Source organism: Nocardia thailandica NBRC 100428, assembly GCF_000308795.1.
In the GTDB taxonomy this organism is placed as follows: domain Bacteria; phylum Actinomycetota; class Actinomycetes; order Mycobacteriales; family Mycobacteriaceae; genus Nocardia; species Nocardia thailandica.
The window spans coordinates 1-49,590 of record NZ_BAGK01000167.1 but is presented as its reverse complement, the minus strand read 5'-3'; the positions used below and the strand labels follow the sequence as shown (position 1 = coordinate 49,590).

General features: G+C 67.1%; 75 protein-coding genes and 12 tRNA genes (1 of these 87 only partly in view). 85 read left to right on the top strand and 2 right to left on the bottom strand.

The window, feature by feature from the left end:
- From ON36_RS17660 to ON36_RS34810, 40 genes are all read left to right on the top strand, one after another.
- Window positions 1-151: the end of a RusA family crossover junction endodeoxyribonuclease gene (locus ON36_RS17660; RefSeq protein WP_245558119.1), read on the top strand. It extends 272 nt beyond the left edge of the window; the window shows 151 of its 423 coding nt (coding positions 273-423); its start codon lies off the left edge, out of view; the stop codon is at window positions 149-151.
- Complete coding sequence (locus ON36_RS17655) at window positions 148-426, top strand: hypothetical protein (RefSeq protein ID WP_043654438.1); 279 nt, start codon at window positions 148-150, stop codon at window positions 424-426. Before ON36_RS17660 ends, ON36_RS17655 begins: the two co-directional genes overlap by 4 nt.
- Window positions 423-611, top strand: a complete 189-nt coding sequence (locus tag ON36_RS17650) for a hypothetical protein (protein ID WP_043654435.1) — start codon at window positions 423-425, stop codon at window positions 609-611. Before ON36_RS17655 ends, ON36_RS17650 begins: the two co-directional genes overlap by 4 nt.
- Window positions 608-1,078, top strand: coding sequence for a hypothetical protein (locus tag ON36_RS17645; RefSeq protein WP_043654432.1), 471 nt, complete (start codon window positions 608-610; stop codon window positions 1,076-1,078). Before ON36_RS17650 ends, ON36_RS17645 begins: the two co-directional genes overlap by 4 nt.
- Window positions 1,075-1,761: a hypothetical protein gene (locus ON36_RS17640; RefSeq protein ID WP_043654429.1), complete on the top strand. Its 687-nt coding sequence runs from the start codon at window positions 1,075-1,077 to the stop codon at window positions 1,759-1,761. Before ON36_RS17645 ends, ON36_RS17640 begins: the two co-directional genes overlap by 4 nt.
- Window positions 1,758-2,609, top strand: a complete 852-nt coding sequence (locus ON36_RS17635; RefSeq protein WP_245558118.1) for a DNA polymerase beta superfamily protein — start codon at window positions 1,758-1,760, stop codon at window positions 2,607-2,609. Before ON36_RS17640 ends, ON36_RS17635 begins: the two co-directional genes overlap by 4 nt.
- Window positions 2,602-3,054, top strand: coding sequence for a hypothetical protein (locus tag ON36_RS17630; protein ID WP_043654427.1), 453 nt, complete (start codon window positions 2,602-2,604; stop codon window positions 3,052-3,054). Before ON36_RS17635 ends, ON36_RS17630 begins: the two co-directional genes overlap by 8 nt.
- Window positions 3,055-3,154: 100 nt before the next feature.
- Complete coding sequence (locus ON36_RS36645; RefSeq protein WP_281004866.1) at window positions 3,155-3,289, top strand: hypothetical protein; 135 nt, start codon at window positions 3,155-3,157, stop codon at window positions 3,287-3,289.
- A gap of 268 nt (window positions 3,290-3,557) precedes the next feature.
- Window positions 3,558-3,785 carry a hypothetical protein gene (locus ON36_RS17625; protein WP_043654424.1) on the top strand — a complete coding sequence of 76 codons (228 nt, stop codon included), beginning with the start codon at window positions 3,558-3,560 and terminating at the stop codon, window positions 3,783-3,785.
- A gap of 53 nt (window positions 3,786-3,838) precedes the next feature.
- Entirely contained in the window at window positions 3,839-3,985 is a 147-nt protein-coding gene (locus ON36_RS34835; protein ID WP_157224913.1) for a hypothetical protein, read from the top strand.
- On the top strand, window positions 3,978-4,622 hold the full coding sequence (locus ON36_RS17620; protein ID WP_043654420.1) for a DUF7341 domain-containing protein: 645 nt from the start codon (window positions 3,978-3,980) through the stop codon (window positions 4,620-4,622). The genes ON36_RS34835 and ON36_RS17620 overlap by 8 nt, the downstream gene beginning before the upstream one ends.
- A 4-nt stretch (window positions 4,623-4,626) precedes the next feature.
- A complete protein-coding gene (locus ON36_RS17615; RefSeq protein WP_043654418.1) occupies window positions 4,627-4,971 on the top strand; it encodes a DUF7574 domain-containing protein in 345 nt (114 codons plus the stop codon).
- A complete protein-coding gene (locus ON36_RS17610; protein WP_043654416.1) occupies window positions 4,968-5,207 on the top strand; it encodes a hypothetical protein in 240 nt (79 codons plus the stop codon). Before ON36_RS17615 ends, ON36_RS17610 begins: the two co-directional genes overlap by 4 nt.
- Entirely contained in the window at window positions 5,207-5,509 is a 303-nt protein-coding gene (locus ON36_RS17605) for a cyclic-phosphate processing receiver domain-containing protein (RefSeq protein WP_043654413.1), read from the top strand. The genes ON36_RS17610 and ON36_RS17605 overlap by 1 nt, the downstream gene beginning before the upstream one ends.
- Window positions 5,506-6,255: a metallophosphoesterase family protein gene (locus ON36_RS17600; protein WP_052314090.1), complete on the top strand. Its 750-nt coding sequence runs from the start codon at window positions 5,506-5,508 to the stop codon at window positions 6,253-6,255. The genes ON36_RS17605 and ON36_RS17600 overlap by 4 nt, the downstream gene beginning before the upstream one ends.
- Window positions 6,256-6,310: 55 nt before the next feature.
- Entirely contained in the window at window positions 6,311-7,093 is a 783-nt protein-coding gene (locus ON36_RS17595) for a hypothetical protein (RefSeq protein ID WP_174377581.1), read from the top strand.
- A complete protein-coding gene (locus tag ON36_RS34830; RefSeq protein ID WP_157224912.1) occupies window positions 7,090-7,572 on the top strand; it encodes a hypothetical protein in 483 nt (160 codons plus the stop codon). The genes ON36_RS17595 and ON36_RS34830 overlap by 4 nt, the downstream gene beginning before the upstream one ends.
- Entirely contained in the window at window positions 7,532-8,107 is a 576-nt protein-coding gene (locus ON36_RS17590) for an RNA ligase family protein (protein WP_245558117.1), read from the top strand. Before ON36_RS34830 ends, ON36_RS17590 begins: the two co-directional genes overlap by 41 nt.
- Window positions 8,104-9,060, top strand: coding sequence for a phosphatase domain-containing protein (locus tag ON36_RS17585; RefSeq protein ID WP_052314089.1), 957 nt, complete (start codon window positions 8,104-8,106; stop codon window positions 9,058-9,060). Before ON36_RS17590 ends, ON36_RS17585 begins: the two co-directional genes overlap by 4 nt.
- Window positions 9,047-9,631 carry an NUMOD4 motif-containing HNH endonuclease gene (locus ON36_RS33610; RefSeq protein WP_083885199.1) on the top strand — a complete coding sequence of 195 codons (585 nt, stop codon included), beginning with the start codon at window positions 9,047-9,049 and terminating at the stop codon, window positions 9,629-9,631. Before ON36_RS17585 ends, ON36_RS33610 begins: the two co-directional genes overlap by 14 nt.
- Complete coding sequence (locus ON36_RS17575; protein WP_043654410.1) at window positions 9,631-10,032, top strand: hypothetical protein; 402 nt, start codon at window positions 9,631-9,633, stop codon at window positions 10,030-10,032. The genes ON36_RS33610 and ON36_RS17575 overlap by 1 nt, the downstream gene beginning before the upstream one ends.
- A 73-nt stretch (window positions 10,033-10,105) precedes the next feature.
- Window positions 10,106-10,597, top strand: coding sequence for a hypothetical protein (locus tag ON36_RS17570; RefSeq protein WP_043654407.1), 492 nt, complete (start codon window positions 10,106-10,108; stop codon window positions 10,595-10,597).
- Window positions 10,590-10,808 carry a hypothetical protein gene (locus ON36_RS17565; protein ID WP_043654404.1) on the top strand — a complete coding sequence of 73 codons (219 nt, stop codon included), beginning with the start codon at window positions 10,590-10,592 and terminating at the stop codon, window positions 10,806-10,808. Before ON36_RS17570 ends, ON36_RS17565 begins: the two co-directional genes overlap by 8 nt.
- Window positions 10,801-11,253, top strand: a complete 453-nt coding sequence (locus ON36_RS17560) for a DUF4326 domain-containing protein (RefSeq protein ID WP_043654402.1) — start codon at window positions 10,801-10,803, stop codon at window positions 11,251-11,253. Before ON36_RS17565 ends, ON36_RS17560 begins: the two co-directional genes overlap by 8 nt.
- Window positions 11,246-11,584 carry a nucleoside triphosphate pyrophosphohydrolase family protein gene (locus ON36_RS17555; RefSeq protein WP_043654399.1) on the top strand — a complete coding sequence of 113 codons (339 nt, stop codon included), beginning with the start codon at window positions 11,246-11,248 and terminating at the stop codon, window positions 11,582-11,584. The genes ON36_RS17560 and ON36_RS17555 overlap by 8 nt, the downstream gene beginning before the upstream one ends.
- The gene (locus ON36_RS17550; RefSeq protein WP_043654396.1) at window positions 11,584-12,159 is read left to right on the top strand and encodes a hypothetical protein; all 576 of its coding nucleotides are present in this window, start codon (window positions 11,584-11,586) and stop codon (window positions 12,157-12,159) included. The genes ON36_RS17555 and ON36_RS17550 overlap by 1 nt, the downstream gene beginning before the upstream one ends.
- Window positions 12,150-12,425 carry a hypothetical protein gene (locus ON36_RS17545; protein WP_157224911.1) on the top strand — a complete coding sequence of 92 codons (276 nt, stop codon included), beginning with the start codon at window positions 12,150-12,152 and terminating at the stop codon, window positions 12,423-12,425. Before ON36_RS17550 ends, ON36_RS17545 begins: the two co-directional genes overlap by 10 nt.
- Window positions 12,426-12,624: 199 nt before the next feature.
- Window positions 12,625-12,702: transfer RNA gene (locus tag ON36_RS34825), tRNA-Phe, on the top strand.
- 3 nt (window positions 12,703-12,705) lie between these two features.
- Window positions 12,706-12,778, top strand: a tRNA-Leu gene (locus ON36_RS17540).
- 364 nt (window positions 12,779-13,142) lie between these two features.
- Window positions 13,143-13,214: transfer RNA gene (locus ON36_RS17535), tRNA-Trp, on the top strand.
- A gap of 87 nt (window positions 13,215-13,301) precedes the next feature.
- Window positions 13,302-13,375: transfer RNA gene (locus ON36_RS17530), tRNA-Leu, on the top strand.
- A 1-nt stretch (window position 13,376) separates the two neighbouring features.
- Entirely contained in the window at window positions 13,377-13,601 is a 225-nt protein-coding gene (locus ON36_RS17525) for a hypothetical protein (RefSeq protein ID WP_043654390.1), read from the top strand.
- Window positions 13,602-13,650: 49 nt separating this feature from the next.
- Window positions 13,651-13,896: a hypothetical protein gene (locus tag ON36_RS17520; protein ID WP_052314086.1), complete on the top strand. Its 246-nt coding sequence runs from the start codon at window positions 13,651-13,653 to the stop codon at window positions 13,894-13,896.
- Window positions 13,897-14,084: 188 nt separating this feature from the next.
- Window positions 14,085-14,158 (top strand) — tRNA-Met (locus ON36_RS17515).
- A 6-nt stretch (window positions 14,159-14,164) separates the two neighbouring features.
- Window positions 14,165-14,239, top strand: a tRNA-Pro gene (locus ON36_RS17510).
- A gap of 5 nt (window positions 14,240-14,244) precedes the next feature.
- Window positions 14,245-14,317 (top strand) — tRNA-Thr (locus tag ON36_RS17505).
- A gap of 43 nt (window positions 14,318-14,360) precedes the next feature.
- A tRNA-Ile gene (locus ON36_RS17500) sits at window positions 14,361-14,433 on the top strand.
- A 44-nt stretch (window positions 14,434-14,477) separates the two neighbouring features.
- Window positions 14,478-14,557: transfer RNA gene (locus ON36_RS34820), tRNA-Tyr, on the top strand.
- Between the two features lie 127 nt (window positions 14,558-14,684).
- Window positions 14,685-14,999, top strand: a complete 315-nt coding sequence (locus ON36_RS34815; protein WP_157224910.1) for a hypothetical protein — start codon at window positions 14,685-14,687, stop codon at window positions 14,997-14,999.
- Window positions 15,000-15,345: 346 nt separating this feature from the next.
- Window positions 15,346-15,489, top strand: coding sequence for a hypothetical protein (locus ON36_RS34810; RefSeq protein WP_157224909.1), 144 nt, complete (start codon window positions 15,346-15,348; stop codon window positions 15,487-15,489).
- 242 nt (window positions 15,490-15,731) lie between these two features.
- Here ON36_RS34810 and ON36_RS17495 read toward each other — a convergent pair whose 3' ends face one another.
- Window positions 15,732-16,127, bottom strand: coding sequence for a helix-turn-helix domain-containing protein (locus ON36_RS17495; RefSeq protein ID WP_043654388.1), 396 nt, complete (start codon window positions 16,125-16,127; stop codon window positions 15,732-15,734).
- A 29-nt stretch (window positions 16,128-16,156) separates the two neighbouring features.
- Here ON36_RS17495 and ON36_RS17490 point away from each other — a divergent pair, with 29 nt between their 5' ends.
- The 43 genes from ON36_RS17490 (at window position 16,157) to ON36_RS34800 (ending at window position 47,215) form a co-directional block, all read left to right on the top strand.
- The gene (locus ON36_RS17490; protein WP_043654386.1) at window positions 16,157-16,414 is read left to right on the top strand and encodes a hypothetical protein; all 258 of its coding nucleotides are present in this window, start codon (window positions 16,157-16,159) and stop codon (window positions 16,412-16,414) included.
- Window positions 16,407-16,754: a hypothetical protein gene (locus tag ON36_RS17485; protein WP_043654383.1), complete on the top strand. Its 348-nt coding sequence runs from the start codon at window positions 16,407-16,409 to the stop codon at window positions 16,752-16,754. Before ON36_RS17490 ends, ON36_RS17485 begins: the two co-directional genes overlap by 8 nt.
- Before the next feature lie 313 nt (window positions 16,755-17,067).
- On the top strand, window positions 17,068-17,745 hold the full coding sequence (locus ON36_RS17480; protein WP_043654380.1) for a cutinase family protein: 678 nt from the start codon (window positions 17,068-17,070) through the stop codon (window positions 17,743-17,745).
- Between the two features lie 12 nt (window positions 17,746-17,757).
- Complete coding sequence (locus tag ON36_RS17475; protein ID WP_043654377.1) at window positions 17,758-17,940, top strand: hypothetical protein; 183 nt, start codon at window positions 17,758-17,760, stop codon at window positions 17,938-17,940.
- Window positions 17,934-18,170 (top strand): glutaredoxin family protein, encoded by a 237-nt coding sequence (locus ON36_RS17470; protein ID WP_043654375.1) that lies wholly within the window; start codon window positions 17,934-17,936, stop codon window positions 18,168-18,170. Before ON36_RS17475 ends, ON36_RS17470 begins: the two co-directional genes overlap by 7 nt.
- The gene (locus ON36_RS17465; RefSeq protein ID WP_043654372.1) at window positions 18,154-18,438 is read left to right on the top strand and encodes a hypothetical protein; all 285 of its coding nucleotides are present in this window, start codon (window positions 18,154-18,156) and stop codon (window positions 18,436-18,438) included. Before ON36_RS17470 ends, ON36_RS17465 begins: the two co-directional genes overlap by 17 nt.
- 3 nt (window positions 18,439-18,441) lie before the next feature.
- Window positions 18,442-18,675 (top strand): DUF7427 family protein, encoded by a 234-nt coding sequence (locus tag ON36_RS17460; protein ID WP_218001213.1) that lies wholly within the window; start codon window positions 18,442-18,444, stop codon window positions 18,673-18,675.
- Window positions 18,672-18,842: a hypothetical protein gene (locus ON36_RS34805; RefSeq protein ID WP_157224908.1), complete on the top strand. Its 171-nt coding sequence runs from the start codon at window positions 18,672-18,674 to the stop codon at window positions 18,840-18,842. The genes ON36_RS17460 and ON36_RS34805 overlap by 4 nt, the downstream gene beginning before the upstream one ends.
- Window positions 18,843-18,891: 49 nt before the next feature.
- Entirely contained in the window at window positions 18,892-19,389 is a 498-nt protein-coding gene (locus tag ON36_RS17455) for a sigma factor-like helix-turn-helix DNA-binding protein (protein ID WP_043654369.1), read from the top strand.
- On the top strand, window positions 19,386-20,732 hold the full coding sequence (locus ON36_RS17450) for a PBSX family phage terminase large subunit (protein WP_245558116.1): 1,347 nt from the start codon (window positions 19,386-19,388) through the stop codon (window positions 20,730-20,732). The genes ON36_RS17455 and ON36_RS17450 overlap by 4 nt, the downstream gene beginning before the upstream one ends.
- Window positions 20,733-20,789: 57 nt before the next feature.
- A complete protein-coding gene (locus tag ON36_RS17445) occupies window positions 20,790-21,035 on the top strand; it encodes a hypothetical protein (RefSeq protein ID WP_043654366.1) in 246 nt (81 codons plus the stop codon).
- On the top strand, window positions 21,032-22,231 hold the full coding sequence (locus tag ON36_RS17440) for a hypothetical protein (protein WP_043654364.1): 1,200 nt from the start codon (window positions 21,032-21,034) through the stop codon (window positions 22,229-22,231). Before ON36_RS17445 ends, ON36_RS17440 begins: the two co-directional genes overlap by 4 nt.
- Before the next feature lie 71 nt (window positions 22,232-22,302).
- Window positions 22,303-23,931 carry a phage portal protein gene (locus ON36_RS17435; RefSeq protein WP_052314085.1) on the top strand — a complete coding sequence of 543 codons (1,629 nt, stop codon included), beginning with the start codon at window positions 22,303-22,305 and terminating at the stop codon, window positions 23,929-23,931.
- Window positions 23,931-25,682, top strand: a complete 1,752-nt coding sequence (locus ON36_RS32810; RefSeq protein WP_052314084.1) for a phage minor capsid protein — start codon at window positions 23,931-23,933, stop codon at window positions 25,680-25,682. The genes ON36_RS17435 and ON36_RS32810 overlap by 1 nt, the downstream gene beginning before the upstream one ends.
- Window positions 25,679-25,951 (top strand): hypothetical protein, encoded by a 273-nt coding sequence (locus tag ON36_RS17425; protein ID WP_157224907.1) that lies wholly within the window; start codon window positions 25,679-25,681, stop codon window positions 25,949-25,951. The genes ON36_RS32810 and ON36_RS17425 overlap by 4 nt, the downstream gene beginning before the upstream one ends.
- Before the next feature lie 8 nt (window positions 25,952-25,959).
- Window positions 25,960-26,030, top strand: a tRNA-Gln gene (locus tag ON36_RS17420).
- Between the two features lie 4 nt (window positions 26,031-26,034).
- Window positions 26,035-26,109 (top strand) — tRNA-Gln (locus ON36_RS17415).
- A 3-nt stretch (window positions 26,110-26,112) separates the two neighbouring features.
- Window positions 26,113-26,194, top strand: a tRNA-Ser gene (locus tag ON36_RS17410).
- 142 nt (window positions 26,195-26,336) lie between these two features.
- Window positions 26,337-27,077, top strand: a complete 741-nt coding sequence (locus tag ON36_RS32805; RefSeq protein ID WP_052314083.1) for a hypothetical protein — start codon at window positions 26,337-26,339, stop codon at window positions 27,075-27,077.
- Window positions 27,078-27,091: 14 nt separating this feature from the next.
- Window positions 27,092-28,015, top strand: coding sequence for a P22 phage major capsid protein family protein (locus tag ON36_RS17400; RefSeq protein WP_043654358.1), 924 nt, complete (start codon window positions 27,092-27,094; stop codon window positions 28,013-28,015).
- Window positions 28,016-28,085: 70 nt separating this feature from the next.
- Window positions 28,086-28,349 (top strand): hypothetical protein, encoded by a 264-nt coding sequence (locus ON36_RS17395; protein WP_043654355.1) that lies wholly within the window; start codon window positions 28,086-28,088, stop codon window positions 28,347-28,349.
- 3 nt (window positions 28,350-28,352) lie between these two features.
- Entirely contained in the window at window positions 28,353-28,778 is a 426-nt protein-coding gene (locus ON36_RS32800) for a head-tail connector protein (protein WP_052314081.1), read from the top strand.
- Window positions 28,772-29,149 (top strand): hypothetical protein, encoded by a 378-nt coding sequence (locus ON36_RS17385; RefSeq protein WP_157224906.1) that lies wholly within the window; start codon window positions 28,772-28,774, stop codon window positions 29,147-29,149. Before ON36_RS32800 ends, ON36_RS17385 begins: the two co-directional genes overlap by 7 nt.
- Window positions 29,130-29,429 (top strand): hypothetical protein, encoded by a 300-nt coding sequence (locus tag ON36_RS17380; RefSeq protein WP_043654350.1) that lies wholly within the window; start codon window positions 29,130-29,132, stop codon window positions 29,427-29,429. Before ON36_RS17385 ends, ON36_RS17380 begins: the two co-directional genes overlap by 20 nt.
- A 5-nt stretch (window positions 29,430-29,434) precedes the next feature.
- Window positions 29,435-29,806 (top strand): phage tail termination protein, encoded by a 372-nt coding sequence (locus ON36_RS17375; RefSeq protein WP_444543630.1) that lies wholly within the window; start codon window positions 29,435-29,437, stop codon window positions 29,804-29,806.
- Between the two features lie 69 nt (window positions 29,807-29,875).
- A complete protein-coding gene (locus ON36_RS17370; RefSeq protein ID WP_043654343.1) occupies window positions 29,876-30,796 on the top strand; it encodes an IPT/TIG domain-containing protein in 921 nt (306 codons plus the stop codon).
- Between the two features lie 99 nt (window positions 30,797-30,895).
- A complete protein-coding gene (locus tag ON36_RS17365; protein ID WP_043654340.1) occupies window positions 30,896-31,087 on the top strand; it encodes a hypothetical protein in 192 nt (63 codons plus the stop codon).
- Between the two features lie 24 nt (window positions 31,088-31,111).
- Window positions 31,112-31,480, top strand: a complete 369-nt coding sequence (locus ON36_RS17360) for a hypothetical protein (protein WP_157224905.1) — start codon at window positions 31,112-31,114, stop codon at window positions 31,478-31,480.
- A gap of 167 nt (window positions 31,481-31,647) precedes the next feature.
- Window positions 31,648-31,932 (top strand): hypothetical protein, encoded by a 285-nt coding sequence (locus ON36_RS17355; RefSeq protein ID WP_043654334.1) that lies wholly within the window; start codon window positions 31,648-31,650, stop codon window positions 31,930-31,932.
- A 24-nt stretch (window positions 31,933-31,956) separates the two neighbouring features.
- Window positions 31,957-37,698, top strand: a complete 5,742-nt coding sequence (locus tag ON36_RS35890; protein WP_245558121.1) for a lytic transglycosylase domain-containing protein — start codon at window positions 31,957-31,959, stop codon at window positions 37,696-37,698.
- A gap of 7 nt (window positions 37,699-37,705) precedes the next feature.
- Window positions 37,706-38,635, top strand: coding sequence for a phage tail family protein (locus tag ON36_RS17345; RefSeq protein ID WP_157224904.1), 930 nt, complete (start codon window positions 37,706-37,708; stop codon window positions 38,633-38,635).
- A gap of 3 nt (window positions 38,636-38,638) precedes the next feature.
- Window positions 38,639-40,321 (top strand): Gp37-like protein, encoded by a 1,683-nt coding sequence (locus ON36_RS17340; RefSeq protein WP_043654327.1) that lies wholly within the window; start codon window positions 38,639-38,641, stop codon window positions 40,319-40,321.
- A 13-nt stretch (window positions 40,322-40,334) separates the two neighbouring features.
- A complete protein-coding gene (locus ON36_RS34210; protein WP_157224903.1) occupies window positions 40,335-41,003 on the top strand; it encodes a phage gene 29 protein family protein in 669 nt (222 codons plus the stop codon).
- Entirely contained in the window at window positions 41,000-42,067 is a 1,068-nt protein-coding gene (locus ON36_RS17330) for an N-acetylmuramoyl-L-alanine amidase (RefSeq protein ID WP_043654324.1), read from the top strand. The genes ON36_RS34210 and ON36_RS17330 overlap by 4 nt, the downstream gene beginning before the upstream one ends.
- A gap of 31 nt (window positions 42,068-42,098) precedes the next feature.
- Window positions 42,099-42,440 carry a phage holin gene (locus tag ON36_RS17325; protein WP_043654322.1) on the top strand — a complete coding sequence of 114 codons (342 nt, stop codon included), beginning with the start codon at window positions 42,099-42,101 and terminating at the stop codon, window positions 42,438-42,440.
- Between the two features lie 27 nt (window positions 42,441-42,467).
- Window positions 42,468-42,767, top strand: a complete 300-nt coding sequence (locus tag ON36_RS17320; protein ID WP_157224902.1) for a hypothetical protein — start codon at window positions 42,468-42,470, stop codon at window positions 42,765-42,767.
- A gap of 16 nt (window positions 42,768-42,783) precedes the next feature.
- Entirely contained in the window at window positions 42,784-43,449 is a 666-nt protein-coding gene (locus ON36_RS17315) for a hypothetical protein (protein WP_043654317.1), read from the top strand.
- 9 nt (window positions 43,450-43,458) lie between these two features.
- The gene (locus ON36_RS17310; protein WP_043654314.1) at window positions 43,459-43,782 is read left to right on the top strand and encodes a hypothetical protein; all 324 of its coding nucleotides are present in this window, start codon (window positions 43,459-43,461) and stop codon (window positions 43,780-43,782) included.
- Window positions 43,779-45,011: a hypothetical protein gene (locus tag ON36_RS17305; RefSeq protein WP_043654311.1), complete on the top strand. Its 1,233-nt coding sequence runs from the start codon at window positions 43,779-43,781 to the stop codon at window positions 45,009-45,011. The genes ON36_RS17310 and ON36_RS17305 overlap by 4 nt, the downstream gene beginning before the upstream one ends.
- 18 nt (window positions 45,012-45,029) lie before the next feature.
- The gene (locus ON36_RS17300; protein WP_043654309.1) at window positions 45,030-45,338 is read left to right on the top strand and encodes an LtfC-like domain-containing protein; all 309 of its coding nucleotides are present in this window, start codon (window positions 45,030-45,032) and stop codon (window positions 45,336-45,338) included.
- A 4-nt stretch (window positions 45,339-45,342) separates the two neighbouring features.
- Window positions 45,343-45,696: a phage tail fiber protein gene (locus tag ON36_RS17295; RefSeq protein ID WP_043654307.1), complete on the top strand. Its 354-nt coding sequence runs from the start codon at window positions 45,343-45,345 to the stop codon at window positions 45,694-45,696.
- Window position 45,697: 1 nt separating this feature from the next.
- Entirely contained in the window at window positions 45,698-46,753 is a 1,056-nt protein-coding gene (locus ON36_RS17290) for a hypothetical protein (RefSeq protein ID WP_043654304.1), read from the top strand.
- Between the two features lie 111 nt (window positions 46,754-46,864).
- The gene (locus ON36_RS34800) at window positions 46,865-47,215 is read left to right on the top strand and encodes a hypothetical protein (protein WP_157224901.1); all 351 of its coding nucleotides are present in this window, start codon (window positions 46,865-46,867) and stop codon (window positions 47,213-47,215) included.
- Here the strand turns inward: ON36_RS34800 and ON36_RS17285 are convergent.
- Complete coding sequence (locus ON36_RS17285; protein ID WP_157224900.1) at window positions 47,190-47,792, bottom strand: DUF4352 domain-containing protein; 603 nt, start codon at window positions 47,790-47,792, stop codon at window positions 47,190-47,192. The two genes, ON36_RS34800 and ON36_RS17285, sit on opposite strands and share 26 nt — an antisense overlap.
- A gap of 176 nt (window positions 47,793-47,968) precedes the next feature.
- On the opposite strand from ON36_RS17285, the gene ON36_RS17280 reads away from it, so the two are divergent.
- Together ON36_RS17280 and ON36_RS17275 are read left to right on the top strand one after the other, a co-directional pair.
- On the top strand, window positions 47,969-48,211 hold the full coding sequence (locus ON36_RS17280) for a helix-turn-helix transcriptional regulator (protein WP_043654298.1): 243 nt from the start codon (window positions 47,969-47,971) through the stop codon (window positions 48,209-48,211).
- Window positions 48,208-49,512, top strand: coding sequence for a tyrosine-type recombinase/integrase (locus tag ON36_RS17275; protein WP_052314079.1), 1,305 nt, complete (start codon window positions 48,208-48,210; stop codon window positions 49,510-49,512). Before ON36_RS17280 ends, ON36_RS17275 begins: the two co-directional genes overlap by 4 nt.
- Window positions 49,513-49,590: the final 78 nt, after the last annotated feature.

Sequence of the window (49,590 nt, the reverse complement as noted above, 5' to 3'; positions counted from 1 at the left end):
CGGGAAGAACTTCGCCGGCTACGGCCTCGTCCCCGACGACACCCCCGGCTACATGGGGAAACCCGAACCCGTCATCCACCCGCCCGTCAAAGGCGAGGGCGGGCGCATGTGGCTCGAAATCACCTACAGCACCAAGGAGAACGCAGCATGACCACGATCATCAGCCGCCTGGCCCGGCTCATCGGAGGCCCCATGGACCACGACTACGAGCCCTACGTGCCGCGGCTCACCGACACCGCGACCACCCGCTCGGAGTACCGGTTGATGTACCGCAACCCGCAGACCGGCGAGGAATTCCACCTGCTCGCCGACGGCACCAACGTCTGGGCCCACCGCAAGCAGCTGCTGGACGCGGACTATCAGGTCGTCGTCACGCGCCGCGAGATCCACACCAGCGCCTGGGAAGTCGTGGAGCGTGCCGCATGATCGCCTACTGCTGCGAGGTCAAGTCCTGCAGCAACTCGGTCATGGTCACCAGGGCGAACGACGTCACCCCGCCCGCGCCGTGGATCGTGATCACCCAGGGCCTCGGCTACGACCACCACTTTTGCTCCATGCCCTGCCTGGCGAAGTGGGCCGCGTTCGTGCTCCCGCCGGAGGTCGCCCCGTGACCATCCACTTCGCGAACCTCACCCGCGGCCTGCTGTGCCCGCACCTGCACGGCGTCGACGTCCACTACACGCGTATCCAGTCCACACAGTGCGAGGGCAAACACTGGCCGCAGGTCCTCGCCAGCGCGGGCCCGGACCTGCTGATGGCCATGGCCCTCGGCCACGAAATCGTCGTCCACGACGTCTCCGAACGCGACCGTGAAACCCGCGCCATGTGGCAAGGATTGACGTTCATCCGCCGCACCTGCGAGACCGTGTGGGGTCTGCCGCTCACGCCGATCCCCGGCCGCGGCGGGCACGCGATGGAGACCTACTTCGACACCGAGATCTCGTGGTTGCCTCGACCGACCCGCAAGGCCATCCGCTACTACCGGCCCCACCTCGCAACCCGCGTGATCCGGGTCGAATCCTGCTGGCGCAGTGCCCGCGCGACCGCCCGGGAGGCTGGAATGGTGGCGGCGGCATGACCAGCCAGAAGGACGTGAAAGACCTCCTGGCCCGTGCACAAGCCACCGGCTGGGAGTACCTCGGCTTCGACGGTCGCAGCCACCACCAGATCCGCTGGCCCGCGACCGGCCGGATCCTGCGGATCGTCGGCACGCCGTCGGGCGGACGCCGATCGCTGGAGAACACCGAGGCCAACATCGTCCGCGTCAGCGGCGTACCGCTTCGCCCGGTCCCCGGTCCCGGCCGCACGAAGGCTCAACGCCGAGCCGACCAGCGGCGCCGCGAATCCCGCACGGTCACCATCACCGGCCCGGCCGCCGTCGTCGACGACCGCCCGGACTGGCGCGAGCAACTCGCGGCCCGCCGCCTCGACGTCGTGATCGCCAGCAGCGGCTGCTCCTGGTCCGACCTCATGGCCGGCCCCGCCGCCGAAGCCCTCACCGCGTTCGGCATCCACCGCCACCTCGACTACCGAAAGCGAGACACCGTGAGCGCACGCCACTCCGGCTACGTCATCGTCCTCGACACCGACCTGCGCGAGGACGAGGCGACCGCCACCGTCACCGCCCTGTCCATGGTCCGCGGCGTCGCGTCCGTGACCCCGATCCACGCCAACCTCGACCAGCAGATCGCCGCGGAACGCCGTGACATCGCATGGCGGCAATCCCTGATCGACCTCGCCCGGAAAGGCCCAGCAGCATGACCACCACCTACCAGTGGCCCGACAACTCCACGAACACCATGTCGCACGGCAGCGACCGCAACGCCGAGATCGCCCGCAACGGAATCGTCCTGCTCGGCCAGGTCGGCTCCGGCCTGCACGGCGTCACCACCGGCAACGACGACCGCGACGAGATGGGGGTCTGCATCGAACCGCCCACGATGACCTTCCCGATCACCAAGGGCGGCGGTGCCCTCTTTGAGCAGTACATCTACCGCACCCAACCCGAAGGCCACCGATCCGGCACTGGAGACCTCGACCTGCTCGTCTATTCGCTGCGCAAGTGGAGCGCGCTGGCAGCGCAAGGCAACCCGACGGTCCTGCTGCTCGCGTTCATTCCGCCCGCCGAGATCGTCGTCCAGACCGACATCGGCCGCGACATCCAGGCGTACCCGGAACGCTGGCTGTCGCGCGAGGTAGCGAAGCGGTTCGGCGGGTACCTCATCTCCCAGCGAGACCAGCTGCTCGGCGTGAAGTCGAAGAAGCACACCAATCGACCCGAGCTGGTCGACGTGTACGGATTCGACACCAAGTTCGCCTACCACATGGTCAGGCTCGGCCTCCAGGGCGTGGAGCTGCTCACCACCAGCCGTATCACGCTCCCCATCCCTGAACCCGACCGCACCTGGCTGTCCGAGCTGCGCCGCGGCGAGCACACCAAGGAGGAAGCGCTCGACCGTGCGGCCGACCTGCTCGACCAGCTCAACCAGCTCGCGGTCTCGGCCGACCTGCCGCCCGAGCCGGACCAGGCCGCGATCGACCGCTGGCTCACCGACACCTACATCAGCTCGTGGGAGCAGCGCGGCCTGATCGGTGGCCGTCGTGGATGAGCCCGACATCTCCCCGTACCAGGCACGCCTGTACGGGGCGGTGATCTACGGTCACGACCGCGCGCGGCAGAAGGCCAGTCGGCTGCTGCGTGTGGTGTGGAGGTCGCGCCGCTTCTGGCAGGAGCGTGCACTCAAGGCGTCGGCCGAACGGCGGGTCGCGGCCGATGTCGCCGAGGCCATCGACGACAGCCACCGGGCGACGAACCGGCGCCTGGCCGAGGTGGTGGAGTCCTGCACGCACTGGCAGGCCCGCGCGCTCGAGGCCGGCAGGCTCCTCGACCTCGTCGGTGCACTGTGCGAGGCAGAGCAGCGGCGCGCGGGGATCGTCGACGCGTTCGTGCGAACCGACATCCTGCTGTACGCGCTGTACGGCGAGGGGCCGCCGCCGCCGGGATGGCCCGAAGTCCGGATGGCGGCGGAACGCATTCTCCGCGAAGCGGCCTGACCGATCCTAGGAATTGCCCGTCACCTTTTCGGTGGCGGGCATTTCTGTGTTAATCGGGTTTGACTCCGTCCATATTCTGTGAGTGAGATGGAGGAATGTGATGAGCGAACGCGAAGACGTGAACAGCCCGCGCGAATATCAGCCGCCCGGATACCTCGACCCGACCATGCCCGGCCGACCCTGGGTGCCGTTCCGCGACCCGGAGGACGAGCCAGATGAGCCGGATTGCAACTAGCCTCGCCGCCGCTGGCCTGGCCGTTCTCGTCTGGTGGATCGTGGTGCCCACGTTTCTCGGCTCGGTTATCGCGGCGTCAGCGGGTCTCGATGACACCGATTGACAAAGGCGTGATCGCACTCATCTGCGTATCCCACGGATGCGAAATCTGGCGCGGCCGACACGTCACCCCCGAAGAATTTCGGGCTCTCCAAATCGTGCACGCCCTCCAGCATTCCCACCGGCTAGTCACCCCCGCCGACCTATTCGGCGAAACGGAGAACGATTCATGACCACCGCCCTCGTCGTTGCCGCGTTTGTATTCGCGACAGTCACCCTCGCCGCCAGCCTCGCGTCGGTCTGGTTCCTGTGGCGTGCCGACCGACGGCAACGGCCGATCGCCATGCGCGGCAAGCCGATGGTCGCCTGCGTCGACATCGCTGACGCGTTCGACGCCGCGAAGAGCATCGACAAGGTCGCAGCGATGATGCGCCTGCGCTACACGGCGGGCCGTTGAAACATCCCAGGCCGCGCCCGCGCGAGCACCGCACCCGACCCACGGAGCACGACATGACCGATCTACCGGAGTACGCGAACGGCGGCCTGGTCCACACCGGCGAGTTCGTCACCAGCACGACGGACTACCCCGAAACGATCGTCTCCGCCTGCGGCTATCCGTGGGGCAAGACCGAACCAGAGGACGAGCAGCGTGAGTGAAGACGATCTGGTCGTCGGCCACCGCCGCGCGCTGGCCGACGCCGTCCACGCCCTCGTCGGCATGCAGGTAGAACGCGTCGAGCGCGACGGCCGCCAGGTATCGGTCCCGATCGACTCGCTCTACGACCAGCTCGCCGAATCCACCCACGGCCAGCAGCAGGACGGCAGCGGCGCCCGCCGGCCCGAACCCGGCTCCCGCGCGCCCGGCTGGGCTGACGCGCTATCGCTGCTCGAGGTGATCGACCGCCGGGTAGGGGAGTGGTCGATCGGACAGGCCAGCGTGCCCGGCCGGGCTGTGACACCGCGCCGGCTGTACGCGCTGGCCGACCACCCGTGGGCGCCTGAGGATCTCGCTGCTGTACGGCGGATGACACGGCAGGTGCACGAGTGGGCGCGGCGGGTGCGTGCGCTGCTGGACGAGGAACGAGAGTGGGAGCTGCGGGCAGCCTGCCCCTCCTGCGGTGCCTTAGATGTCACCACGCGAAACGGTGCAGGTGAAGAAGTCCGCACCTACGCCCTGCGCGCGAATCTCAGCTCCGCACAGTGCATCGCCTGCGGAACCAGCTGGGCGCCCGAACAGTACCGGCTCCTCGGTGCGCTCATCGGCGCGCCGCTCCCCAACGGAATCCTGGAGTAACCCAATGCGTGAGAACATGTACTACGCGCCCGAGCAGTACGGGCTCACCATCGTCGGCACCCTCGACTTCTCCGACGGCTTCTACTGCTTCGACTACACGGTCGTATGGCAGGACAGCACCACGCACCGCCTGTACATGGCGGACGATTCCGGTTGCTCCTGCCCCAGCCCGTTCGAGGACACCGCAGTGAACGATCTGACTGAGATCACGACGCCGCAGGTGCTGATCGCACACCTGAACAAGCGCCTCGCCGAAGCGTCGCACCCGTCGTGCGATATGGGAGAGATCGGCGCACTCATTCAGAAAGCCCGCGACGTCGGCAACTTCAGGATTGAGTCTGCTGCATGATCATCCACTGCCCCGGCATGTTCTGGTGGTGCCTGGCCGACAACATCGCGCACTCGGTGCTGCGGGTGCCGCTCGACCAGGACCTGTGCGACGACGCTGACGACTGGCCCGATGTGCCCGACCACTGGGGGTACCGGATCTGCCGCCGCCACGACGCCGCCCTCGAACGCGCAGCGCGCCGCGAACTCTACGGCGACCGCGCGCGGCGCATCCGCCAACTCGGGTGGGGTCAGTGATGAGACTGTTCGTCGACGACGAGCGGCCCGCACCCGAGGGCTGGGAGTTGATCACCGATTTCCGGGAAGCGGTCCGCCGCATCGACCAGTGCCGCGAGAAGGGCGAGCCGTTCGAAGGGTTGTCGCTGGATCACGACCTCGGCGGCGAGGACACCACCCGCCCGATCATCCGCTACCTCTGCGAAGAGGACTACTGGCCCGCCGTGCTCCGCGTCCACACCGCCAACCCGGTCGGGCGCGAGTACCTCGCCGGCATGGCCCGCAGGTACGGGCCCGCCACGATGAAGGTGATCGACCGATGACGGGCTGGGAGACGGTCGAACCGTCGCGGATCGCGGTAGCGGGAGATTGGCACGGCAACCAGTACCATGCCGCCCGCGCTATCCGTTACGCCGCCGAGCAAGGCGCCGAAGCGATCCTGCATGTCGGTGACTTCGGCTACGACTTCCACCCCAAGTTCCTCGGCCGGGTCGAACGCGTCCTCCGCGAGACCCGTCTGCCGCTCGGGTTCGTTGGCGGCAACCACGACTCGTACGACTACCTCGATCCGCGCGAAGCCGAGCGCGGTGTCACCGCGATCCCGCTACGCGACCGCCTCTACTACCTGCCCCGCACCTACCGCTGGACCTGGTCAGGGGTGTCGTTCCTGGCGCTCGGCGGCGCGCACTCCGTCGACCGGCCCTGGCGCACCCCCAGCCGCGAGTGGTGGGCACGCGAGACCATCACCATCGGCGAGGCGGTCACCGCGGCCAACGGCGGGCACGCCGACATCATGATCTGCCACGACGTCCCCGACGGCGTCCGCATCCCGAGCATCGAGGGCAACCCGATCGGGTTCCCGGACGCGGAGCTCGCGGCCGCGCAACGACACCGGGAACTCCTCGCCCGCGTCGTCGACGAAGTCCGGCCGCAGCACCTGTTCGCGGGCCACTACCACTGCCGCCTCGACGCGCCGCTCATCGGCCGCGACTACCGGACCGAGGTGCACATCCTGGACATGGACGACAGGTCGATAGCGGACAACGTTATGCTGCTCAACCTGCGATAATCCAATACAGTAAACGGCATTGCAATGCATTGGACCGTAACGTACTGTTTCGGGCATGGCACTCACCACACCCAAGAACGCGAACTACGCGGCCGTGGTCGTCCAGCTGCCCGCGGTGAACGAGCTGGCCGGCTGCGACAACATCGCCGGCGCGCCGCTGCTGGGCTACCAGGCGATCGTCGACAAGACCCGCGCCGCCGGTGATCTCGGCGTCGTGTTCACGGCCGAGACGCAGCTGTCGGAGGAGTACGCGCGGGCCAACAACCTGCACCGCGAGCCCAGCCTGAACGCTGACCAGGCCGAGAAGGGCTACCTGGAGCGCAACCGCCGCGTCCGAGCGATCAAGCTCCGCGGCCACCGCAGCGACGCCCTGTTCATGCCGCTCGAGTCGCTGGCCTACACCGGGTACGACGTGACGAAGCTGCGACCAGGCGACACCTTCGACGCCCTCGACGACCACGAGATCTGCCGCAAGTACGAGCGGCCCGTGAAGGGCAGCGGCCGGGTGTCGGCGCAGGCCAAGGCGACCAAGAAGTTCGTGCGGGTCGACGCGAAGTTCCTGCCCGAGCACTACGACACCACCCGCTACTGGGGCAACGAACACCTGATCGACCCGGAGGCGCGGGTGGTGATCACCCAGAAGCTGCACGGCACGAGCATCCGGATCGGCAACACCATCGCGAAGCGGAAGCCGACCTGGCGTGACAAGCTCGCCGCCCATTGGCTGAAGGTGCCGGTCGCCGAGTACATCTACGACACCGTGTACGGCAGCCGAAGGGTCATCAAGGACCCGAAGGCGGAGCAGAACCACTTCTATGGTTCGAAGGTGGACCGTTGACCCCGGAAGAAACCGCTTGGGTCGCTGGACTGCTTGAAGGGGAAGGCTGCTTCCTCATCAAGGGCAACGGTGGGCTTGCTGTCAACTGCACGATGACTGATCGAGATGTCATCCAGCGCCTCTGCGACGTTGTCGGCTACGGCTCGGTCCGCGCAGAGGCACTCCGTGAGGGGCGCAAGCAGGCATACACGTGGCGAATCGGAAACCGTCGCGAGGTGCTCAACGTCGTGACAGCGATTCTCCCGTACATGGGTACACGAAGGTCGAACCGTATCGGCGAGATGTTGGCCCACAACGAGACCCGACCTCCACGGCGACAGGAAAAGGGGCGGGTCCAGCACGGCACCCGCGCGATGTACGGCCTCTACTCCTGCCGCTGCCAACCGTGCAAGGACGCGGAAAACACCTACTCGCAGGACTATCACCGGAGGAAGAAGCATGCTGAAGAAGCTGCTGGCGCGGGCAACTGGAAAGACTGATACGGCAGCCGATTTCAACGGCGACGTCTGGACGCACTACGGGCGTCGCCTCGACGGTCTGATTCCCGAGGGGTTCGTCGTTTATGGCGAACTCATCGGCTGGACGCCCGAGGGCGAACCGATCCAGTCCGGCTACACCTACAACGTCCCCCAGGGCGAGGCTGACCTGTACGTGTACCGTGTCGCGCACGTCAACCCGCAGGGCCTGATCACCGACCTCGCGTGGGGCCAGCTCGTCGAGTGGTGCGCGAACCTCGGCCTGAAGACGGTGCCGGTGTTGACGGAGTTGGCGCACAAGGATTTCGACCCCGCCGACTGGATCGACCGCCGCTACTACGACGAGGGCTACGGCCAGGCGGTCCCGCTGTCGGGGTCGAAGAAGCTCGTCGACGAAGGCGTGTGCATCCGCACCGTCGACACCCTGCACCCGACCACACTGAAGGCCAAGTCGCCGATCTTCCTCCAGCACGAGACGAAAGCCCTCGACGACGAGAACACCGTCGACCTGGAGGCCGAAGGTGGGGTCGCAGCATGACCGCCACCGATCTGGTCGACGTGATCCCGGTCCCGGCCAGCCCGCGGGTGATCATTCCCCGCGGCTGGCCGGGGGCGGGGAAGTCGAGCCTGTTCCGGCGGATGCACGCGGACAACCCCAACCTGGCTCGGGTGTCGCGGGACGACCTGCGCGCCACCCTGTTCGCCGCGGAGGGCCGACTCACGCACGCGCAGGAAGAGATCATCTCGAAAGCCGAACGCGCCCAAGCAGCGGCCCTGCTCGACGGCGGCTACGACGTGTTCGTCGACGCCATGAACCTGCGCGCCCAGTGGACACGCGGCTGGGCCAACTTCGCCGCCCTGCACGGCGCGGACGTCGAGGTGATCGACCTCGAAACCCCCGTAGACGAATGTGTCCGCCGTGACGCCGCCCGCGGCGCGGATGGCGGCCGGACGGTGGGGGAGGACGCGATCCGCGCGCTGGCCAAACGCTTCCCGCGCAAGATGTGGGCGCCGGTCGAACCGTCCCCGGACCTGTACTTCTACCCGGTGCCCTACGAGCCCGACCCGTCGCTGCCGCCTGCGTGGATCGTGGATGTCGACGGGACGCTCGCGCAGAAGCACCCGGACCGCGACATCTACGACTACAGCCGGGTCAAGGACGACCTGCCGATCGCGCACACCATCGAGGTCGTGCAGAAGCTGGCCGCCGACTCCGCGATCATCGTGCTGTCCGGCCGCGACTCCGACTGCATGACCGAGACCGCCGACTGGCTGCTCAACCACGGCGTCATGTTCACCGAGCTGCACATGCGCGCCGCGGGCGACAAACGGCCGGACTACCTGGTGAAAAGCGGCTTGTTTGACGAGCACATCCGGAATCGCTTTCACGTGCTGGGCGCATTCGACGACAGACTTTCCGTGTGCCGCCTCTGGTACCGACTTGGCGTCCCGCTGATGCGGCTGGGGGTGCCTGACCATGACGACTTCTGAGACGTGGCTGCCGGTAGTCGGCTACGAGGGGCAGTACGAGGTTTCAGACGCTGGCCGAGTCCGGTCGTTGGATCGACTGGTCCGGTGTCGTGGAGGTGCGCTCCGCACCTCACGCGGTCAGATCCTGGCGCCTATCGGCATCAACGCGCTGGGCCATGTGAGCGTGCATCTGGCAAGTCGCGGAAAGTCCACCGCGACGTTGGTCCATCGCATCGTTGCGATCGCGTTCTTGGGCGGCCCGTTCGAGGGAATGGAGGTGTGCCACAACGACGGTGACCCGCGCAACAACGCGGTGTCCAACCTCCGGTGGGACTCACACTCTGAGAACCAGCGGGACCGCCGGCGCCACGGAACAGACCACAACGTGAACAAGCGCGAGTGCCCGCGCGGCCACCCTCTCGAGCACCCGAACCTCGTCATGGCCCTGTGGAAGAAGAAGGGCGGCCGGACCTGCTTGGCGTGCGCGCGTGCACGGTGCCGCGTCTGGCATCACCCGGAACTTGATTTCGAAGCGGTTGCCGATGACTACTACCGCGCCATTTCGGCCACCAATCCAAGGAAGGCAGCCTGATGAACTTCACTGACCTGCCCGGTTCTGAGTGGGTATCGAAGGACGGCAAACGCGCGGTTGTCGTGGTGGACATGCTGTTCGCGTCGAAGTGGGATTGCGAGCTGCTGGTGAAAGGCACTTCCGGGTCGACTCGGGAGCGGCGCACGAACTACAGCAGCCTGCGGTCGAAGTACCGCCGTGTCGACACCCCAGCGCCGACGATGGTCGAGTTGCAGGCCCGTGTCGCCGAGCTCGAGGAGTTCGTCACCGACCTCGCTGGCCACGGGCTCCGATTCGACCTGAACCCGACCATGCAGATGGGCAGCGTCGAGCAGCTGTACACGGGGTTCGCCCACTACCTGGTCCGCGCCGACGAGTCGATCCGGCAGCGCGCGGCCGAACTTCTCTCCGAGGAGGCGTGATGGACATCTGGATCTGGATTTCCCTCGCCGTTGGCTACGTCATCGGCGTCGTGACCACCCGAGGAGGACGACGATGAGCGACCGCGACACCCTGGCCGCCGTGATCCTGGGCAGCGGCCTGAACCTTGACCGAGGCCCGTACGTCGAAACCTGGCCGGAGGACGAGCGGGAGTACCACCGGCGCCCCGACTGGCCCAGCTTCGAGCACCGCGCTCACGCGATGCAGGAATACCGCCGCGGGAAGCTCGCCGCGTCCATCCTCGCCGCGGGCGTGCGTCCACCCGCCCGCGAGATCACCACGGCCGCCGAGGCCGACACGCTCCCCGTCGGCACGATCCTGTTCCACGTCGACTGCCCGAACCCCGACCCCTGCATCTGGCGGCGCGCGTGCAGCCCGTCGGAAGTCGAGGACGAGATCGACGGCGGCACACACGACCACATCCATTGGGCGGCGTGGGGCGACGAGGACGAGCGCTACGACGGCGCAGACCTAGAGGGCCACGCCGATTGCGGCGGCCCCCTGCTGGCCGTGTACATCCCCACCGAGGAGGACGGCCGTGGCTGACCGCGTTGAGCACTGGACCGAGACCGCCGACCGCGTGTGCGCCGACACCCTGCTCCTGCTCGGCGAGGGCGAGGACGGCCGATGGTACGTGCGCCAGCTCCGCGGGGACCACTACCGGCGCGTCAGCCGATGGCACCCGCTGTACTGGCTGGCCTACATGGGATCGCGGATGACGCGCCGGCTGGTCTGGCTGGAGGCCGACTATGCCTGAGCGCATTCAGCGGAAACGCACGAAGGGCTGGAAGATGCCCGACGGCGCCGTCTACGTCGGGCGCGGCACGAAGTGGGGCAATCCGTTCGTCGTCGGCCAGGCCCAGATCCGTGTCCCCGGCGTCGCCGCCGACTGGGAGTACGAGGGCCGCCTGCACAAGACCACTGGGCAGCGGACCTTCTTTTGCACCGGCACGGATGACGCCGGAATACCGGTCGGGTTCTGGCATGACGTGCGGCTCGCTACCCGCGATCAGTGCGTCGAGCTGTACCGGCTGTACGTCCTGGGCCGCGATCTGGACAACCTCGGCCGCGGTGAACTGCTCGCCCACGTGCGCGCCGAGTTGGGTGGCCGGGACCTGGCTTGCTGGTGCCCGCTCGACAAATCCTGTCACGCCGATGTCCTGATCGAGATCGCAAACCCGAAGGAGACCGACCTTGGCTGAGACGTTGGACGGGTACCAGTCCCGCGCGGCCGACACTGCGATCTATCCCGGCCAGGGCGAGCTCACGGGCTTGCTGTACTGCGCGCTGGGCCTCGGCGAAGCAGGGGAAGTGCAGGGCAAGGTGAAGAAGCTGCTGCGCGACCACGCCGGCGAGCTCACCGTCGTGCAGCGGGACGCGATGGGTAAGGAGCTGGGTGACCTGCTCTGGTACGTTGCGATGACCGCCCACGAACTCGGCCTGTCGCTGGGCGATATCGCGGTCGCGAACCTGGCGAAGCTCGCGTCCCGCCGGGAGCGCGGCGTGCTCGGAGGAAATGGGGACGACCGCTGATGTACAAGTCGCTGAGCATCCCGCGTCTCGGGTGGATGTCGATTCAGACGCACTATCCGGAGTGGTCGACGGGGTCGCGGTGGTCTCACTCGCGCGGCCGGTTGACTGAGCATGTGTGGTGCATCCCGCTGTGGCGGTGGGACATCGAACTCCACGGCCGCGGCAAGACATACCGTGAGCTGACCGGCCTGCCGCCGATGTCGCTCGACTGGATCCTTGACGAGTTCGATGCGAGCTTCAATGATCTCGCGATCGCGTCGCTGCGCTACCACATGGACCACTCCGTCGTGCAGTGCCCGCCCGAGCGCCGTGCCCACTATCAGGAGTTGGTCGACCGCCTGTCAGAAGAGCCTCCGCGCTTCACCGACGCCGAGTTGGCGATCCTGTACCCGCCGGGCCGGACCAGTGAGGACTACTGGGAAGTGCTTCCGAACGGCCTTCGTCGGATGATTCCGCAGACACCGGAGGAGGAGGCGGTGCATGAAGCGCTCCGTGAACGCACCGCGGCCTACAACGAACGCATTCGACAGGCCCGCCACGACTTCGTCGACATCATGCCCGAGTTGTGGAGCTGATTATGTACTACTGCCCGGACTGCAACACCCTGCTCGGCGACTCGACGACCGAGCGGCTGGCCGACCATCGGCTGTGGCATCACCCGACGGCCGGGCAGCGCGCCGCGGTGCTGGCCGATATCCACCGGTACGGGACGGCGGTCGAGAACGCGACGGCGCGCGGGGACCTGCTGTTGGTGCGGTCGCTGCTGGACACGCTCACCTTGCTGATCCTGCGGGCGAAGGCGTACCTCGATGCGCAGCTCACCGAGGAGGTGACGTCGTGACCAGCCTCGGCGTCGGGGGTGGCGGCAACTAAAGTTGGCGTAGCGCAACTATAGTTGGCGTGGAATTCATCGTTACCGAATCGTTATCTGGTGCGTCGGTTTCTCGGATTCTGCCCGATATCTTTATCCCTGCGTGAGCTGTCTCAAAATCCAGTCGGCGACCCGACCAGGCGACAGCCCTCATGGCAAAAACTGAATAGTCCCCGGCTAGCTCACCGGTAGAGCGGTCGCTGAAAGATGCGTCAGGGACCTGGTTCAATTCCAGGGCGCGGGGACATTTGCCCTTCTGGCCCAACGGCAGAGGCGCGGCCTTCAAACAGCCGTAGATGCGCGTTCGAATCGCGCGGGGGGCACAAAGCGTCGGTTTAGCGGCCGACGCTGGTGGTGACAGAGTGAGCGGCTAATGCGTGACCGGGCCGCGAATGTGTGCGATGTCGGCAACCCGACGGGCAAGTGCCTGAGGGAAGGCTTAGCGGCCGGAAACCGATGCCTCAGCGGGCAAGTCGCAGCACCGGGGACTACATGCCTTACGGTCCATGCCCCGGTCGGAGCCTAGGAAACTCCCCACCCACTAACTTCGCGGTCCGGCGACAGGGAGTCGCCGGGGCAACAGGGGCACGCACTCCCCGCCGCGGTGACGACGACGGGCGGCCCCTGGACGGATGGGTGCCTGTAAACGACTGGCGCAGTACTAGAAACAGCCAGCGTCCGTCACATTGGGATGTAGCTCAGTGGCAGAGCAGCGGATTCCAAACCCGCGTGTCGGGAGTTCGATTCTCCCCGTCCTGGCAAAGCGAACCTCGGAACGTGTACACGCTTCTCCGGGTAGTAGCACCCCGGCTACGCCTCTCAATGAAGCGAAACTCGGCCGGGCCCGCCCCTCTGGCCCAACTGGCAGAGGCGCCTGACTTAGGATCAGGATGTTGGGAGTTCGAATCTCTCGGGGGGCACATGAGCCAGAAACCGTCCATCAGCCGCGACGTCCACTATCAGACGTTCGGCACGCCCGGCGGCGAACACCTGCCCGAGCCGGTCGCGGCGAAGGTCACCCACGTCTACGGCGACGACACCGTGGACCTGTTCGTCATCTACCGCAACGGCACCAGCCACAAGGAACGCGTCCCGTTCGCGGAAACCCCCACGCCGGGCCACTGGAACTGGCCGCCGCGCGTCTGACCCACACCCTCGCTGGATGGATGTTCCAGCACAACACACCGGAGCATCCATGCATAACATCACCATCGGCCGCTACAAGCCCGCCGAGGCCATCGCCACCCGCATCCACTGCGACGCCGCCGGCAACGAGGTGTCCCGCGAGCAGTTCCAGGCCCACACCGGCTGGATCGAAGGCATCCGCGGCGACGGGACCAAGTGGATCCTGTTCATGGACGAGCACGGCAACCCACAGACATTCTGGCCGCTTCGGCACACGGACGGCGCAGTGCTCGGCGACCCGATCGGACTCTCCTGAAACGGTTTGACCGCGGCCGTATCGTTGAATCTGTAGCCGACCCGTTCGCGGATGTGGTCGGAAGTGGCCCCGCAGATTACTCGCCGGACGGCGAGGCTGCGGGGACCGCGCAATACGGCTCCCGAGTAGCGACCGGGAGAATTCGCGGAACCTGCGGCAGCGGTAACAGGACCTCGCGGCGAATACATTGCGGTGTGGAGCAGCTCGGTTACCTCGCTGGTCTCATAAGCCAGAGTCGCGGGTTCGAATCCCGCCACCGCATCAACATCCGCCCGTAGGGAAGTTTGGCCATCCCGCCTGCCTTGGGTGCAGGAAATCGCGCGTTCGAGTCGCGCCGGGCAGACATACGCCTCCGTAGCTCAACTGGCAGAGCAGCCGTTTCGTAATCGGCAGGTTCCGGGTTCGAAGCCTGGCGGAGGCCCGCAATGGCCCGACCTCCCCGCAAGGGCAGCCGGGCTATCCCACGGTCTGTAGCTCAGTGGTTAGAGCAGCGCCCTGATACGGCGTGTGTCGGAGGTTCGACTCCTCCTGGATCGACTGTGGCCGAAGCCGAAGTGGTCGAGGCCCACCGGTCACCCCAACCGGTCGTGCACCTGGTGGTGCAGGCTGACTGTAAATCAGCTGTCTTCGGGCATTGGTGGTTCGACTCCATCCGGCCGGACAATATGGCGGGACGACTGTAGAAGCCGGTCGGTCATGAAAGAGCCGGGACGCCTTGCCCGTAGGTAGGCCCGGTCTGTGGAAGACGGGGACCACGATACAGCTCCCCACCTAGGTATCCTGGCCGCGTGGAGCCGCACACGTACACGCTGGAGAAGCGCGGACAGCATGACTACATCGTGACCTGCTCGTGCGGCAAGTCGTGGACGGGACACACCCGTGGCAAGACCGAAGAGAAGGCCGCGAACCATGCCCGCGAGCAGAACCGCGACTTGTGCCCTCATCCTGAGAAGCGGTCCTTCCCGACGCGGGAGGCCGCGATGCAGGCCAAGGGCCGCACGTGGAAGATTCCGCCGGGCGGCGGTAACCCAGCGCGAAGGGTGTACCAGTGCCGTTGCATGGCATGGCACCTGACGACGAAGACGCGCGGGGGGCGCCTGTAGCCGGCGCGGTCCCTTTTTCAGATGTAATCCGCCGGTCGGCCGGATTCGGCCACTGAGCTGCGGGTTTCTTTTTCAGATGTATCTGGCGGTGCTCCGTGGCGATGATGGTTCACCCGAACTGCTCGGCTGGCTGCTGCCGCCCGCCGACGCACAGTGCCGTCCGTCGACGCGAGAAGCGCGCGACCGCGGCCTGGCGCGACGAGCACGGCTACCCGGATGATGCGGACATCAATGTCCCATGCATCCTCGACGGTTTGCCGTGCAGGTGTCATGACGCCGCATGCGAGACCCCGGAAGGACCTTGGTGGAGAACATCTGGAACCGTGAAGAAGCACCTGGAGTAACGGTGCGGTGCGTCGCGGAGGCGATCGGCATCCACTTCGGTCTGGAGGATTCCGACCACGTCGACGGGTTCGTTTCCGAGATCGACCGAGTGCTCGATCCGCTGCACCCGGACGTCCTGCTCGCCTACGACGCCCACAGCGTCTAGCCGCGGTGGCTCGGATGCTCGGCGCGACTGGCGCTCGTCCGCTCGTGTACGGCCGCGGCACTGGGCACATGCACAAGTGCTTCGGCTGCGTCGAGGGCTGCGGCGACCAGCCGGACAAGCAAACGCAGCGCACCCGCGAGAAGCGCGCGCTGCTGCGCTGGGCAGACGAATACGAGGATCCCGCCGAGGTGCTGGACCGCGCGTGCCCGAAAGGCGGCCCGGACTGCGGCTGTCGGCGCTACCTACCCGGTGAACTCGACGTCGCGACCGTGGAGCCCGATCTGCCGCCGCACGGCCAAACGACGACCTAGCTCAGCCATCAACACCTCGTCAGGAACCGACTGCAACATCACGGTCACCTCGTCACCATGCGCTTCTACCCGGACAAGCCGAACCGGGTCCTTGCCATCCGCGATCCGGTCCACGCTGCCCGGAGTCCAGTCCAACGCGTTCTCAAGGACCGCGTAGGTGGCCGGATGAAGCGCGCGGCGGCCGCGCTCAAGGTCGCCGAGAAGCCGGTAGGAAAGGCCGGTCAGGTGCGCGAACTCGTGACGGTTTGAGATTCCAAGCGATTCTCGGTGCGCAACAACGATTTCCCCCAGTCGCCGCAGCCAGTCGGCATCGGAGCCCTTCTTCACGCGGCGATCGTACAGACCAGGAGACCCGAATGGCCGACATCCCCGATTGCTGCGACATCGAAGTCATCGAGTACACCGACAGCGACGACCGGTCCGGCGCCGCAGGTATCATCGTCCCCCGCGAAGTCCGCATCAACGGGAAACCCGTCCTGGTGCCGCGCGAAGCCCCTGTCACCGTCCACGAGATGACGATCGGCGCCAACCAAGCCGTGCAGGTCACACTCACCGTCTTCGCCCGCCTCGTGAAGGTCAGCCGCAAAACCCGGCTGGAGGACGACGATGTGTGATGCCTTGACTGCGTGCGACGGCCGCCAAGTCAAGCTGTGGGACAAGGACTTCAACCTCGTACACACCTTCGCCGACGGCGAGTCGTTCGTGACCATGCCTGTCGGCTCGGCGCCCGCGCGAGCGATCATCGACCACGGCCGCACCAAGAGCGACTTCCGCATGTACCTGACGATGGACCAGTCGGGCACTCGATGGTCTGCTGCGCTGGCCGGGTTCTCGGTCGAGATGCCGACGGTTGTCAACGGCCGGGAGAAGCTGCACTTGACCGCTGACTGGTCCGCAGACCTATTCCCGCAGCGTGTACAGGATTTCGGCTCGCCGTTCGACACGGCCGCCTGAGGGTATGGCGAAGCCCCCGCTCGCGTAACCCGGAGGGGCAGAGGCAAGACCGCATTCAGCGAAGAGGCGGCCAACGTGAACGTTCGCGGGGGCGTCTACCACGACCGTACTCGAGTACCCCAGATTTCGCCACCACCCTCGTGCCCCATTCCCGCACTCGGGGCCGCCGCGCTGATCTCACGCCGCGCGCGCCGCAGGGCCTCTAGGTGGCGGGGCCGCGAGCCAGCGCACAGCGCGCCGCGGCCCGCCCGCCGGACCATTCCCGCTACCTAGGAGTCCGGCGGGCCCAGCTTCACCAGGCCAGGAGGCCCCCATGATCCACACCCTCACCCGGCTGCTCGCTGCTGTCGCGCTGACCGCGTCCACCATCACCGCGAGCCTGCTCGCCGCACCAGCGGCCAGCGCCGACGGCCCCGGCGGCTGCCCGGACACGTTCGCGTTCGGCGTCGGCGGCTTCCAGATCGACCTGGAAACCTTCCCGCCGAACCTCGGCCAGCCCTCCCTGTACATCCCCTCGGACCAGCCCGTCGGCTACAACAGCATCAGCATCAACGACGGCGTCCGCGAGTTGAATCGGCTGTTCTGGGAATACCGCGGCCGCTGCCCCGGCTCCCACATCAAGATCCTCGGCCACTCCGGCGGCGCCGCGGTCGTCCACGTCTGGGTCTCCCAGCACAAGGACGTCCCCAACGCCACCGCGATCCTCGTCTCCGACCCCAAGCGCGCGGCTGGACCCGGCGGCGACGGCCTCGCCGGCAACCCCCTCGCCGGTCCCGCCGAGCTGATCGGGATCTTCGCTGGCGCCGCGGGCACCGACGCCGACTTCGGCGACTTCCCGGTCTTGACGGTGTGCAACGCCGGCGACTGGGTGTGCAACGAGGACGCGGGCCCGCACGGCTACCTGCACACCGGCGTCCACGGCAACTACGACCTCAACCCCTGGTCGTACGCGAACTACGCGCGGGGCGTCTGGTACCGCGAGATCTACTGAGCTGGAGCCATCGTGAGCTACTTCGACGCGCCCGAACGTGAGGCGGCCGAGGCCGCCCTGGCGCTGCAGAGCGCGCAGTTCAGCCTGCTGGACGCGGAGCTACGCCTTGCGCGGGCGCAGCGAGCGCTTGCCGAGGCACAGGCCGCCGCCGAGGCCGAAATCGACCAACTGAATAAGGAACTGACCGAATCTTGATCACCGTGTACACCAAGCCCGACTGCCAGCCCTGCAACGCTACGAAGAAGAAGCTGGAGCAGCTCGGGGCCGAGTACACGCTGATCGACGTCACCGAGGACCCGGACGCGGCCGCCGCTGTCCGGGAACTCGGCTACCTGCAGACCCCGGTGGTCGTGGTCGGTGACATCCACTGGTCCGGCTACTCGCCCGACAAGCTGAGGTGGGCCGCCGATGCCACGAACCCCTGAACAGCAGGCCGCCGACGACGCCCTGACCGACGCGATCGACACCGTCTGGCGCGCCTACGATCCCGGCGACGACGAGCCCGGACTGCTCACCGACTACATGGTGATCGCGGTACGCCGCGGCTACGACGCGGACGGCGACATCTGGACCGCGGTGGGCACGTTCACCCGCGACGACGCTGTCCCACCGCACGTACAGCTCGGCATGCTCGAACAGAGGCGCGCCGCCCTCACCTTCCCCGACATCGTCATCCACGACGAAGAGGAATAGCCCGTGCGGCGCTCCCAGATCCGCGCCGGGCACCTCTGGCTCACCCTGGCCGGCGTCGTCACCGCACTCGAAATCATCGCGCCCGAGGGCGAACTGCTCTCCGAAGGCGTCGACCGCGGCCTGGAGCGGCATCCGCTGCTCGTGCGCGCCGCCATCCTCATCACGGCCGCGCACCTGCTGAACCTGCTCCCCGAGCGGGTCGACCCGTACGCGCGTCTCCCGAAGGTGTGGAAATGAAGATCGCCCCTGGTGACCTCGTCTACCGGACCGACATCCCCGGCACCTACCGGGTGCTCAACACCCACCACGGGCTGGCACTGATCCAACCCGTTAACGCAACAACCGGCACCCGAGTGGTGCCGCTTTCCCGGCTCGCCCAGGCGGCGGCCGTCCCCACCACCTAGAACGCGAGTCCGGCCAGGAGCCCGCCGCGCCCTGGAGGTCCCGCCAGTCATGGCCCGAAAGAAGACCGTCCCCGTCGAGAAGCTCGTCGAGACCCAAGAGCGACGCGACCGAGCACTGCAGATGCGCCTCGCCGGCAAGTCGCAATCCGAGATCGCCGCCGAGTTCGGCGTATCGAGCTCCACCGTGAGCCGCTACATCACCCAAGCCGTCGCGGCGATCACCCGCGAGAACGCGGAGGAGTACCTCGCGCTCGAGCTGTCCCGCCTCGACGCGATGTGGGCCGGTATCTGGGATGACGCCACCCACGGCGACACGTGGAAGATCGACCGCGCCCTGGCGATCATCGACCAGCGCGCCAAGCTGACCGGCAGCTACAAGACCGCCGAACTCCGCGCGGTCGCCGAGGCGAAGGCCACCGTCGGCGATGACGCCACCTCGATGGTGTCCCAGCTCGTCGAGGCGCTGCACACCATGCACGCCATCTACGAAGCCGAGGACGCCGCCGAACCCGCACCCGAGGGCGAAGACGAGGGCGAGCCGGAGTGACGAAGCTGCCCGCCTCGATTCCCGCGTCGCTGCCGATGTCGCGCAAGCAGATCATGTCGATCGTCGAATCGGAGACCGCGTCCACCGCCATCTGGACCGGCGCGATCCGCTCTGGCAAGACGATCGCCTCGATCGTGGCGTTCTTCCTCGCCGTGGCCCGCGCCCCGTCGAACGGCTTGATCCTGATCGTCGGCCGGACGCTGCAGACCATCGAACGCAATATCGTCGAGCCGATGAAGGACGAAGCCATCTACGGCGCGTTCTCCCGCGCGGTGCACCACACCCGCGGCTCGAGCACCGCGATCATCCTCGGCCGCGTCGTGCACCTGGTCGGCGCGAACGACGTCGGCGCCGAAGCCAAGATCCGCGGCCTGACCGCCTACCTGGCCATGGTCGACGAAGCCACGCTGATCCCGGAGAACTTCTGGACCCAGCTGCAAGGCCGCCTGTCGGTGCCTGGCGCGCGGCTGCTGGCCACGACCAACCCCGACAACCCGGAGCACTACCTCAAGACCAAGTTCATCGACCGCGCCGACGAGCCGGAGATGGACCTGAAGGTCTTCCACTTCTGGATGGACGACAACCCGAAGCTCGAACCGGCCTATATCGCCCGCAAGAAGGCCGAGTTCACCGGGGTCTTCTACCGACGATTCATCCTGGGCGACTGGGTCGCCGCGGAGGGCGCTGTGTTCGACACCTACGACCGCGACCAGCACGTCATCCGCTGGGAGGACCTGCCGGAGATGCGGTGGATCCTCGGCGTCGGCATCGACCACGGCACCACCAACCCGACCCACGCCGTCATGATCGGCCACGGTGTCGACGACGTCCTGTACTGCATGGACGAATGGCGGTACAAGGCAGGCAAAGAAGAAGCCCGCTGGTCGAACGTCGAACTGTCCCAAGGCGTTCGGACGTGGATGGCCGGGCCGCACCACCCCGACGACGACCCGGACAACCCACCCCGCGCCCGCTACCGCACCGTCGTCGACGCCGCGGCCGCCGACTTCCGCGTCCAGCTCAAGCAGGACGGGGTGTCGTCGCTGAAGGCGCACAAGGACGTGCTGTACGGGATCCGGACCATGGTGGCGCTGATCTCGGCGAAGCGGCTCAAATTCACCGACCGCTGCCCGGAGCTGCTGAAGGAGATCCCGAGCTACGTCTGGGACGACAAGGCCAGCGAAGAGGGCAAGGACCAGGTCGTGAAACTCAACGACCACGGTATCGACGCCGTCCGCTACCTGCTCGTCACCGAAGAACGGAAATGGCGTCGCTGGATCAAACTCGGTTCGCTGCCGGGTAACCGCGACGACCCCGATGACGAATTGCTTGAGGCTGCGTAGAAATTCCGGGTTTGCCTCCACTTTTACGATTGATGTAAATCGATCTTGGAGGCTGGAATGTCTTTCGCCGACGATCTGAGCGAGGTCGCTCGCCGCGAGCCGGTGCTGTGCAAAACCGGTGTGTGGCTGGCCCAGCTCGACGACGCCGACCGCGCGGCGTTCCAGACGCATCTGGCCAGCGGCCGACCGGTGTCCGATCTGTGGCGCGTCGCCGTCCGGCACGGCTGTGACGCCGCCGAGACCCGCTTCCGTGCCCACTGCCGTAACCGGTGCGGCTGCTACACCGGGGAGGCCGCCGCGTGAGCCTGGCCGACGACGTCGCGAACCTCGCAAGCCGCGACCCGATCAACAAAGGCTCGATCGACGTCACCAGCGACGGCGCAACCGTCAACAACGTCGTCGTCGACGGCCCGATCAATGACGACTGGTCGACGGTATTCGCGCTGTTCAATCTGGACGCGACCGAATTCGAGGTTGTCGACGACACCGTCCGAATGTCGACCTGGCAGCAGTCCAAGGGCCTCGACAACGGCACCCGTGATGTCGTCCAGCTCTACGCTTACAGCGCCCGATTCCGTCGCCGCAGGTCCACCGATGTTTCCCCGGAAACGTTGGCGGCCTGGCAGGAAGCCCTGCGCGCGCACCCGCTGCCGAGACCAGTACAGCGGCGCGACGGCAGCACATACGTGATCCTCGTCGCTGACCCCCAGCTCGGGAAGAAGGGCACCGAGGAAGCCGTCGCGAACTGGCGCCGCGGCGTCGAAGCGCACCTGGTGCTCGCGCAAATGCTCGCACCAGAACTCGCCGGCGTGCACGTCGCGTTTATGGGCGACGAAACCGAGGGCGTCTGCAACAACTACGGCAACCAGCCCCACACGGTGGAGCTGAACATGTCGCGGCAGCTCGAACTCGACTTCGACCTGCGCGTGTGGACGATCAAGGAAGCCGCCTCGCTCGGCCTGCCACTGTCGGTCTCGTCGGTCATCTCCAACCACGGCGAATGGACCCGCAACGGGTCGAAGGAGCCGGTCACCAGCCAGGGTGACAATGCCTCCACCCACATCGCGCGACAGGTCCGCAAGCTGTTCGACGAACTCGCCGAACACGGCGCAGCGCCGGCCATCGATTGGCACATCGGCGCCGGCGACCCCGCGATCACCCTGACACTCTCGGGCGTGGACTGCTACTTCTCCCACGGCTACATCGAGAAGGGGCGCGGCTCCTCCAGCGAAACCCGCACCCGCAACGCGATCGAGCGCCAGATCCTCGGCCGCACCGAACAGCTTGGCGAGACCTCGCTGTTCTTCACCGCGCACTACCACCACTTCTACTCTCAGGAATTCGAAGGCCGCACACTGTTCGGCTGCCCGGCACTCGAAGCCGAGCGCTCCTCGGAGTACATGCTCAACCAGTACGGCGTGTGGTCACCCGCCGGAATGCTCGGCCTCATGGTCGGCGCACACAACCAGCGCGGCTGGTCGAACCTCAACGTGTTCTGACGGCTCCCGCCGCACCCCCAACTTCATAGCGTCCGCCTGAATCCGGCGCGCTGACACCCTTTGGAGGTGGCATGGCGCTGCCCGAATTCTCCGGCAAGTTCCCGCCGAAGCCCTGGGACACCGCCCAAGACGGCTACTTCGTCCACTCGGCCTGGTGGGAAGGCGACACCGAGGCCCTGCAGGAGATCTACCGCCCCGGCGGACTGATCCCCAACCCGCGCCCATCGCAGTTCCGCGGCGGGATCGTCGGCCGGCTGGCTCGATTCTGGTGGGGCCGCCCGGTCCTGCAGGAGGACACGGCCCGCCTGCACATCCCGGCCCCGTCGGACCTGGCAACCACCAGCGCCGACCTGCTGTTCGGGCAGCCGCCGTCGTGGCTTTTCTCCGAGGGCGACACCAGCGACAACGAAGCCGCGCAGGAACGCCTCAACACGCTGCTCGACGACGCCGACACCCTCGCCATATTCCTCGAAGCCGCCGAAATCCAGGCCGCCCTCGGCGGGGTGTTCCTGCGCCTGTGGTGGGACCAGGAAGCCACCGACAAGGTCATGATCAGCGCGGTCGCCCCCGACTGCGCGATCCCGCAATGGCGCTACGGCCGCCTGCACGCGGTGACGTTCTGGACCATCGTCGGCAAGGACAAGCGCGGCACCTGGCGCCACCTCGAGCACCACGAACCCGGCCGCATCGAGCACGCGCTGTTCTGCGGCGACGACGACAACATCGGCCGCCGGATGCCGCTGGCCGAGATGGACGCCACCGCATGGGCCGCGGACCTCGTCGACGCCGAATCCTCGATCCCGACCGGCGTCGAGGACCTGACTGCCTGCTACGTCCCCAACGTGCGTCCGGCCCGCCGCTGGCGCAACGTACCCGGCCTGTCCCCACTCGGCCGTAGCGACTTCGAAGGCGTCGAGCACCTCTTCGACGCGCTGGATGAGGCGTGGTCGTCATGGATGCGTGACCTCGACCTGGCCAAGGCCCGGTTGTTCGTCTCCCAGGAACTGCTCGAGGACCAAGGGCCCGGCGCCGGTTCGATGTTCGACAAGGAACGCGAGATCTTCACCGGCGTGCCCGCCGACGGCGCCGCGCTCAACGACGAGAAGGGCACCCGCCTCGTTCAGGCCGAGCAGTTCGCGATCCGTGTCGAGGAGCATGCCGCGACCTGCGAGAAGCTGCTCAAGCAGATCCTGCGCGCCGCCGGCTACAGCGCGGGTGATTTCGACGAAGACGGCGAGACCGCGGCGATCACCGCTACCGAGGTCTCGGCCCGCAAGGATCGCTCCGCGCGCACCCGCGCCCGCAAGATCCTCTACTGGCAGGCCGCGGTGCAACCGCTGGCCCGCGTCATGCTCGAGCTGGACCGCGCCATCTACGGCGGCAGCTACACGATCACCGCCGACCCGGAGATGAAGTTCCCGGTCCGCGTGGACCAGGACCTGCTGTCGCTGTCGCAGTCCATCGCGAACTTCCGTGCCGCGCAGGCCATGTCGATCGAGACCGCCGTCCGGGAAGCACACCCGAACTGGTCCAACGACGAGGTCGACGAAGAGGTCGCCCGGATCAAGGACGAGGTCGAGGTCATGGTGCCCGACCACACCGCCGAGTTCGACCCCGCCGGCGACGGCCAGGACCCCTTCGGCCAGCCCGCTGGCAAACCTGCCCCGACGAAGAAGCCGGACGACGACGCGGAGGTCTGATGCCTCTCACCCCGTCCAACGGTGACCGCGGCGCCGGACCGCTCGTGCGCCTGTACAAGGTGGTCGAGCTCGCCCTGTGGAAGACGATCGCCCGCATCCTCGGACTGGACGGCTTCGGCCGCCGCTGGCTGCTGCGGATCCTGAGCGCCCTGCCCAGCTTCCGCAAGCAGGTCCGCCGCATCGTCGCCGACGCCGGAGACCGCGCACCCGCGCTCGTGCAGGAGGCGATCGAACGCGCCTGGGCCGACGGCACCGCCGCCGCCCGCGACGACATCGGCTCCCGGCGGGCACACACCGACGACCGCCGCACCCGCGCGATCATCGACCGCGTCCTGGAAGCCCTCGACGATGTCAACCGCGGCCTGCCCCGCACCGCCGAGCAGACCGTGCGCCGCGCCGCTGAGGAAGCCGTCCGTGACGAACGCGTCGACGACGCCGGCACCCACCGACGCACCCTGGACCGCATCATGCGCCGAGAAGCCCGCCGCGGATTCACCGGCCTGATCGACCAGCGCGGCCGCCGCCGCGAACTCGTCGCCTACGTCGAGGCCCAGATCCGGGGCGCCATCAGCGAAGCCGAAATCGACGGCTACATGGCACAGCTCGTCGCGACCGGCTATGACCTGTTCATCGTCTCCGATGTCCCCGGCGCCTGCGAGGTATGCAGGCCGTTCGAGGGCAAGGTCATCTCGATCACCGGCAGCACCGCCGGCGCGATCGCCCGCGACAACAGCACCGGCCGAACCGTCCGGGTCGAGGTCATGTGCTCGCTCGCCGAAGCCCGCGCCCGCGGCCTGTTCCACCCGAACTGCCGCCACACCATCCGCGTGTGGACGCCGGACAACCCCGCCCCGCCGCGCGCGATCCGCGTCAGCGAAGCCGTACGCACCCGCCGCCGCGCCGCCGCTGCCGCGCAACGTAGCGACCGCGTCACCGCCCGCGTCGACGCGATGACCACCGGCGCCGACCCGATCCTGGCGCGCCGGCTGAAGGAGCGCGCAGCCCGCCGCACCCTGACCGCACAGCAGATCCCGCCGTCGCCGTACGACGACGCCCGCACCCCCGCCGAAGTCGGCGAGATCCTGCGGCAACGCCACGGCTTCGAGGTCACCGGGTTCGACACCAAGGGAGTCGATCTCGCTGTCGCCCAGGAGTATGCCCGCGCCCTGGAAGACATGATCGCCGAATACCCGAGCGCTCGGCTCGACGCAGTTCGGATCGGGGAAGTCCCTCAGGACGTCGCCGCCGATCCTCGCTACGTCCTGGCCTTTGTACGCCAAGCCCCCGACGTGCTCCAGAACGGCGGCTCCACCGAGATGGTGCTGAACCTGCGCTTCGCTCGCAGCTACGCCCTCTTTCTGGCAAGTAAGCAGGGCAGTGAGAACCGCGGCTGGCACACCCCCAACAGCAGCCGCCGACCGGTGTACTCCACGATCGTGCACGAGTGGGCCCACGTACTCGACAACCAGGCCCAGCAGCGTCCACGCATGAACGCGGTCATGGCGCTGTACAACCACTTCTTCAATACCCACCAGCTGGACCCGAACCTCACCTTCGAACAGCGTGAGGCGCTGCTATCGGCCTGGCTGCACAAGCTCAGCGGATACTCCTTCCGCGACGGCTCAGTGAACCCGCCCGAAGCGCTCGCCGAGGCGTTCACCGACGTGAAAAACAACGGCGACAACGCCAGCGCCCCTGCTAAAGTCCTGTACAAGCTGCTGATGGACGAACTCGGAGGAGGTGCACCGTGAGGACGAAGCCCGTGTCGGTGTCGCCGGCGGATCTGCGCCGCCAGTTCGACATCTCGTTGGAGGCCGCCACCCGCGGCATGCGTGTGTCCTCCGAGCCCTACGACGTCGAGGTCAGCTTCGCACTGAACCGGGTCGCCGAAGCGGCACCGACGGTGCCGGCGGAACTGATCGAGCGCGCCCGCGCCGAGTTCGCGTCCCAGCTCGATGGCTCCCGCGCCCGTGCGGCGCAGGAGCAGCTGTGGGCACTGTTCATGGGCCAATCCCGCTAGCCTTCCCGAGGCTCGTGGTGTAACGGCAGCACGCCCGACTTTGACTCGGTGAGTCCAGGTTCGAAACCTGGCGAGCCTGCTATCGGCCCGTAATGTAATCGGCAGCATGAGAGATTCTGACTCTCTTCGTCCAGGTTCGAATCCTGGCGGGCCAGCCAAATGGAAGTTACCTCCGCAGGGGAAAAACCGGCCTTGAAAGCCGGGGGCGGTGAATGCCGCAGGGTTCGAGTCCTTTAACTTCCGCTCCGAATAACTGAACACTTCCCGCGACAGCGGGTACTTCCGACCCCCAGTTCTGGCCTGTGGCCCTGGGGGTTTCGTCATTTCAACACCCGTATTGGCCAGGTTGCCGACGGGTGTTTCTGCGTGTCCAGGAGGCACATTCATGGCTGACGAAGCCACCACTCAGGAAAGCACCACGACCGGAACCAGCGACGCCACCGAGGCGTCGACCACGGAAACGGAAACCCAGGCGCCCGGTGGCGATGATCAGGTCACCGAGACCACCCAGGCCGACACCGAGTCGACCAAGACCGAAGCCGATCCCGAGATCGCTCGCCTCAACCGCGAGGTCGACAAGCTCCGCAAGGAAGCTGCCGCCAACCGCGTGAAGGGCAACGAGAAGGCCGAAGCCGCAGCTCAGGAAGCCGCGAAGAAGGCCACCACCGAGCTCGTGGAGAAGCTGCGCGAAACCCTCGGCCTCGACCCGGCCGAACCCGACCCCGCCGAGCTGCTCAAGGCCGCCGAGAAGCAGGCAGCGGACTTCGCTGCCGAACGCGACTCCTTCGCCGAGAAGCTCCGCGAATACGCACGCAAAGACGCCATTTCGGCCGCCGCGAAGGCGAACGATGGCGACCTCGACGCGATCCTCGATTCCCGCAAGGTCACCGAGGCCGTCGCGAAACTCGACACGAATGCCGACGACTACCTGGCCCAGGTGGCGGAAGTCGTTTCTGCGGCCGTCGAGTCCAATCCGAAGCTGAAGAAGACGGCTGCCCAGGCGGCGGCTCCTCGCAGCGGCGGAGACCTCTCCGGAGGCAATGCCGCGTCCAAGACGCGCGGCAACCCCACCGTCGATGAAATCCGTCAGGCGAAGCGCGAAAAGCGCGAACGCGACGGGTTCTGAAATAGGAGCCCAAGTTGGCTAACACTTTCCTGACGCCCGATGTTATCGCGCGTCAGGTTCTCGCGAACCTGTACGAAAATCTCGTGATGCTGCCGCTGGTCCACACCGGCTACAGCTCCGAGTTCACCAACGCCAAGGTCGGCGACACCGTCAACGTCCGCAAGCCGGCCGTCCTGACCGCGTCGCTGTTCAACCGGGCCAACGGCATCCAGATCCAGGATGCGACCGAGTCGAGCGTGCCCGTCAAGCTCGACAAGATCGCCGACGTCTCGCTCGAGGTCACCTCTGAGCAGGCGCTGCTGGAGCTGGAGTCGATGGAGACCCAGATCGCCGCGCCCGCGGCTGAGGCCCTGGCCCAGCACGTCGACCGCGCGATCATCGCCCACATCAAGGCCAACACGACCCAGTTCGCCGGCGTCACCCCGGCCGGTTTCGAGTGGGACAAGCCGGAGGTCCTGATCGAGGCGGGCCGCCAGCTCGACATCAAGAACGTGCCCACCATGGGCCGTCACGCTGTCGTGGGCCCGACCGCCCGCGCGAAGTGGCTGAACTCCGATCTGCTGAAGCGCGCCGACCAGTCCGGTTCGACCGAGGCGCTGCGTCAGGGCTCGATCGGCCGCAACCTGTTCGGTGTCGACGCCTACATGACGCAGAACATCGTGCAGCCGGCGACGTCTCCGGCGTCGGGCCAGCCGACCACCGAGGTCGGTCTGTGCTTCCACGAGTCGGCGTGGACCTTCACTTCGGTGCCGATGCCGCGCCCGCTCGACGGCCAGCACTGGTACGCGATCGAGTCGTACAAGGGCATCAGCCTGCGTGTGACCCGCGCCTACGACCAGAAGTACAAGAAGGACGTCATCAGCTTCGACATCCTCTACGGCGTGTCGACGCTGGACGCCAACCGCTCCGTGCTGCTGCGCGGCCCGCTGCAGGCCTGATAGCCACCCCGCGCCGTCCTTGGGGCGGCGCGGGGGAGTGGCTGCCTGCCAACACCTCTGGAGAGCCGTAGTGCCCTATTTCTATCGATACCTGCACGATCCCGATTGGGTCATCGAGTCCGAGGACCCGCGGCCGGATCTGCTCGACTGGGCGTGGTGGACCGAGATCCCCGCACCGGCCAAGCCGAAGCCCGCTCCCGTCCCGCCGCCAGCCCCCGAGTCCGAGCCGGAGCCGGTCGGCGACTCCGACGAGGCCCCCGAGCCTCAACCGGAACCGGAGGCGAAGCCCGCGGCCAAGTCGACTGCGGCCCGGCGCGGCGCCAAGGCGTCCTGAGCGATGGCCGTGCTGATCTACGCCGCACCCGACGACCTGATCGACGGCGCCTGGCTGACCGGCACGGTACCCGCCAACGCCGCCCTGCTGATCCGGTTCGCGTCGATCCTGGTGCGCCGCGCCACCATGTGCGACCGCTACGACACCGACCCCACCGGCCTGCCCGCCGACACCGTCGTCGCTGAAGCATTCCGGGACGCGACCTGCGCGCAGGCCGCGATGTGGTCGCTCGCCGGCATCGACCCGGCCGCCGGCAGCGTCGGCCGCGAACTCGCCATCGCCTCCCAGACCGCCGACGGCGGCTCGGTCACCTACGGCGACACCATCACCGGCGCCGAGATCGACCAGGCACTCAACCGCCTGCACACGGCCGCCCTGCTGATCCTGCGCAACGCCGGACTCGCCTCCCGGAGCCCGAACACATGGTGAACTACCCAGCCCCCCGATATCCGGGCGGGACGATGCTCACCGTCATCCGCACCGGCACCGCGAACGCCCGCGACTGGCAAGGCGACCTGGTCGCCGCCGCCGAAACCGAGCACCAGATCGGCCCCTGCGACCTGAAGTGGCTGACCGACAGCGAGGACAACACCTCCGGCGAGCAGCTCACCCTGACCGCGCGCGTGACCGCGCCGGTCGGCTCCGACGTCCTCGACGGCGACCGTATCCGGCTGCCCGACGGCCGCGTCTTCGTCATCGACGGCCAGGTCCGCTTGGCACCCAACGGGTTCACCGGCTGGGTGGCCGGCGTGCGCTTCGTGATCGCGAAGGACGGTGGCAGTGGAGTTCGACGGCAGTGACCACGACCTCGACATCTTCCTGCAGGACAGCGCCGAACTGGGCGACTTCCTGCAGGAGGTCGCCGAGCAGGGCGCGGACAGGTGGACGCGCAGCGTCCGCTGGAAGACCGGCTTCAACGCCACCCACATCGAGGCCTACGTCCAGGCCGCCGAGGACGCACCTGTCCTGGAGGGGATCGTGCTGGCCTGGGGCTATTACGCCCGCTTCCGTGAGCACGGCACCCGCTTCAACCGTCCCGAGCATGTGATGCGCGACTTCATCCGAGACGTGGAGGGCTGAGCATGATGCCCCCGTTTCCCGAGTTCGACGAGGTCATGCGGGCCCTGCTCGACGACATCGCCCCCGTCGTGACCTTCGAATCCGACCAGATCGAGGCCCCGTACATCTTCGTCACCCGCGTCGGCGGCCGAGCCACCGAGATCGTCGACGCCCCGGTGATCGACATCGAGTACGTCGCCGCCACCCGCGAGGCATCCAAGGCGATGCGCTCGGCCGGGCAGGAACGCATCCTCGCCGCCGGCAACACCGCGCCGGGCGGCTACCTGATCGACACCGCCGACGAGCAGACCGGTGGCCGATTCATGCCGCCTCTGCGGCGCGACGACCGCGGCGTCACCGCTACCGTGCGCCTCTCCTATCGCCGCCCTCGCGGCTGACACCTCTCCCCGGCACCGCCTCCCGCCCATGCGCGGGCTCTGTGGCGTGCCCAATTCAAGGAATTCTCAATGCCTGCTGTCACTTTCGACGAGGTCGCGAACTGGAACCCCAGCCTGATCCGTCGGCCGAACAAGGGCTTCGTCCTGATCGGCGACATGAGCGCGACCGTCCCGACCGCCTTCACCTCCGGCGTGAGCGCCGAGTTCCAGGGCCTGGCCGGTGCCGGTTTCGACTCGCTCGGCCTGATCGACAAGGGCGCCCCGCCCACCTTCACCCCCGAGGTCGAGAGCTCGGACGTGGAGGCGTGGGGTGCGCTCGAGCCGCCCCGCACCGACATCATCACCCGCAAGACCACGGTCGCCGCGACCCTGCTCGAGACCAAGCGCCGCACCCTGGAGCTGTACTCCGGTGTCGACCTGTCGACCGTCGTCGCCGACGCGACGACCAAGGAATTCAGCTTCACCGACCCGACCGCGCCCGAGACCCGCTACCACCGGGTGATCGTCGGCCTGGTCGACGGCGCCGGCGCGAACGCCATCTACTACCTGCGGATCCTGCCGCGCGCGACCGTCACCCAGGTCGGCGAGCAGACCTGGTCCCAGGAGAACGCGCTCGCCTACAACGTCACGTGGAGCGCCAAGATCGACGAGGACCTCGGCTACGCCGTCAAGCACGTCCTGTGCGGCCCCGGCATCGCGCCGATCCTGGCCGACATGGGCTTCGCCGCGACCGCGTCGGTCCCGACCATCACCTCACACCTGCCGGCGGGCAACCTCGCCGCGGCCGGTGGCGAGAGCGTGGTCCTGCTCGGCGCCCACTTCACCGGCGTCACGGGTGTCACCGTCGGCGGCACCGCCGCGACCGACTTCACGATCGTCAACGACACCACTTTGGCTATCACGACCCCGGCCAAGACCGCGGGCAGCCACAACGTGATCGTCACCAACGCGACCGGCCCGTCGACCGCCTACGCGGTCACCTACGCCTGATCGCTCCCTGAGCCGCCGCCCCGCGCGTGATTCCTGGCCGCGCGCGGGGCAGGCCCCCACCCCACTCTTCCGCCAGGGCACAGCCAGGAGCGAAACCCCATGGCATTCAACCCCATTCGTCTCGTCTCGCCCGACGGCGTCTGCGTGCGCGTCGGCTCGGCCGTCGAACGCGAACAGCTGCTCGCCCGCGGCTACACCCCCGAGCCCGAGCGCACCCCGGCGCCCGCCCCGGCGCGGGAGGCCGACCGCAAGCCGGTCGCCGCCAAGCCGGACCCCAAGACCAGCAAGTAACCCCCTCTGCCAGGAGAAACACAGATGGCTGCGAAGAAGATCGTCCCTACCGCGAAGTCGCGCTGGGCCACCATGCGCGACGAGGCCCGCGCCAACCGCACCCCCCGCGAACCGTACGCGTTCGACGCCGTGGATCCGCCGATCCTGATCACCGCCCCCGACACCGTCGAGCGCGCCACCGCGCTGGCCGAGATGATCGACGCCAAGGGCGGCATCGACAGCGCGCACCTGCGCCGTCTGATCGCCGCGATCTGCGGCGACGCCTACGAGCGGGTGTGGGAGATCATCCGCGACGAGCCCGCCGAGGTGCTGTTCGCGCTCATCTCGGACATGAACGAGCACTTCAACGCGGTGCCCGGCGACGAGGCGGGTGACCTGCCGGGGGGCGAGTAGCCCTCGTCCTCCTCATCGAGGAGTACGGGGACGAAATCGAATTCGACCTCCAGGAACGCCTGGGGGTCGACCTCGGTGACTACCACCGCGGTACCCGGCCCTGGCCGCAGCTCTACCGGTTCCTGCGCCGCTTCCCGCTCGACTCCTGGTACCAGTCCGCCGTCGCGATGGACGAGGAGATCGGCTACGAGCGCGCCCAGCAGCCACTGCCCGAGACCCGCGAGCGGATCGCGCCGCAGGGCTACTCCATGTCGATCCTGCTGCAGCTGCGCCAGATCGACCTGCTCAAAGAGCTGATGCGACTGCTGCCCGCCGTGTTCGGCGGGAAGTTGCCGCCGCCGTTCCCTCCCGAACCGCGCCCGCAGACCGCCGAGCAGTACTTCCGCGAAGTCATCGAAAAGATCGAACTCACCGACGCCGTGAACGCGCTTCTCGGCATCGACAACAACTGAAGACAGGTGGTGGTGCCCGTGTCCATGCCGGGCGAATACAAGGCGGGCACCGCCTACCTGAGCCTCAAGCCGAAGCTCGCCGACGCCTTCCGTGCGCAGGTGAAGACGCTGATCAAGCCCATCCAGGAATCGATCGCCGTCACCCTGAAGCCGACCCTGGCCAAGGGCTTCAACGCCGACGTCAAGCGGCTCGCCAAGGAAGCCGCAGAGAAGGCCGGCGCCACCGACATCGCCTTCCGGCCGAAGCTGGCCAAGGGCTTCACGACCGACCTGAAAGCGGACGCGAAGAAGGCCGCCGAGCAGGCCGGGCAGAGCATCGAATTCCGGCACAAGCTGGCGAAGGGCTTCGCCACCAGCCTCAAGAAGGACGCGAAGGCCGCCGCCGAGAAGGCCGGCGCCGACATCGTCTTCGGCCACAAGCTGGCCCCGAAGTTCCGGTCCACGCTCAAGGCGTCGGCCGCGCTGGAAGCCGAGAAGGTCACCGGCAAGGTCAAGTTCGCGCCCACCCTGGCGCCGGGCTTCACCACCGCGCTGCGCGGCAAGGTCAACGCGGCCGCGGCCGGTGTCGAGGCCACGGTCACGATGAAGCTGTCCGAGGCCGGGCTGCGGCAGAAGATCCGCGCCCTCAAAGAGAGCCTGCCGGCTGCCGAGCTGCGCGTGCAGCTCGACTTCTCCGACGCGCACGCCCAACTGGCCGTGTTCCGGGCCACTGTCGCCGCGCAGCCGCTGACGATGAACGTCAACATCGACTCCGCCGCGGCGATTGCCCAGCTGATGGCCCTGCGCCACCTCGCAGGCTCTGTCGGGGACCGGATCTCCGGCACCCGCAGCGCTGTGCGCTCGGCGACGCGCGCGGCCGGGACCACGGTGCGCGGCAATATTTTCACTCGCCCGTTCCGGGCTGTGCGCGCCGATCGGGAGAACCGCCGCGCCGATGTCGACTCGGCTGTCGCTGACCGCGCGACCGCCACCAACGAACTGTCGCGCGCCTACCAGCAGCAGACCGACGCGGTGAATCGGCTCACCGAGGCCCGGACCCGCCACAACGAGTTGATGTCGCGCGAAGCGACCAGCGAATCACAGCGGCTCTCGGCCGGCCAGGCCCTGCAACGCGCCCTGTCCTCGCAGCTGAGCGCGACCAACGCCCTGCGCGAGGCCGAAGACAACTACAACCGCACCCTCGCGAACTCGGGGTCGACCGCGGACGACCGGGCGGCTGCTGCCGCGCGCGTCACCCGCGCCCAGAACGACCTGTCGACCGCGAACGACCGCGCGTCGCTGGCCGAGGCACGCCACCGCGAGATGATGTCGCGCACCGCGTCGACCGAGTCCGAGCGGGTCGCCTCCCAGAACCGGCTGACGCGCGCCTCCCGCGACGCCGCCGACGCCAGCAGCGCCGTCTCCCGCGCGCTGGGCCGCGAGGCGGAATCGCACCGCAACGTCGACCGCTCCCGCTCCCGCCAGAACTCCATCGTCGCCTCGATGTCGGCCGCCTGGCAGGGCTTCCGCTCGGCCGCCGTGGACTCCCTACAGTCCGTCGCCAGCAACCTTTTCTCGATGTCGACGCTGGCCGGTGTCGCCAAGGTCGCCCTGATCGCGCTGGCCGCCGTCTCGCTCGTGCCGCTGATCGGCCAGGTCGTGCAGGCCGCCGGCGTGATCGCCCTGATCCCCGCCGCGGTCGCCGGTCTCGCCGGCGTCCTGGCCACGGTCATCACGGGCGTGTCCGGCATCGGCGACGCCTTCACCGCCTACTCGAAGGTCGAGGACAACGCCGCGAAGGACGCCGAGGCGCACGCGAAAGCGGTGGAGTCGGCCCAGAAGTCAGCCGCGTCGGCGGCACGCAGCGTCACTTCGGCGCAGCGCGGCGTCGCCTCGGCCGAGAAGGGCGTCCGCGACGCCCAGAAAGAGTCCCTGGCCGCGCAGAAGGCGCTGACCGAGGCCCGCAAGGACGCCCGCAAGGAGCTCGAGGACCTCAACCGCGAGCTAGGCCGCACCAAGCTCGACGAGCAGGGCGCCGCGATCTCCGTCGCCGAGGCGAAGGAAGAGCTGGACAAGACGCTCAAGGACTCCACCTCCACTGCCACCGAACGCGCCCGCGCCCAGTACAACTACGAAAAGGCCCTTCAGGACCAGGAAGACACCATCCGCAACTCGAAAGAGCTTGCGGAGAGGGCGATCGAGGCCAACCAGAAGGGTGTCGAGGGTGCTGACGGTGTCGTCGCCGCGCAGGAGCGCGTCGCGGCCGCTGCCGAGGCAGAGGTCACCGCTCAAGAGGCGCTGGTCGACGCCCAGCAGTCTCTCGCCGACGCCAACGCGAACCTCGCTGACGCGCAGAAGGAACTCGCGCGGGCGATGTCGGACACCAGCGACAGCGTCGAGGACTTCGAACGCGCGCTCGGGAAACTCTCGCCGGCCGCGCGGGAGTTCGTGCAGACCTGGATCGACAAGGTCAAGCCGACCCTCAAGCAGATCAAGCAAGACGTCCAAGAAGCCCTGTTCGGGAACAACCTGGACGACAAGGTCGCGAACTTCGTCAACGGCTGGTCGTCGACCCTGTCGACCGGCATGTCCAAGGTCGCCACCGCGATCCGCGAAGGCGTCATCCGCGCGATGCAGTTGTTCGACGATGAGGGCCGCAAGAACACGGTCGCCCAGATCTTCGACAACATCGCCAAGTCGATCGGCCCCGTCATCGACGGCATCGCCGACCTGGTCGCAGGCATGCTCGCCCTCGCGGGCGTCGGCTCGAACTGGATGCCTTCCGGCGCGCAGTCCTTCGCCGACACCATGCAGCGCTTCCGCGAATGGGCTGAATCCCCCGAGGGCCAGGCCAGCTTCAAGGACTTCATCCAGGACAGCCTCGACACCGCGCGCAAGCTCTGGAACATCCTGAAGAAGGTCGGCTCGCTCATATGGTCGATCTTCCGGGGCTCCGACGACGTCGGCGAGTCCTGGCTCGACAAGCTGGTGAACAAGCTCACCGAATGGTCCGACTGGGCCAAGTCGCCCGAGGGCCAACAGAAGATCAAGGACTTCTTTACCGAGGTCAAGACCACCGTCGAAGCCATCGTCAACGGCATCGACAAGGCCATCCGCTTCTGGAACCAGCTGACCGGCGACATCAAGGACTCGCCGATCGGCAAGGTCCTCGGCGGCATGTTCACCGACAAGAAGACCCTGACAGACGAGAACGGCAACCCCATTCTCGACGAGAACGGTGATCCCGTCGAGGTCGAAAAGTCCCTGACCGACAAGGCCAAGGAGATCGCTGGCGGCATCCTGTCGGGCGGCTGGAACTACTCCCCGTTCGTCCTCCTCAGCAAGGCGGCCTACGCCGTCGGCACCGACATCGGTGAATGGCTCGGCGAGAAGATCGGCAAGGGCGTCATCAAGGCGGCCGGCTGGCTGGCCGAGCTCAACTTCAGCCTGGAGGTGACCGCCGGCAAGTTCCAGGACTGGCTCGGCGACAAGGCCTCTGGCGTGCTCGACGCCTTCAAGGACAAGTTCCCTGGGCTGTCCGCGGCGATCTCGGCGTTCACCGACGACGGCCAGCTGTCCCTGAAGGACATGACCGAGAAGGGTATCGGCTACCTCGCCGACCTCGCGGGTGTCAACGGTTTCGAAAAATTCAAGGAACGCGCTGGTCAGCTGAAGGATTTCTTCGGCACGCTGGTCGACGACATCGGCCTGCAGATCGCGAAGCTGCCGAGCAAATTCGCGGGCCCGATCAACATGGTGATCGACAAGCTCAACGGGTTCGGAGACATCTGGAACAAGGTCGCCGACAAGCTCGGGCTGCCGAAATGGGAGCCGCTGGACCACGTCGCCGAGACACAGTCCGGCGCTGAAAAGTCCCCGAAGTCAGCGACCCCGATCCCCGGTCGTTGGCGCGGTGGTCCCGGCGGCTCGAACTTCTCCGGGCAGGTCACCGGGCCCGGCGGCCCGAAGGAGGACAAGGCGGGCCTGTACCGGCTGTCGGCCGGTGAGCACGTGTGGACCGCCGACGAGGTGGCCGCCGCGGGCGGTCACGAGGCGATGTACGGGATGCGTAAGGCCGCGCTCGCGTCGGGCGGCAAGCAGTCCAAGCAGCATGGTGACGGCGCGCCCGGCTACGCCGACGGCGGCATCGTCTCCACCAGCGACCCGCTGGACCCGATCCAGTCGCAGCTGTGGGACCTGGTCCGCTCCGCGATCCCTGGTGCCATCCTCACCTCCGGCAAGCGGTTCGCCGATGTCGGTAGCGGATACGACTACCACATGCAGGGCAAGGCGATCGACCTTGCCGGCCCCATGGACGAGATCGCCCGCTGGATCTACACCACCTATCCGCAGTCGAGCGAGCTGATCCACTGGCCGCTCAACGGCTGGCAGAACCTCAAAAACGGGGCGCCGCTGAACTACGGCGAGCCGACGAACTCCCAGCACATGGACCACGTCCACTGGGCGAACGCCGACTTCCTCGGCAACCTCTCCGACGAGGAGAAGCGCAACATCTTCGCCCGCATCGGCTCGGCCATCGGCGGGGCGATCAACTCGGGCAAGAACACCCTCGCCAACAACTTGCTGATCAACCCGCTCCGGACCGCGGCCAATGCGATCCCGGAGATCGACGGCATGGGCGAGGCAGGGAAGATCCCGAAGGCGTTCGCGCTGAAGCTGGTCGACTCGATCGCCAGCAAGGTCCTCGGCTCCGGTTCGGGCGGCGGGGGAGCGAACTACAACCCCACCGCTGGTGTGGAGCAGTGGCGCGACATGGCGATCGCCGCTATGCGCCGCGAGGGCTTCAACGCCGACGACCCGGCGCAGGTCAACGCCATGATGGCGCAGATCCAGTCCGAGTCCGGCGGCAACCCGTCGATCATCCAGGGCGTCCAGGACGTCAACTCGGGCGGCAACGAAGCCCAGGGCTTGCTGCAGGTCATTCCCGGCACGTTCGCGGCCTTCCGCGACCCGTCGCTGCCGGATGACCGCACGGACCCGATGGCCAACATGGTCGCGGCGCTGCGCTACTACAAGTCGAAGTACGGCATGGACCTCACCACGATGTGGGGCAAAGGCCACGGCTACGACCAGGGCGGCATCTTCCCCCACGGCACGTTCGGCTGGAACGCCTCCGGGCTGCCCGAGGCCGTGCTCACGAATCCGCAGTGGAAGATGCTGCAGCAGGCCGCCGACAACACCCTGGGGTTCTTTACGGGCAATCAGGGCACCGACGGCTCGCAGGCCAAGACCCTGCAGCAGCCGCTGGACACCAACACCCTGACCGGCACCGGCACTGGCACGAGCAGCGGCACGGGCTCCAGCAGCTCGTCGTCGAGCAGCTCGAGCAGCAGCCTGGACACCTGGGACACGCTCAAGACCAAGGGCGAAAAGCACCTCTCCACCATCTGGACGGCGTTCTCCGACGGCCAGATCGAGGACGCCCTCAACGTGGTCGGCGCCCCGGACCCCCGCAACATCCCCTTGTATTCCGCCATCAAGGACTACAAGGAGAACTCCTGGGATCCCTACGTCAAGTCGAAGGCCACGAACGCTGATTCGAGCTCGACGTTGGCGCAGGCGGGCTACTACAACGCCGGCCAGACGGCCGCGGGTGCCGCGGACACGATCACCAAGACGACGGGCACGGGCGGGTCGATGACCCAGACCACGACCGACAACACCACCAACATCTTCATCCAGACCAGCGATGTCGCCGAGGCGTACCGGAAGGCGCAGCAGATCAAGGATCTGCGCGCCCTGACGACCACGGCGCGAGGGAGCTGATTCACCTTTGCAGCGTAAGTCTGCCAAGGTCGAAGTCTTCGGATGCGATGACTCGTATTTCCCGATCAACGGTCCCGGCGCGTCGCCGAAGCTTTTCCTCGCCAGCGATGTGAAAGGCATTTACGACGCGCCGGTGACCACGAAATACAAGTCGTCGGCATTCCAGCGTGGCTCGACCTATCAAGGCAAAAAGTATGAGCAGCGCGACATCACCATGGGCGTCCACATCAAGGGCGACGACCCTGCTGATTGGGAAGACCTGGATTCGCGGTGGCGGCAGGCCTGGGACTATGAGCCTGACCCGTTCAATCCGTCGTCGAAGCTGACGAAGATGTCGATCACCACCGACACTTCCGGGACGCGGTCACTGTATTTGGCTCTGTCCGAGTCGCCGGTGGCCGACACCAAGCATGATCCGCATTTGACGCGGACTTCGCTGCTGCCGATGACCGTGGTGGCGCAGCAGCCGTTCTGGTTCGAGGACCGCTACGAGACCGAGCCGTTCGACTATTTCGAGACCGGCTCGTCGGGCACCTCCGAGGGATTCGTGACGATCGCGAATCCGACCGATGTCCCGATGTATCTGAAATGGGTCGTCACCCGCGGTAAGTGGACGCTGCCGGACCGGCAACTGCTGGGTCCGAAGAATGCGCGCGTCCCGGCGGGGGAGTGGGCGAACCGCAAGATCACCTTGCCGGAGCTGACCGACCTCAACGGCGGCGCACGGATCGACGTGGACCCGATGCGGCTCATGATCCGCGACTTCACCAACACCAACCTCATCGGCCTGATGAACGGGATCTTCTTCATGCACAAGGTCCCGCCCTACACCCAACCCCAGGAGGTGCCGGTGAAGGTCGAGAACGCTCCTGTCGGCGGCGCCCGCGTCGAGGTGTATTGCCCGCGCCGCTGGACTCGTCCATGGGGGCTGCGTTAACCGATGACTGACATTTCCACCCTCACATTGAAAGAGCAATGTGAGGCGATTTGGGCTGCCACGCTCGCGCAAGAAGAGGCCGACGACCGGTCACGCCGTGAACCGCCGCTGATGCGGATTTGGAACGGTGACTGGTTCCTCCAGGGCGTGCTTTCAACGGAGTACTCGGCGTCGTTCACCTGGATCGACAACGAGGCCGGGTCCGGGCTGACCGAAATCCCGCTCGATGACCCGATCGCCCGCTGGATCTGGGGCGTGAAAGACCGGATTGAAAACGGCGAGAAGCGCAATGTGCACATCACCGTGGACAAAGACGGCGCCCGCTGGTCCGGCCGTTTGCACGATCACACCGTCGAAAAAAGAGAAGACGGCACCCGTGTTTTGGTTGTGCGCTGGATGCACGACCTGGAGAACCTGAAGTATTACCAGATTTGGAGTAACCCGTTCCTCCCGGCCGCTGTGCAATTCCCGCGCACGTTCATCCTGGCAGGGCCTAGTATTTGGTGCCTCAAGACCGCCCTGTTCCTGAATATCATGCGGGAACAGGAATCGGTCTGGGCGCTCCCGGATGACCCGATGTCGCAGACCTCGGCGGGCCCCGGGATGTCGAATTGGAGCGTGGTCGTCAAGCCCACCACGTTCCTGGACGACATGAACGCCGGAACCCTCTGGTCGGTGCCCTACAGCCGCTGGAAGTACTTCCACGACATGGCTGACCAGATCCTCGAGGATTCGCAGCTTTCAATCGTCGCCCGACGCTTCATCGAAACCGACGACGAACAGCCGATCCCCGGCGAAACCCTGCGTAACGGCTGCCTCGTCTTCGACATTGTCGACCAGTCCGGCTACTACTCCGACACCGCCAACGGCGGCGACCCGTTCCTCGGTTTGAAACGCACCTTCGCGCAATTCGCCGAGGACTTCATCGACTCCGTCATGGAGCCCGTCGTCGACCCCGCAGTGCCCGACTCCTACAAAGTTCCGGGCCAGCGTCTCACCGACAAGACATGCCCTTATGTGGTGTTCTTCGAAGGCGAAGAGACCGGTGTCGAATCGTCCAAGTTCATTTACACACCCGCTACCGCGATGCAAATCAACTGTGGCGGCACCTCGATGCCTGGCGTAAATGAACTAATTTCAGCTGGAATTCAGATGGCGGGCGATCTGGTCGCCATGATGATCGGTGTACCCCCCGTTGGCGGCGCCTTGGACGCAATGCTTTCGCCGATATATCGCGACACAATTCTCGCCTGGGTTTCCTTGCCTTCCAACGCCCGTGTAGCTAATTCCGGATGGTCCCGGTATTGGGAATACTTCCAGACCGGAGCCGACCGCGGATACACGCTCGCCAGCCTCGCCGCACTGCGCACAGGATTCCACGAAACCCGGTCCTGGTTCAGTCACGAGATCATGATCCGTGACGGCGCACCGTGGTATGTCGGCGAAAACGGCAAGGGCCATTTCTTCATCGGTGACCGCATCGGCGCAACCGTCATCGGCGACTTCACGAACCAGATCTACATTGACCGCGTCCGTGAACTCACCCTCGCCTGGGACCGCGAAAGCCTCCCCGAATGGATGCCCGTCATCGGCGAGAAGGAAAAGAACAAGGACCGCGGCCAGCGCGCCCTCGGATTCATCTCCGACATCTTCGCCGCGGTGAAAGAACTCGGTGTCACGAAATAGCCAGGAGGCTCCGTTGACAGAAACCCCCGCCGTGGAGGTAGACCAGTCTCCCTGGCTCGCCGACGGCGAATTCCCCACCCGCGCCACCTGCAACCCGAACTGCCCCGAAGAGGCGTTCCTGTGGATGTATGCGGGCCTGCCCGGCATGCGCGGCGCGCCGCTGGTCTTCCCGATCGAATACCTGCGGCAGGTGTCACGCCGGCAGTGGGATTGCGGCGCCCGCCCGGTCGATTCGGTGATTCCCGGTGAGGTGATCATCAAGTACCAGCGGCCGAAGGTCGGCGACCCGCATTGGCTCACCAACCCCGGCGTCTGGGTCGACGTGAATGATCCCGAACGCGACCAGTTCGACGTGAAGGAATTCGTTAAGAGCCTCCCACAGGACGCCAAACGCCAACTCGCCGAGGCGATGGGCTTCGACCCGCGCGCCGCCGTCCCCGACCACCAGTTGGTCGAGGCCTACGAGCCCGCGGTCCCGCAGACCGGCCGCCCGACCCGCGACGGCGCAACCGTCTCCAACGAGCCGCTGCCCTTCGACCCGATCCACAAGACCGTCACCGAAGTCGTGGCCTACCTGCGCAACGCGCCCGCCGACGAAGTCGACCGCGTCCTCGCCATCGAGCGCCACCTCGGCGCGAACCGCCGCGGCATCACCAAGAAATTTGAGGAGGCCGGTCTGTGACCCGTCCCGACTTCACCGAAATCGACGCCTTCGGCAACTCGCGCTCGTCCCGCTGGGGCGCCCGCGTCACCAACTTCCTGCTGCACACACAGGAGGGCAACGGCAGCGCCGAATCGCTCGCCGGCTACCTGAACAACCCGGACAACGGCGTCTCCTACCACTACACGGTCCGCGACGGCATCGTCTGCAACGTCGTCGACACCGACTACGCATCGTGGTCGGTGCTCGACGCCAACTCCCAGACCATCAACCTGTGCTTCGCCGGCTCCCGCTCCGCGTGGTCGCGGCAGCAGTGGCTCGCCATCGACCGCGACCTGCGCATCGCCGCCTACCTCGCCGTCGAGGACGCCCGCAAGTACAAGTTCGCCACCACCGTCATCACCCCGCCCTACCGGCGCGCCGACGGTATCTCCGACCACCGCTACGTCACCGACGCCCTCGGCATCGGCGACCACACCGACGTCGGCCCCAACTTCCCCTGGGACGTGTTCGCCGGCTACGTCGCCGAGTACGCGGGCGGCACCGCCCCCGCGCCGGTCCGCAACGAGATCGACGCCAAGGCCGCGGTCTCGCCGTGGCTGGGCAAGCGGCTCACCGTCGGCGAGAACACCTGCCCCGACAAGATCGGGAAGTGGGCGCAGTTCGAGCGCGGCTACATCTACTGGTCCCCGGCCACCGGCGCGCACCCGATCCCAGACACCCTCTGGGACAAGTTCGCCGGCCTCGGCTGGGAAGCCGGCGGCCTCGGCTACCCGACGACCGACCACACCGTCCTGAAGGGCCCCGACGGCGCCAACTGGGGTGACGTGCAGGGCTTCCAGCGCGGCGCGGTCTACCGCCGCTACGGGCAGCCCGCCTACTGGGTCCACGGCGCGATCCGCGACCACTGGAACCGCTCCGGGTTCGAGAACGGCAAGTTCGGCTGGCCCGTCTCCGACGAGCAGCCGTTCGACGGCGCGGCCTACCAGGACTTCGAGCGCGGCCGCATCCACTGGACCCCCAAGCCGACCCTCGGCCTGCTGACCGCGGGCGACCGCGACACCCCTCTCCCCGACGCCGCCTGACGCGGCGCACCCCCAATCACGAGGTATCTCAATGTCCTTCGACACCCTCCGCGACCTCACCGCCGACGCGCGCGGCCGCCTGTACACGCTGCTGGCGCCCCTGCAGGTCCTGCTGGTCACCCTCGGCCTACTCAACGACGCCGACGCCGCCCTGTGGGTCTCGATCGTCGGCGCCGTGCTCGGCTTCACTGTCGCCGGCGCCAACTCGACCGCGACCTGGCGCACCTGGCTGTACCGGATCCTGACGGTCGCGCAGCCCGCCCTGATCACCTACGGCGTCCTCAGCGACTCGCAGGCCGCGGCCGTGGTCGCGCTGGTCGCCACCGCCCTGGGTCTGGGCGTCGCCGCGTACAAGACTCCGTCGATCGGCTGACGCATGTGGTCCGTCATCATCCCCGCGGTGACGGCGGTACTCGGCATCCTGGTCGGCTTCGTCGCGCCGAAGTCACGCACGCTCGACTCGCAGCGCGAGGACTTCAAGACGGTCCTCGCGCCGCTGAGCGCCGAGCTGTCGGACTTGCGCACCCGGATCGCGAAGCTGGAGACCCAGCACGAAGCCGACGTCCTGCAGCATTACCGCGACGTGCGCCGCATCGACATCCTGACCGACTACGTCAAGGACCTGCTCGAATTCATCCGCACCCACGTCCCCTCGCCGCCACCGCCGCCGATCCCGCCCGAAATCTCCAACTCGATCTGACCGTCGGGGGTGACTCGTGAGTTACCCCATCGGCACTACGCCCGACGGCGCGAAACAGCCGGGCGACTTCCGGCCCCTGCAGCTCGCCACCGAAGAGGACGCCAAGGCTTCGATGAAGTCCGGCGTCCTCGGCGCGTTCGGCAACGCCCAGAACGTCCACGGTGTGGAGGTTCGCGGTCGGATCAACGGGGCCTATGACGCTATCGCGGTCGTTGACGGCCACGCCGATGAAGCAGTCACCGCCTCCCAGGCCGCCGCGAATGCTGCTGCCGATGCTGTCGACATCGCCGACAAAGCCTATCTGAACAGCTCTTTTTGGATCATCGAGTGTGTCGTGGCCTCGGCCGCGGTCGTCCTCGGCGGCAACGAGTTGTTGCTCGGGCCCGTGCTGAACGTGCCCGACGACCAGGACGCCTACTTGACCGACGTCCACATCGCGCTGCTGTCCCAGCCCGCAGGCATGTCGATCGAGTGCCGAAAGTGGAACGCCACCGGCACCTCGGCGACGACGTACACCACGGCCACCATCGGCGCGAACGTGACCCGCTACAACATTCCGCTCCTCGAGGTCCCTGTGCTGGACAAGGAGCGCTTCTTCTACACCGTCCCCACGATCACCGGATCCGTCGCGCCGCAGGTGCTGCAGATCGCGGTCGCTGGCGTGTTCACGCCGAAGCCTTAGGAGGCTGTCGTGCTGTCCTTTCACTGCATCGGCGCGACCGGCACGATCGAGTCCGCGCCCCAGATCCAGCCCTATCGGGAAGCCCTGTGGGCCGCGGCATTCGACGTCGACAGCCTCGAGGGCCTGTTCGACATGACCCCGGCCGCGCGCGCGATCGAGATCCTGGACGCCGCGATCGCCCGCTTCAACGCGATCCCGGATGAGCTGCGCGTACACCTCGACCCGGCTGACCGGCTCGGGCTACGCGGCAACCGGCTGGCGTTGGCCGGGATCCGCGCGTTCCTCGCCGACTATGGCGGCACCATCTCCGGAGCGTTCGAGGCCGGCGAGTGAGCTTCTTGATCCGCCGCAACTTGCCGTTGGCGTGGGCGGGCTGGCGTGACACCTTCGACCGGCCGCCGGAGAACCCGCTGCAACGGCCCTGGCGGCACCTCGGCGGCGGCGAGTCCTACATCAACAACCTCGAGGAGTTGGTCGTCACCGAGCAGGCCGTCAACTCTGACGGCCGCGGCCCCAGCTACGAGTGGCAGCCGTTCACGCCGAACTGGGGCTTCGAAGCCGAGCTGTGGTATCCGGTGTCGGGCGCCGACAACCAGCACTTTTACATCGTTTTCACCGACTCCTGGGTGCGGATCGGCAGTGATCTTTTCCAGAAGGCGGTCGGGGTCGGCTTCAAGCACGAGCTCGGCGGCTTCGACGACAACATCGTCGTGGGCGAATTCCCCGATATGTTCACCCCGATCAACTTGATCGGGACCTGGGACTCGCCCGTCGGGAGCTTCAACGGCAAGACCCTCACCGTGCGGGTCTGGTGCGATAACGACGCCTGGCTGCGCATCTGGCTCAACAACAGCTACGTCGGCTCCGTCATGCCGACCGAGGCATACAAGCTCTCACCGCTGCGCCGCTGCGTCCGCCTGGTCAACCGCTCCTACTGCAACGTGTACATCCGCTGGATCAACCACTACGACAGGCCATCGAGCATCCCGCCGAAGACCGTGTGGTCGTCGATCTTCTACGACGACTTCAACCGGGCCGACGGCGCTGCGGGCAACGGCTGGACCCAGCTCGGCACCGACGCGGGCATCGTCAGCAACCGGTACGTCCACACCGGCAGCAACAACAACTCGGTCGGACTCACCCGCAACGTCGGCAACCTCAATGGCCGCGCCCGCATCGAGGCCGTCGTCCGCAGCCCGTCGACCGCCTCGGACTCCGGGCTGATGCTGTGCATGAACGCCGCCGGTGACCAAGCTCTGACCGCGAACATCTTCTCCGGTCAGGTCTACCTCGGCCGCGTGACCTCCAGCGTCAACGGCACCCCGTCGTTCTACGACTTCTCGAACCGCGGCGTCACGGTCGCCGACGGCGACAAGCTCGCCTTCTCCGTCTACGACGGCGTCTGCTGGCTCGAAATCAACGGCACCCCGGCCCTGTACGCGGGCAACGTCCACGACGTCGTGCCCTCCACCAACGCTTACGCCGGTCTGCGTGTCGAGCGCGACGGATCGAACTCCGCGGCGTTCGACGACGTCCGCATCTACTCCGGCGTCGGTATCTGACCCGTCCGGGAGGCCCGGATGCTCGGCAACGAGCCCCTCATCGAAACCATCGTCTTGGTCCCCGGCCAGGACTTCGTCCACCAAATCGTCGTGCCCGAGGGCAATTTCATCCCGGTCGGCACGACCTGCACCCTGCGCATCTACGACCACACCGACACCGTCCTGGCCGAATGGTCGGCCACCGTCACCACCGCGTGGGTGTCGTGGCTCATCCAGTCCGAGGTGTCGGACACCATCACCATCCCAGCGAAATTCCGCATCTACGTCCACTTCTCGGACGGCAAGGATTTCTGCTGGTACCGGGGCCAAGTGGCCCGACAGGACTGATCTCATGGCAATAGCTGTTGGCACTACTCGGCAGGTCCTCGCCGACGCCTACAAGACCCTCTCCGGCGCCTCCACCGTCTGGGTGTCCCTGCACACCGGCGACCCCGGCACCACCGGCACCTCCGAAGCCTCCGGCGGCTCCTATGCCCGCGTCCAGGGCACCTGGACCTCCGGCAGCGGCGGCTCGCTGTCGATGGCCGAGCTGACCTTCAACGCGCCCTCCGGCTCGTTCTCCTACGCAGGCCTGTGGTCGGCGTCCAGCGGCGGCACATTCTACGACAAGTGCGCCCTCGCCCCCAGCATCACCCTCGGCTCGGCTGGCACCATCAAGGTCACCCCCTCGTTCTCGGTGAGCTGACATGGCCGCCCCGCTCCCCACCGGCACACGCTGGGTAGCGGCCCTGCCAGACGGCGGCACCACGCAAGCGGGCCTGCCGACCGGCACCCGCGCCCACCTGCCCGACCGCTTCTACATCCCGCCGCCACTGGCCGCGGCGGTCGCCGAAGGCACCCTGACTGTCGTGGCGATCCCCGCCGCCCTGGCCGGGTTCTCCGCGACCGGCGGCCTCACCGCCGTCCAGGTCCCCGCCCCCGGCGCGCCGTTCGCCGGCACCGGCACGTTCCGGATCCCGACCGACCGGCTCACCGCCGAGGCCGGAGCTGTAGGCGCCCTCGCCGCGGCCGCAGCCCCCGTCACGACGGCCCAGTTTTCGGCCGCTGGCCTGCTGTCGGCGATCCAGGCTGCTGCCCCGACCGCCCAGTTCACTGGCGAGGGCACGCTGCTGATCCCGACCAACCAGGGCGTGGCACCGTTCGCCGGCACCGGCGACCTGTCCGCGGCGGCCGTGCCGACCGCGCTGGCCCAGTTCTCCGCGACCGGGCTGCTCACCGGCATCCAGAAGCCCGCCGCCGGAGCACCGTTCACCGCGGCCGGATCACTCACCGGAGCCGTCGTCGCACGGACGACCGCCCCGTTCTCTGCGACCGGCACCCTGGCCGCGGCGGCGCAGACCTTCATGCCGTCCGGCATGACGAAGAACGGCACCGCGACCACGTCGACCACCTACACGGTGGTCCCGAGCTGGACCGCCGACACCACCGGCTACCCCGGCAGCACGGTCTCCGGCAACGCTCTGGTCGTTAACGGATCCAAGACCGGCGCCACGATCACCGTCCAGCTCACCTGGACCGCGGGCGCCGGCGGCAACGACATCCGCGTCCGGATCATGAAGAACGGCGTCCAGGTGGGCGCCGAGTCCGGCTCCGACACCACCTCGCCGACGAACCACTCGGTGACCACCGACGTCGTCACCGGCGACCTGATCACCGTGGAACGCAAGGGCTTCGGCACCTGGGACGGCACCTACGCCGCCACCATCCAGGCCGGAGCCACCACCTACGTGCGAGTAACCTGACAGCACCACCGAAGCGCCCCCGACCGTCCTGGTCGGGGGCGTTTTCGTCGTGACTGGACAGTGTTCGATCCGGTGGGTGCGTTCCCAGCAAACACACGATAGGATTCGAACATGCGTTCGACCCGGCGGCCTGAAGTGTTCGATGTGCTCCATATCCACGAGCCTGACATCGGACTTCTTCACGCGCTCGGCGTCACTGTCCGACCGGCGACCGGCCGAGCCTGCTACCGCGTCGACCACCGCTGGCGCTGGTGGAAGCAGATCGGGCACATCGTCGTCCCCGCGCCCGGCGCCGTCGAGGTGTGGCCACATCGCGACATCACCGAAGACGAGCTGGCCGCGCTGCGCGGAGTCGGAGCTGAGGCATGGATGACCCCGCCGTCACCGCAAGGCTGGATCCGCACCGCCTCGGGATGGGAATGCGCGATAGACGTGCCTATCGAGTCGTCGCCGGCAGTGTGACACGAGCAAACGGCGAGCCCATGCCCGCCGAGAACGACGCTTCCTTCGGGGTTGCGTCGCTGGGGATGTCCCACGACACCTGGTAGGTCTGCGACAGGCCGGGGTTCAACTGGACCGACTTGCCCCAGGTCTTGTTCTCGAGGCTGTGCATGCGGCCTTGGGCGTCGAACAGGTAGACGTTGCCGTCGGCGTTGTATGACTCGGCCGATGTGCCGATGTTGGTGACGCGATACGTGATCGTCGTGAAGCTGCCCCGCGCGGTGCGATCGCCGACCGTGTCCTGGCCGTTGGCGACCTCCAGCACGGCGAATTCCAGCTTGCCCGACACGCCCTTCGGCGCCGATGCGTAGTCCACCTGGACTGTGGAGGAGTCGCTGTCGCTCCCGCTCAACTGTGTGACGGCCACGACTGCCACGACGAGTGCTGCGACGAGACCGGCTACGACCGTGCCGATGATCGCGGGGGAGGCCCTTCTCTGCGGCGGTGTGGGCAGCTGCTGCGGGTAGCCGGGTGCGTTCTGTGGATACGGCGGCATCGGGTGCTGCCCGCTCGGCTGCGGTGTCGGCGGATACGTCACGGTGCCCCCTGTGCGCTGGCTGGTTGCACGGAGTCTACGACGGCGTCCTCTACCCGGATAGGGGCATGGCTAAACCCTGGCGCGGCGTCGCGGGGGCCTGCTGCGCCAGGGGTGGTGTAGAGCAATGTACTGCATTACAGTGCATTGGACAACGACACCGACGAAACGGGAGTCCAATGCCCACCAACACCCGCAAAACCACGAACGTTACGCCTGCGCCCGCTGCCGCGACCGCCGTTGTCGCCGAACGGCTGTGGACCATCGACGACCTCGCCACCTACCTCGGTGTGTCCGTCGAGACGATCTACGAATGGCGCAAGGGTAAGGGCGGCCCGCCCGCCATCAAGATCGGCAAGGGCCTGCGCTGGCGTCGCGCCGCGGTCGAGGCGTGGCTGCAGTCGCTCGAGGAGGCCGCGTGAGCCACATCGAGGACCTGTGGTGGAAGGAGGAACCCGACCCTGAGAACCCGCGCCGCAAGAAGCGGGAGAAGAAGGCCGGGTTCGGGAAGGGGATGCGCTACAAGGTCCGCTGGATCGACCCCGCCGGCAACGAGGTGTCGAAGTCGTTCCCGGACGGCAAGAAGCGCGAGGCGCAGGCGTATCAGACCCACATCGACGATTCGCTGCTGGACCGCAAGTACATCGATCCCAAGGCGGGCAAGAAGCCGTTCGCGGCCGCCTATGAGCTGTGGCTGCAGGCGTCGTCGCCGAATCCTCGCTCGCGCACCACCTGGAAGACGCAATACGACAATCACATCGAGCCGTTCTTCGGGAAGATGTCGACCGAGACGGCCAGCACGAAGGTCATCGAGTGGATGGACTGGCTCAACCAGCGCAAGGCCTACGGGCACCCGCTGGGCGAGTTCTACAAAGTGCTGCTGTTCCGGCAGGTGTCCGGCATCTTCAGGGTCGCGGTCGCGGCGAAGTGGATCCCGGTCAACCCGTGCACGGCCGACGGGGTGAAGCGGCCGCGGGCGCCGAAGAGCCTGGTGGTGCCGTGGACAAAGGATCGCCTGTTGAAGATCGAGGCCGCGTTGAGTGATCGGGCCCGGCTGGTGGTCCCGTTGGGTGCGGGGCAGGGGATGCGCCGCGGCGAGATCCTGGCGTTCTCGCCGGAGGACATCAACCGCGAGACCAACGAGATCGTGGTGCGGCGGCAGATCCGGCGGCTGACCGGGGGGCGGGTGTTCTCGCTGCCGAAGGGGGACAAGACCCGGATCGTGCCTGCGGCGTCGTGGGTGATCGACCGGGTGGACGCGTACATGGAGGCGTTCCCGCCGCGGCCGGTGACGTTGCCGTGGGGGACGTTGGATGGCCGGATGACCACGGTGGAGCTGGTCATGGTGCGCGCTGATGAGGATCCCTGGTATGGGGAGTTGTTCCAGGGCACGGAGTGGGCTGGTGCGTTCCGGCGGGCGCAGGTGGTGATGCGTAAGCGCGTCGACGGGGTGCATGCGCTGCGGCATCTGTATGCGAGCTTGCAGTTAGCTGCGGGTGTGTCAGTCCGGGAGTTGGCCGAGTATCTTGGTCACGCGGACCCGAAGACGACGTTGAGCGTGTACACGCATCTGATGCCGTCTTCGGCGCCGCGCTCTCGGTTGGCTACGGACGCCTACTTCGATCCGGCTCGCGCGCTGACGGCCCAGTTACGAACTGAGCCGGTGATCGAGGACGACGGTACGTGGTTCGATGCCGATGGGGAGCCCGTCGACCTGGACTGAAAACCGCCGTGTACCTGGGGTGATGCCCGGCCCCGTGTGGGTCTGCACGGCCCGACCCACGTAGGGTGACTGCATGGC

Excerpts from the sequence above, each read along its gene's own strand:
- ON36_RS17595 (WP_174377581.1), top strand. The coding sequence starts at position 6,311 with ATGGCACTCACCACACCCAAGAACGCGAACTACGCGGCCGTGGTCGTC.
- ON36_RS17445 (WP_043654366.1), top strand. The coding sequence starts at position 20,790 with ATGTCTTTCGCCGACGATCTGAGCGAGGTCGCTCGCCGCGAGCCGGTG.
- ON36_RS17605 (WP_043654413.1), top strand. The coding sequence starts at position 5,207 with ATGAGACTGTTCGTCGACGACGAGCGGCCCGCACCCGAGGGCTGGGAG.
- ON36_RS35890 (WP_245558121.1), top strand. The coding sequence starts at position 31,957 with ATGCCGGGCGAATACAAGGCGGGCACCGCCTACCTGAGCCTCAAGCCG.
- ON36_RS17340 (WP_043654327.1), top strand. The coding sequence starts at position 38,639 with ATGACTGACATTTCCACCCTCACATTGAAAGAGCAATGTGAGGCGATT.
- ON36_RS17325 (WP_043654322.1), top strand. The coding sequence starts at position 42,099 with ATGTCCTTCGACACCCTCCGCGACCTCACCGCCGACGCGCGCGGCCGC.
- ON36_RS34800 (WP_157224901.1), top strand. The coding sequence starts at position 46,865 with ATGCGTTCGACCCGGCGGCCTGAAGTGTTCGATGTGCTCCATATCCAC.
- ON36_RS36645 (WP_281004866.1), top strand. The coding sequence starts at position 3,155 with ATGAGCGAACGCGAAGACGTGAACAGCCCGCGCGAATATCAGCCGCCC.
- ON36_RS17295 (WP_043654307.1), top strand. The coding sequence starts at position 45,343 with ATGGCAATAGCTGTTGGCACTACTCGGCAGGTCCTCGCCGACGCCTAC.
- ON36_RS32805 (WP_052314083.1), top strand. The coding sequence starts at position 26,337 with ATGGCTGACGAAGCCACCACTCAGGAAAGCACCACGACCGGAACCAGC.
- ON36_RS17655 (WP_043654438.1), top strand. The coding sequence starts at position 148 with ATGACCACGATCATCAGCCGCCTGGCCCGGCTCATCGGAGGCCCCATG.
- ON36_RS17520 (WP_052314086.1), top strand. The coding sequence starts at position 13,651 with ATGCATAACATCACCATCGGCCGCTACAAGCCCGCCGAGGCCATCGCC.
- ON36_RS17640 (WP_043654429.1), top strand. The coding sequence starts at position 1,075 with ATGACCAGCCAGAAGGACGTGAAAGACCTCCTGGCCCGTGCACAAGCC.
- ON36_RS17560 (WP_043654402.1), top strand. The coding sequence starts at position 10,801 with ATGCCTGAGCGCATTCAGCGGAAACGCACGAAGGGCTGGAAGATGCCC.
- ON36_RS17280 (WP_043654298.1), top strand. The coding sequence starts at position 47,969 with ATGCCCACCAACACCCGCAAAACCACGAACGTTACGCCTGCGCCCGCT.
- ON36_RS17455 (WP_043654369.1), top strand. The coding sequence starts at position 18,892 with ATGGCCCGAAAGAAGACCGTCCCCGTCGAGAAGCTCGTCGAGACCCAA.
- ON36_RS17600 (WP_052314090.1), top strand. The coding sequence starts at position 5,506 with ATGACGGGCTGGGAGACGGTCGAACCGTCGCGGATCGCGGTAGCGGGA.
- ON36_RS17365 (WP_043654340.1), top strand. The coding sequence starts at position 30,896 with ATGGCATTCAACCCCATTCGTCTCGTCTCGCCCGACGGCGTCTGCGTG.
- ON36_RS17385 (WP_157224906.1), top strand. The coding sequence starts at position 28,772 with ATGGTGAACTACCCAGCCCCCCGATATCCGGGCGGGACGATGCTCACC.
- ON36_RS17635 (WP_245558118.1), top strand. The coding sequence starts at position 1,758 with ATGACCACCACCTACCAGTGGCCCGACAACTCCACGAACACCATGTCG.
- ON36_RS33610 (WP_083885199.1), top strand. The coding sequence starts at position 9,047 with ATGACGACTTCTGAGACGTGGCTGCCGGTAGTCGGCTACGAGGGGCAG.
- ON36_RS34805 (WP_157224908.1), top strand. The coding sequence starts at position 18,672 with ATGAAGATCGCCCCTGGTGACCTCGTCTACCGGACCGACATCCCCGGC.
- ON36_RS17290 (WP_043654304.1), top strand. The coding sequence starts at position 45,698 with ATGGCCGCCCCGCTCCCCACCGGCACACGCTGGGTAGCGGCCCTGCCA.
- ON36_RS17625 (WP_043654424.1), top strand. The coding sequence starts at position 3,558 with ATGACCACCGCCCTCGTCGTTGCCGCGTTTGTATTCGCGACAGTCACC.
- ON36_RS17360 (WP_157224905.1), top strand. The coding sequence starts at position 31,112 with ATGGCTGCGAAGAAGATCGTCCCTACCGCGAAGTCGCGCTGGGCCACC.
- ON36_RS17355 (WP_043654334.1), top strand. The coding sequence starts at position 31,648 with ATGGACGAGGAGATCGGCTACGAGCGCGCCCAGCAGCCACTGCCCGAG.
- ON36_RS17585 (WP_052314089.1), top strand. The coding sequence starts at position 8,104 with ATGACCGCCACCGATCTGGTCGACGTGATCCCGGTCCCGGCCAGCCCG.
- ON36_RS32810 (WP_052314084.1), top strand. The coding sequence starts at position 23,931 with ATGCCTCTCACCCCGTCCAACGGTGACCGCGGCGCCGGACCGCTCGTG.
- ON36_RS17465 (WP_043654372.1), top strand. The coding sequence starts at position 18,154 with ATGCCACGAACCCCTGAACAGCAGGCCGCCGACGACGCCCTGACCGAC.
- ON36_RS17485 (WP_043654383.1), top strand. The coding sequence starts at position 16,407 with ATGTGTGATGCCTTGACTGCGTGCGACGGCCGCCAAGTCAAGCTGTGG.
- ON36_RS17490 (WP_043654386.1), top strand. The coding sequence starts at position 16,157 with ATGGCCGACATCCCCGATTGCTGCGACATCGAAGTCATCGAGTACACC.
- ON36_RS17650 (WP_043654435.1), top strand. The coding sequence starts at position 423 with ATGATCGCCTACTGCTGCGAGGTCAAGTCCTGCAGCAACTCGGTCATG.
- ON36_RS17300 (WP_043654309.1), top strand. The coding sequence starts at position 45,030 with ATGCTCGGCAACGAGCCCCTCATCGAAACCATCGTCTTGGTCCCCGGC.
- ON36_RS17435 (WP_052314085.1), top strand. The coding sequence starts at position 22,303 with ATGGCGCTGCCCGAATTCTCCGGCAAGTTCCCGCCGAAGCCCTGGGAC.
- ON36_RS17550 (WP_043654396.1), top strand. The coding sequence starts at position 11,584 with ATGTACAAGTCGCTGAGCATCCCGCGTCTCGGGTGGATGTCGATTCAG.
- ON36_RS17575 (WP_043654410.1), top strand. The coding sequence starts at position 9,631 with ATGAACTTCACTGACCTGCCCGGTTCTGAGTGGGTATCGAAGGACGGC.
- ON36_RS17590 (WP_245558117.1), top strand. The coding sequence starts at position 7,532 with ATGCTGAAGAAGCTGCTGGCGCGGGCAACTGGAAAGACTGATACGGCA.
- ON36_RS17610 (WP_043654416.1), top strand. The coding sequence starts at position 4,968 with ATGATCATCCACTGCCCCGGCATGTTCTGGTGGTGCCTGGCCGACAAC.
- ON36_RS17570 (WP_043654407.1), top strand. The coding sequence starts at position 10,106 with ATGAGCGACCGCGACACCCTGGCCGCCGTGATCCTGGGCAGCGGCCTG.
- ON36_RS34835 (WP_157224913.1), top strand. The coding sequence starts at position 3,839 with ATGACCGATCTACCGGAGTACGCGAACGGCGGCCTGGTCCACACCGGC.
- ON36_RS17480 (WP_043654380.1), top strand. The coding sequence starts at position 17,068 with ATGATCCACACCCTCACCCGGCTGCTCGCTGCTGTCGCGCTGACCGCG.
- ON36_RS17525 (WP_043654390.1), top strand. The coding sequence starts at position 13,377 with ATGAGCCAGAAACCGTCCATCAGCCGCGACGTCCACTATCAGACGTTC.
- ON36_RS17375 (WP_444543630.1), top strand. The coding sequence starts at position 29,435 with ATGCCCCCGTTTCCCGAGTTCGACGAGGTCATGCGGGCCCTGCTCGAC.
- ON36_RS17615 (WP_043654418.1), top strand. The coding sequence starts at position 4,627 with ATGCGTGAGAACATGTACTACGCGCCCGAGCAGTACGGGCTCACCATC.
- ON36_RS32800 (WP_052314081.1), top strand. The coding sequence starts at position 28,353 with ATGGCCGTGCTGATCTACGCCGCACCCGACGACCTGATCGACGGCGCC.
- ON36_RS17370 (WP_043654343.1), top strand. The coding sequence starts at position 29,876 with ATGCCTGCTGTCACTTTCGACGAGGTCGCGAACTGGAACCCCAGCCTG.